Here is a 56841-nt window from a genome sequence, read left to right as displayed (position 1 = left end):
GGACGGCTGCCGGGTGGAGGTCCACGACGGCGATCCGCGGCCGCCCGGCGAGCTCACCGCCCGCCCGCACGAGGAGCACCCCGATCCCTGGCAGGAGCACGGCCGCGGCCTGATGCTGCTCCGGGCCCTGAGCTCCGCCTGCGGCCACCGCCCCACCGAGCGCGGCAAGGCCGTCTGGTTCACCCTGCCGGCCGCCGCGGCCGCCGTCCGGCCCCGCGGGGGCCGGCCCGAGCGGCCCGTATGACTATGCGGCGGGCTTCGCCATCGTCGCGACGAGCACGGCCTTGATGGTGTGCAGCCGGTTCTCCGCCTCGTCGAAGACGACGGAGTGCGCCGACTCGAACACCTCGTCCGAGACCTCCAGCCACTCCAGCCCGTGCCGCTCGTGGACCTCCCGGGCCACCCCGGTGCCGAGGTCGTGGTAGGCGGGCAGGCAGTGCAGGAACCGCACGTCCGGGTTCCCGGTCGCGCGCAGGACGTCCATGGTGACGGCGTACGGGGCCAGGGCCGCGATCCGCTCGTCCCAGACCTCCTTGGGCTCGCCCATCGAGACCCACACGTCGGTGGCCACGAAGTCGGCCTGCGCCACTCCCTCGGCGACCTCCTCGGTCAGGGTGATCCGCGCCCCGCTGGCGGCGGCCAGCTCGCGGGCCCGCGCCACGACCGCCTCGGCCGGCCAGTACTCCTTCGGCGCGACGATCCGTACGTCCATGCCCAGCAGGGCGCCGGTCACCAGGTAGGAGTTGCCCATGTTGAAGCGGGCGTCCCCCAGGTAGGCGAAGGCGGTCCGCTCCAGCGGCTTGGCGCAGTGCTCGGTCATGGTGAGCACGTCGGCCAGCATCTGGGTGGGGTGCCAGTCGTCGGTGAGTCCGTTGAAGACGGGCACGCCGGAGTACGCGGCGAGCTCCTCGACCGCCTGCTGGCTGTCGCCCCGGTACTCGATGCCGTCGAACATCCGGCCGAGCACCCGCGCGGTGTCGCGGACGGTCTCCTTGTGCCCCATCTGGGAGCCGGACGGGTCGAGGTAGGTGGTGTGGGCGCCCTGGTCGGCGGCGGCGACCTCGAACGCGCAGCGGGTGCGCGTGGAGGTCTTCTCGAAGATCAGGGCGATGTTCCTCCCCTGGAGCCGGCGCTCCTCGACGCCCGCCTTCTTGGCCGCCTTGAGTTCGGCGGCGAGCTCGACCAGACCGCGGAACTCGGCGGCGGTGAAGTCGAGCTCCTTGAGGAAACTGCGGCCGAAGAGGTCGGTGGACATCGGGACTCCAGGGGGACGCTGACAGGGGATTATGGAAGTCTATACGATCCCCTGCATTCATATTCAGTCTGATGGATCACACGTGCGGCATCCGCACCCGTGATCACCAGCCCGTACCCCTCAGCCTGCCCTCACCCGGCGTCCCGTTCCACCGGGCAGCTCATGCAGCGCGGCCCGCCGCGGCCCCGCCCCAGCTCGCTGCCGGGGATCTCGATCACCTCAATCCCCTCCTTGCGCAGGTGGGTGTTGGTGGTGACGTTCCGCTCGTACGCGACGACCACCCCCGGCTCCACCGCCAGCACGTTGCACCCGTCGTCCCACTGCTCCCGCTCGGCCGAGTGCACGTCCTGCCCCGCGGTCAGCACCCGCACCCGGTCCAGGCCCAGCGCGGACGCGATCGCCCGGTGCATGTGCTCCGGCGGGTGGTCGCTCACCTGGAGCTCGCTCGCCCCCTGCCCCGGCCGGATCGTGTAGGAGCGCAGCATGCCGAGCCCCGCGTACTGGGTGAACGTTTCGGCGTCGACCATCGTCATCACCGTGTCCAGGTGCATGAAGGCCCGCCGCTTGGGCATGTCGAGCGCCACGATCACCGACGCCGACCCGGCCGCGAACAGCCCCCGGGCGAGCATCTCCACCGCCTGCGGGGTGGTCCGCTCGCTCATCCCGATCAGGACGGCGCCGTTGCCGATGACCAGGACGTCCCCGCCCTCGATGGTCGAGGGGTAGTCCGACTGCCCCTGTGACCAGTAGTGGAAGGGGCCCGAGCCGGTGAAGAGGGGGTGGTGCCGGTAGATCGCCTCGAAGTGCACGGTCTCGCGCTGCCGGGCCGGCCAGCGCATGGCGTTGATGGACACCCCGTCGTAGATCCAGGCGGAGGTGTCGCGGGTGAAGAGGTGGTTGGGCAGCGGCCCCAGCAGGAAGCCGTCCATGTCCAGCGCGTGGAAGCGCACCGACACGGGTTCGCTGTGCCGCTCCAGGAACTCACGCTTCGTCATGCCGCCGACCAGCGCGTCCGCGAGCTCGGCCGAGGGCAGCCCGTCGAAGACCGAGCGCAGGTGGGCGGTGGCGAGCGGCCCGTACTCCTTCTCGTCGAAGACCCGCTCCAGTACGAGGTGGCGCGCCTCGGTGATGTCGAGGGCCTCGCGGAGCAGGTCGCCGAAGAGGTGGACGGCGACGCCCCGGTCGCGCAGGACGTCGGCGAAGCCGTCGTGCTCCTGGCGGGCGCGGCGCACCCACAGCACGTCGTCGAAGAGCAGCGCGTCCTTGTTGCTCGGTGTGAGCCGCTTCAGCTCCAGGTCGGGGCGGTGGAGGATGACGCGGCGAAGCCGCCCGGTCTCGGAGTCGACATGGAATCCCATGCCGTACACGTACCCAGACCGAACGGCTTTCCGACCAGGCGTCGGTCGCGCGGATCAGCGCAGGCCGAGGAGGGCCGACGGGGAGCCGACGAGGTCCGGGGCGACCACGCCCAGCTTGGGGGCGGTCAGGTTCGGGATCCCGTAGTTGCTGCCGTCGGGCATCGTCAGCGGGGCGCCCAGCACCGCGCCGGGGGTGCGGGTGAGCACGGTGGTCGCCGGAGACTCCACGGTGCCCTCGCCGTCCGTCTCCTTGGAGCCCAGCAGGTTCGGCACCGGGGAGGCGACCTTGGTGAGCCCGAGGTCGGCGGCCACCGGGACGGCCGGGAGCAGTGGGGTCGGCAGCAGGTCGCCCTTGTGGTGGACGGGCGCCTCGGGTGCGCCGACGACCGGCATCGGGACGGCGGTGGCCACCTGCGGGGCGGGCACGCCCAGCGTGGTCTCCACGGCCTCCAGCGGGACCCCCACCGGAACCGAGTCCGCCAGGGCCGGGGAGGCCGCGGCCGCCGCGGCCATACAGGTCATGAGCGCCGCAATGCTTCCGCGCGCGGTCATCTTCATAGGTGACGTTCCGTCCTTCCAGGGTCGCGGACACTCCGCTGCCCTGGATGAACGATCCCGCCGGCGGTTTTCCCGGCCTTCTCCGCGAAAGTTCCCCCATACGACCTAATTCGAGGCCGTACGGGGGCCGCCGCTTTACGCGGTCTTCCGTTTCACAGCCGGGGGTCGACCGGCTCCGACTCCAGGGCGAGGACGGCGAACACCGCCTCGTGGACCCGCCACAGCGGCTCCGCCGCCGCGAGCCGGTCCAGCGCCTCCAGGCCCAGCGCGTACTCGCGCAGGGCGAGCGAGCGCTTGTGCCCGAGGAACCTCTCGCGCAGCCGCTCCAGCCGGTCGGGGCGGGTGTACTCCGGGCCGTAGATGATCCGCAGGTACTCGCGCCCGCGCACCTTCAGCCCCGGCTGGACCAGCCGCCCCTTCCCGTCCCGGGCGTAGGCCTGGAGCGGTTTGACGACCATGCCCTCACCGCCGGCCCCGGTCAGCTCCAGCCACCAGTCGGTGCCCGCGCGGACGGAGTCCTCGTCGGCGGTGTCCACGTACACCCGGCGGGTGCGGCGCAGCAGCGGGGCGGCGGAGCGCTCGTCGGCATCGGCGAGGCGGTCCAGCCAGGCGAGCTGCTCGTCGTGCGGTACGGCCGCCAGGGACCGCCCGGCCGCGGCGAGCAGCTGGAACGGCGCGAACCGTACGCCCTCCAGCCCGTCGGTGGTCCAGCAGTAGCGCCGGTAGGCCTCGGTGAAGGCCTCGGCGTCGGCGGCCCGTCCGCGCTGGCGCTCCAGCAGTCCGCCCGTGTCCACGCCCCGGGCCTCGGCCGCGGCCAGGGCGGCGACGGCCTCCGGCAGGACGGTGCGGGAGGCCGCGCCCACGGCAGCGTACTGGTTGCGCAGCAGGCCGGTGGACTTCAGGGACCAGGGCAGGAGTTCCCCGTCCAGCAGCAGCCAGTCCGTACCGAGCTCCTCCCACAGTCCGGCGCCGTCCACGGCCGCGCGCAGGCGGGCGAGGAACTCCTCGGTGAGCTCAGGCTCCTGGAAGAAGGGGCGCCCGGTGCGGGTGTAGAGCGAGCCGGTGGGGCCGCCCTCGACGCCGAAGCGCGTCCGGGCGGCGGCGGCGTCCCGGCACAGCAGCACGGTGGCGCGGGAGCCCATGTGCTTCTCCTCGCACACGACCCGCCCGATGCCGTCGGCCCGGTACTGGGCGAAGGCCTCGGCGGGGTGCTCCAGCCATCCGTCCTCCCGGGAGGTGGCCGTCGGCGCCATGGTCGGCGGCAGGTACGGCACGAGGCGGGGGTCGACCGCGAAGCGGCTCATGACCTCCAGGGCGGCGGCCGCGTTCTCCTCGCGGACGCCCACGTTGCCCAGGTGGCGGGTCTCCACGACACGGCGGCCCTGCACGTCGGCCAGGTCGAGCGGGCGGCCGTCGAACCCTCCGGGCGCCTCGGCGGCCAGCGGCTTGACGGGCTCGTACCAGACCTTCTGCGCGGGTACGTCGACCAGTTCGCGCTCGGGCCAGCGCAGGGCGGTCATCCGGCCGCCGAAGACGGCGCCGGTGTCGAGGCAGATGGTGTTGTTGATCCAGGCGGTGTCCGGGACGGGGGTGTGTCCGTAGACCACGGCCGCCCTGCCCCGGTAGTCCTCGGCCCACGGGTAGCGCACGGGCAGGCCGAACTCGTCGGTCTCGCCGGTGGTCTCCCCGTAGAGGGCGTGCGAGCGGACCCGGCCGGAGGTGCGTCCGTGGTACTTCTCGGGCAGCCCGGCGTGGCAGACCACCAGCCGGCCGCCGTCGAGGACGTAGTGGCTGACCAGGCCGGAGATGAACTCCCTGACCTCCTTCACGAACTCCTCGCTCTCGTGGGAGAGCTGTTCGACGGTTTCTGCGAGGCCGTGGGTCTGCCGGACCGTGGACCCCTTGAGGTAACGGCCCAGCTTGTTCTCGTGGTTCCCGGGCACGCACAGCGCGTTGCCGGACTTGACCATGCCCATCACCCGGCGCAGCACGCCGGGGCTGTCGGGGCCGCGGTCGACGAGGTCGCCGACGAAGACGGCGGTGCGGCCCGCCGGATGGACACCGTCCTCGTAGCCGAGCCTGCCGAGCAGGGTCTCCAGCTCGGAGGAGCAGCCGTGGACGTCGCCGATGATGTCGAAGGGGCCGGTGAGGTGGGTGAGGTCGTTGAAGCGCTTCTCCCGCACCACCTCTGCGGATTCGGCCTCGTCCACGGTGCGCAGGACGTGCACCTTGCGGAAGCCCTCGCGCTCCAGTCCGCGCAGCGAGCGGCGCAGCTCGGAGCGGTGGCGCTGGATGACGCGGCGCGGCAGGCCGGCCCGGTCGGGGCGGGCCGCGTTGCGTTCGGCGCAGACCGACTCGGGCATGTCGAGGACGATGGCGATGGGCAGGACGTCGTGCTCGCGGGCCAGGCGGACGAGCTCGCGGCGGGACTCCTTCTGGACGCTGGTGGCGTCGACGACCGTGAGGCGTCCGGCGGCCAGCCGCTTGCCGGCGATGTAGTGGAGGACCTCGAAGGCGTCCTTGCTGGCGCTCTGGTCGTTCTCGTCGTCGGCGACCAGGCCGCGGCAGGAGTCCGAGGAGAGGATCTCGGTGGGTGCGAAGTGCTTGCGGGCGAAGGTGGACTTGCCCGATCCGGTGGCCCCGACGAGGACGACGAGGGACAGGTCGGTGACGGGAAGCACGCGGTGGGCGGTGGGGGTGGTCATGCTGCCTCTCCCTCCTTCGGGGTGTCGGCGGTGTCGGTCGCGGGGGTGCCGGTCGCGGGAGTGCCGGTCGCGGCGGGCTCGTCCGCGCGGGTGAAGACGGCCATCTGGGTCGGCGGGCCGACCTCGGGGTCCTCGTCGCCCACGGGCCGGTACGCCACGGCGTAGCCGTGCCGGGCGGCGACGCGGTCGGCCCAGGCGCGGAACTCCGCGCGGGTCCACTCGAAACGGTGGTCGCGGTGGCGGACCCGTCCGGCGGGCAGGGACTCCCAGCGGACGTTGTACTCGACGTTCGGGGTGGTCACGAGGACCGTGCGGGGGCGGGCCGAGCCGAAGACGGCGTACTCCAGGGCGGGCAGCCTCGGCAGGTCCAGGTGCTCGATGACCTCGCTGAGCACGGCCGCGTCGTAGCCGGCCAGCCGCTTGTCGGTGTAGGCCAGGGAGCCCTGGAGCAGCCGGACCCGGGAGCTCTGCCGCTCGCCCATCCGCTCCGGCCGCAGCCGGCGGGTGGCGGTGGTCAGGGCGCGCACGGAGACGTCCACGCCGACGATCTCGGTGAACGCGGTGTCCCGCAGGAGCGCCTGGACGAGCTGCCCCTCGCCGCAGCCCAGGTCGAGGACGCGGGCCGCCCCGGCCTCGCGCAGCGCGGCGAGGAGCGCGTCGCGGCGGCGTACCGCGAGGGGCACGGACCGCTCCCGCGGCTCGCCGTCCGGTCCGGCGGCCCCGCCCACGGCGTTGTCGAGCTCCTCGGCCTCGCTGCCGTCGGCCTCGGCGAGGCGCGCCAGTTCCAGGCGTTCCATGGCGCTCCGGGTGAGCCGCTTGTGGCGGGCCAGGTACCGGGCGGTGATGAGCGCGTGCTCGGGGTGCGCCGCCAGCCAGCCGTCTCCGGCGCGCAGCAGCTTGTCCACCTCGTCGGGGGCGACCCAGTAGTGCTTGGAATCGTCGAGCACGGGCAGCAGCACGTACAGCTGGCGCAGGGCGTCCTCCAGCCGGAGCCCGCCCTCCAGCACCAGACGCAGGTAGCGGCTGTCGCCCCAGGCGGGGAAGTGCTCGTCCAGGGCGATCGGGGTGGTCTCCACGGAGTCCCAGCCCAGCGGCCCGAACAGCCGGCGCACCAGGTCGGCGCCGCCCCGGGCGGGCAGCACCGGTATCTCGATCCGCAGCGGGCGTGCCTGGCCCGGGAGTTCTGGCCGGGCCTCGCACCGGCCCTTGAGGGCGGTGCGGAAGACCCCGCCCAGTGCGACGGCGAGCAGTGAGGAGGCCGCGTACGGCCGGTCGTTGACGTACTGCGCGAGCGCGGCGTCGGGCGCCCCGCCCCGGCCCTTGCCCTGGCCCTGGCCCTGGCCCTGGCCGCGCCGTACGAGCGCGACGGGGTCCACCTCGAGGAGCAGCGCGGCGGTGCAGCGCTGGTCGGTCGCCTCGGGGTAGAAGACGTGGGCGGTGCCGTGGGAGGTGGCGAAGGCCTGCGTCCTCCCGGGATGCTTGTGCAGCAGGAATCCCAGGTCAGTGGCAGGTTTCTCCGTGGTGCCGGTCGTGCTGATCGTCAGGAACATGCGCTTCAGTATGTGCAGGGGCTCGCCCCGCGGCCCACTGGTTTTCCTAGCGCGGCGGACGGTGGAGAGCGGCGCGCAGGCCCGCGATCCAGGGCGGGCCGATCCGGCAGCAGCCGCCGATGAGCCGGGCCCCGGCCTCCTGCCAGGCGGCGGTGGGCCAGGGGGCGGGGTGCGCGGGGGCGTGCCAGGTGCGGGTCCCGGCGTCCCAGACGGAGCCGTCGTTGGGGTAGGCCAGCAGCGGCTTGGCCGTGACGGAGGCGGCGGCCTCCAGGGCGGGCAGCACGTCCGCCGGATCGCAGCAGTTGACGCCGACCGCGATCACCTCGGGTGCGTCGGCGGCCAGGGCGAAGGCCTCCGCCAGGGGCTGGCCGGCGCGGGTGCGGCCGTCGGCGACGGTGTAGCTCAGCCAGGCCCGCGCGCCCGTGCCGGCCAGCACCCGCAGCAGGGCCTCGGCCTCCTCGGAGTCCGGGACGGTCTCCAGCGCCAGGACGTCCGGCCCCGCCGCGAGCAGCGCCTCGATCCGGGGGCGGTGGAAGGCGGCCAGCGCGTCGCGGGTGAGCCCGTACCGGCCGCGGTATTCGGAGCCGTCGGCGAGGACCGCCCCGTACGGCCCCACCGAGGCGGCCACCCACACGCCGTGCCCGGCGGCGCGGGCCGCGCCGTCGGCCACCCGGACGGCGCGCTCCAGCAGGCCGGGGTCGTCGCCGACCTGGTAGCTCGCGGTGATCAGCACCTCGGCGCCGGCCCGGGCGTACGCCGTGTGGGCGGCCTCCACCTGGTTGGGGCGCTCGGCGAGCACCCGGCCGGTCCAGAGGTCCCCGGACAGGTCGCAGCCCTGGTCGGCGAGCTGGTTGCTCAGCCCGCCGTCCAGGAGCACGGGCCCGTGGGCCAGGGCTTCGGCGAGCGGGCCGGTCGCGCGGGGCATCGGCGGGGCCTCCGTCCGGTGGTGGGTTGGGGTCGGCTCGGGCGGATCAGCCGAGCTGGGACATGACCTGTCCGGCGATCAGCTCCAGGTGGTCCAGGTCGCCGAGGTCGAGGACCTGGAGGTAGGTGCGGGAGGAACCGATGGCCGCGTAGGTGCCGAGCTTCTCGACGACCTCGGCCGGGGAGCCCGCCAGGCCGTTGGCCTTGAGCTCGTCGACCTCGCGGCCGATGGCGGCGGCCCGCCGGGCGACCTCGGCGTCGTCCTTGCCCACGCACACGACCAGGGCGTTCGAGTAGACGATCTCCTCCGCCTTGCGCCCGGTCTCGGCGGCGGCCTCGCGGACCCGGGCGAACTGCCGGCGGCTGTCCTCGACCGAGGCGAACGGCATGTTGAACTCGTCCGCGTACCGGGCGGCGAGGCGGGGGGTGCGGCGCGCCCCGTGCCCGCCGACGAGGACGGGGACCTTGGCCTGGGCCGGCTTGGGCAGGGCCGGTGAGTTCTCCAGCCGGTAGTGGGTGCCGTGGAAGTCGAAGGTCGCGCCGGGCTCGGTGGCCCACAGGCCGGTGACGATGGCCAGCTGCTCCTCCAGCCGGGCCATCCGCTCGGCCGGGAAGGGGATCCCGTAGGCCTTGTGCTCCTCCTCGAACCAGCCCGCGCCCAGACCGAGTTCGACCCGGCCGCCGGACATCTGGTCGACCTGCGCCACCTGGATCGCGAGGACGCCGGGCAGCCGGAAGGTGCCGGCCGTCATCAGCGTGCCCAGCCGGATCCGCTTGGTCTCGCGGGCCAGGCCGGCGAGGGTGATCCAGGCGTCGGTGGGGCCGGGCAGGCCGTCGACCGACCCCATCCGCACGTAGTGGTCGGAGCGGAAGAAGGCGTCGAAGCCGAGTTCCTCGGTGGCCTTGGCGACGGTCAGGAGGGTGTCGTAGTCGGCGCCCTGCTGGGGCTCGGTGAAGATGCGGAGATCCATGTCCCCATCCTGCCCTTCCCGCTCCTCTGCCGGGTGAATCTGCGTCAACCGGGCGGCGCGCGCCCCGGCGCGTCAGTGACCAGCGCGGATGGAGATCGTTGGCCCGGACGGAGCCGGACCGCCCGGCCCGCGCGCCGGCGGGCTCCCGCCGGTACGACCGCCGTCCCCCTTCCGTACCGGAGGGGCCAGGGCCGAGGAGGCCGCCATGTCCCACGAGTCCGCGCCCGAGCACCCCGGACAGACCGGACAGGCAGCACACGACCGCGCGCACGGTGAGCCGGCGGTGCCCGCCCAGGGCGGCGCGCCGAGGAGCCTGCTCCAGCAGATGGAGGAGCTGATGGCTGCGCTCGACGCCGACCTGTCCCGGCTCGACGCCGACCTCCAGCACTCCGCGGACCGCACCGCCCCCGCCGCGCCGGCCGGCCCGGGCGGGCACGCGTACGAGGGCGGGCGCGGCTCCGACCGGTCCCTCTGACCCCGCGGGGTCCCGTCGCCCAGGGCGGGACCCTGCGGCCCGACGCGCCTGACCCTGGACCCGACGCGCCTGACCCTCGACCCGACGCGCCGGACCCGCGGCCCGGCCGCCCGCCGCGCGGCGGGCCTCAGAGCACGCCCGAGGCCGACCCCCGCTCCCGGACCGCCATCCTGCGCAGCAGGGCCCGGACCCGGTCGCTCGACTCGTCCGCCGCGTCGATCGACTCTATGCACTGCCAGTACAGGCTCTCGTCGTCCGTCGCGCAGGCCACTCCGACGAGCGCTATCCCGACCTCGCCGAGCAGCGCCTGGAGTCCGAGCAGCGCCTGCCGCACATCCGCCACCGCCGTCAGCTGCGCCGCGCGCGGCGGCTGTTCGGGGGCGACGCCCTCACCGCCGGCCAGGGCCGTCCGGTCGACGGCCCCGCAGCCTCTGCCCCCCGCTTCCGCCAGTCCCCGTGCCTCCGCTCTCAGCTCCGGCGGCCCGGTGACCGCCAGCCAGCTCCCCAGCCCCTGGGCGAGCGCCTGGGCCTGCCAGGCCTCGCCCACGATGTCCCACGCAGCCGCGCTCCGTGCCAGCGCGTGCCGGCCGGCCGCGATGAGCCGTACCGCATCCATATGCCGTCCCCCGTCCGCACGACATCCTGTCCATCTCCACTACCCAGAGTGAAGGCAACGAGCCAGTAAAGCCAGGGGTATTCGGAAATCTGTGGACACAATCAAGGTTGTGGACGACACCATCACTCCGAAGAGTGACAATCTGGTGCCGATGTCCCGGTCGCCGGGAAACGCCGCTCGTTCCTCTCGATCTTCGCGGCGAGCGCATCCAGCACATCCACCCCGAGAACCTCACAGAACTGCAGCAGATACGCCAGCACGTCGGCCACCTCATCGGTCACCCGGTGTGCGTTCTCCGGCTTCTCCATGATCGCCGCCGACTGTTCCGGTGTCAGCCACTGGAAGATCTCGACCAGTTCGGCGGCCTCCACGCTCAGCGCGACGGCCAGGTTCTTGGGCGTGTGGTAAGGGGCCCAGTCCCGGGCGGCCGCGAACTCGGCCAGCCGTCGCTGGAGTCGGTACAGCCGCTCGTCGCGCGGCGGCCGGGGCCCGTCGTCCGTGGGTGCAGCACTCATGGGGACAGGTCTACCACCGAGACGCCGGGGATCCCGCGGGCGGTTCCCGCCGCGTCCTCGCCGACCGCCCCCACCAGCCGGACGTGTCCGCGCGCCCCGGAGAGCAGGGCCAGGCGCAGCAGTTCGCCGCACTGGCGCCGGTCCAGGCCGCGGTCGAGGCCGTCGGCGAGCACGGTCAGCGCCTGCCGGGCCGACAGGAGCTCGGCGGCCGGGTCCACCGCCAGCACCCCGGGCCCGGTGAGCAGGACGAGGGCCAGGGCCAGGAAGCGGAGTTCACCGTCGCCGAGCCGGGCGAGCTCCGTGGCCGGGCGCCCGGCGCCGCGCTCCAGCACGGCCGCCACCAGCCCGCCGGCGTCCCCGCCGCGGGCTCCGGCCGCGCCCGGGCCGTCACCGCGCACCCCGAGCGCGGCCACCGGGCCCGCGCACCCGGTCTGCGCCGCCCGGGTCAACAGGGCGTGCCGGGTGCCGCATTCGTGGCGGGTCCGGCGCAGGACGTCGGCCAGGTTCCCGCAGTCGCTCCACAGCCGCCCCTCCCCGGGCGGCACGGGCTCCCGCATCCGGCCGGGCCGGGGGTCGCAGGGGAACACCGACCGCAGCGCCACCACCACCTGCTCGGCGGCGGCCAGCACCCGCCGCTGCCCGGCGGTGGCCCCGGCGACGCGCAGGGGCAGCAGGGCGGTGCCGAGCCGGTCGTCGGGCAGCGGGGCGCGGGTCATCCCGGCGGAGCCGCCGGTCAGCCAGGCGGCCTGGACGGAGCGGCGGCGCGGGTCGCGCAGGGCGGTGGCGAGGAGCACGCCCCCGTCCTGGGAGAGCCGCTCGCCGGCGATCCGCAGCGTCGGCTCCGCCTGTACGGCGAGGTCGAGGCGGACGGGACCGGCCGGGCCGTCGACGGTGCAGCCGATCCGGAAGCCGCGCCGGCCGTCGGCGTCGGGCCGCGCCCCCTCCGGCACCCGGGCCGCCGCGTCCGGGAAGACCTCGTCCAGCACGGCCCCGGAGGCGAGCCGGGACAGGGCCCCGTAGGCGTCCAGCGCCTGGGACTTGCCGCTGCCGCTGGGCCCGGCGAACAGGGTCAGCGGCCCGAGCGGGAACACCGCCGCCCGGTGCGGCCCGAAGGCGGACAGCTGCAACTCGGTGACGGCGGGCCGGTGGTGCTCCCGGGGCGGCGCCCCGGGAGCCGTGTCCGCGTCGGCCGCGGCGGATAACGCGGCGGGGGCTGCCGGCCCGGCCGCGTGCAGTGTGGCGTCCATGGCCGGACGGTACGGTCCGCGGGGCCCCTGCCGGGCCCGGCGAACCGTTCCACCGCCGCCACCTTCCTACGATCGGGGGACGGCCGCGGCCGCGATCCCCTCGACCTCGGTGCCGACGGGCGCCAGCAGGAAGACGTTCCGGTCGACCCGGTGCATCCCGCTGCCCAGCCCGAAGACGACCCCGCTGCTGAAGTCGAGGATCCGCTTGGCCACTTCGCTGTCCGCGCCGGTGAGGTCCAGGAGCACCGGGATCTGCGCGATCAGGTACTCCGCCACCTCCCGCGCGTCGGCGAAGATCTGGACCCGGATCACCACGAAGCGCCGCTGTTCCGCCGCGGACGCCCCGGGGGCCTTGGGGATCGTGCGGTGGTCCACCCGGGAGGGCCATTCGTTGCGACTGCGCAGCGGCACCACCTGCGCGAGTCCCTCCCACTGCTCGTCGGTGACGTCGTACCTGCTCACCGGGCCGCCTCGGCCGTGCGCTTCATGTGCATCCCCCCATCCTCTCGCGTTTCACCCGTTCGGCCCAACACCGACACGAAGCACGTAGGGTCGCCGCCATGACCAATGGCGAGGAGGTCCGCACCTTACGCGACATCGCGGGTGGCGGCCCCGTCCGGCGCACCGCGTCCGGGACCGCCGGAGCGCCACCCCCGCGCCCCCGGCAGCGCGAGGACGCGATCCGCAACCACGCCCAGATCCTCGCGGCCGCCGAGCAGTTGTTCACGGAGCGGGACCCCCGCAGTGTGACGATGGACCAGATAGCCAAGGCCGCCGGGGTGGGGCGGGCCACCCTCTACCGGCGCTTCCCCGATCCGCCGGCCGTCGCCGCGGCCCTCCTCGACGAGCACGAGCGCATCCTCCAGGGCCGCCTGGCCTTCGGCCCGCCCCCGCTGGGCCCGGGCGCTCCCCCGGCGCAGCGCCTGGCGGCCTTCTACGCCGCCGTCCTGGACCACCTGGAGCGGCACCTCCCGCTGACCCTGGGCATCCGGCCGGGCCCGGCCCGGTTCTCCGCGGGCGCCTACCGGCACTGGCGCGCGCACGTCCGGTCCCTGCTGGTGGAGGCCGGCGCCCCCGATCCCGACGTCAGCGTGGACGCGCTGCTGAGCCCGCTCGCCCCGGAGGTCTACCAGTTCCAGCGGCACACCCTCGGCTTCCCGCCCGAACGGATCGCCGAGACCCTCGGGCGGCTGGCCCGCGGGGTACTCCCCGAACCACGAATAGGTTAGGTTAGGCATACCTAACCTTCTGGACGACCTTCTGGACGAGGGAGAGATCCGCATGCGCCTGCCCGGTGCCCCCGCCGCCACGCCCGCCGCCGCCCGGCCCACCGACGCCGAGCGGGTCCGCTCCGTGCTGGCAGCCGCCCACTCCATGACGGTGGTCGTCGACGGGGTGCGCCACGAGGTCCGCCACCTCGACGACGGCGATCCCCTCGGCCGCCTCCACCTGCACCCGGCGGCGCCCGCCGCCGGACACCCCGCCTCCCTCCTCGGCGACGCACGCCCGTCCATCCGCCTGGAGTTCACCGACGTCGCCCCGACCCCCGTACGCGACCGGGTCCGCGCCCGCGTCACCGTGCTGGGCCGCCTGCTGACCCCGTACACCGGCGAGGACGCCGGCCCCGACGCCACCACCTGCGTGGAATACGGCCACGCGGTCCTCCAGACCGCGGCGGGGACCTCGTACCTCGGCCTGGAGGAGCTGGACGGCGCCCGGCCCGACCCGCTCGCCCCCTACGAGGCGGGCATGCTCACCCACCTCCTCGACGAGCACCCCGAACTGGTCACCCTGCTGCTGCGGCTGGTCGGGCCGCGCCCCACGGCCGCCGTCGTCCGGGCGCTGCCGCTCGCCCTGGACCGGTACGGGATCACCCTGCGCCTGGAGGAGCGCACCGGGCACCGGGACGTCCGGCTGGCCTTCCCCTCCCCGCTGGACGACGTCGAGCAGTCGGGCGCGCAGATCCAGGCCCTGCTCAGCGCGGCCCGGCGGCGCTCGCACCCCAACACCCTGCCCGCATGAGGAGGCGCGGAGGACCGCACGAGGACCGCTCGAATCCGGGGGCCGGGCGGAACACCCCCGGCCGCCCGGTTCGTTGCCCCGTACATGAAGGCCATCACCTACCGCAGCTACGGAACTCCCGCCTCCCTGGAACTCGTTGAGGTACCCGAGCCCAAGGTCGGGCCCGGCGAGGTGCTGATCCGCGTCAGAGCGGCCGGGGTCAACCCGGTGGACTGGAAGCTCGCCGCCGGCTTCCTCGGGCACGTGCTGGAGGTCCGGCACCCGGTGATCCCCGGGTGGGACGTGGCCGGCGTGGTCGAGGCCGTCGGCCCCGACACCGACGACTACGCCGTGGGCGACGAGGTCTACGGGTACGTCCGCAAGGAATGGGTCCAGCTGGGCACGTACGCGGAGCTGGTCTCGGCCCCCGTGCGCACCCTCGCCCGCAAGCCCGCGACGCTCACCTTCGAGGAGGCCGCGGGCCTCCCCCTGGCCGGGCTCACCTCGTACCAGGCCGTCACCCGCGCCGGGGTCGCCGCCGGCCAGACCCTCGTCATCCACTCCGCCGCCGGCGGGGTCGGCTCGCTCGGCGTACAGGTCGCGGTGGCCCTCGGCGCCCGGGTCATCGGCACGGCCAGCGCCCGCAACCACGACTACCTGCGCTCACTGGGCGCCGAACCGGTGCTGTACGGGGACGGCGTGGCCGAGCGGATCGCCGAACTCGCCCCCGGGGGCGTCGACGCCGGGCTCGACTTCTACGGCGAGGGCGGCGTCGAGCTGCTCCAGTCCGTGGTCCGCCCGGGCGGACCGGTGGTCTCCGTCGCCGACAACGACGCGGGCGACAAGGGCGCGAAGCACATCTGGGCGCGCTCCTCCACCGCCGACCTCACCGCCCTCGCGGAGCTCGCCGACACCGGCAGGCTCGCCGTCAAGGTGGGCCACGTCCTCCCGCTGGCCGAGGCCGGCCGCGCCTGGGAGCTGAGCGCGACCGGGCAGGCCCGCGGCAAGATCGTCCTCACGGTCTGAACGCCCCGGGGCGGGCGGGGTTCCGTGCGGGGAACCCCACCCGCCCCGGGGCGTGTGGACGGGGAGCGGTCAGGCGCTCCGCCGGGCGTGCCGGCCCGCGGGACGCGGCAGGCCGTAGTGCTCGCGCAGGGTGGTGCCGGTGTACTCGGTGCGGAAGAGGCCGCGGCGCTGGAGCACCGGCACGACGTGGTCGACGAAGTCGGTCAGACCGGTGGGCAGGACGGGCGCCATGACGTTGAAGCCGTCGGCGGCCCCCTGGGTGAACCACTCCTCCAGCTGGTCGGCGATCTGCTCCGGGGTGCCGGCGTGGACGCGGTGGCCGCGGCCCGCCCCGAGGCGGGCGATCAGCTCGCGCAGGGTGAGGCCGTCGCGGCGGGCGAGCTCGGCGACGAGCGTGAAGCGGCTCTTGTTGCCGTTGATGTCCCGTTCCTCGGGCAGTTCGGGGAGCGGGCCGTCGAGCGGCAGGCCGGTCAGGTCGGTGCCGAGCATCCCCGAGAGCTGGGCGAGCCCGTACTCGGGGATCTGGAGCTCGGTGAGCTCCTGCTCCAGGGCCTTCGCCTCGGCCTCGGTGGAGCCGATGACGGGGGCGATGCCGGGCAGCACGAGGAGGTCCTCCTCGGCGCGGCCGTACTTGGCGAGGCGGGACTTGAGGTCCTTGTAGAAGGTCTGGCCGTCGACGAGGGTCTGCTGGGCCGTGAAGACGGCCTCCGCGTACTGCGCGGCGAACTCCTTGCCGTCCTCGGAGGACCCGGCCTGGACGAGCAGCGGGTGGCCCTGCGGCGAGCGGGGCACGTTGAGCGGGCCCGCGACCGAGAAGTGCTCGCCCCGGTGGGCGGCGGGGTGGAGCCGGTCGGTGTCGGCGTAGATCCCGCGCTCCTTGTCGAGGACGACCGCGCCGTCCTCCCAGCTGTCCCAGAGCTTGGTGGCCACGTCGAGGAACTCGCGGGCCCGCTCGTAGCGCAGGCCGTGCTCCAGGTGCTCGTCGCGGTTGAAGTTGCGGGCCTCCTCGACGGTGCCGGAGGTCACGATGTTCCAGCCGGCCCGGCCGCCGCTGATGTGGTCCAGGGAGGCGAACTTGCGGGCGGTGTGGAAGGGCTCGTTGAAGGTGGTGGAGACGGTCGCGATGAGCCCGACGTGCGTGGTGACGGCCGCGATCGCGGACAGCAGGGTCAGCGGCTCGAACCCGCCGAGGGCGTTGTGGCGGGCCTTGCCCCACAGGGCGAGGCCGTCGGCGAAGAAGACGGAGTCCAGGCGTCCGCGCTCGGCGGTGCGGGCCAGCTCCTGGAAGTAGGTCACGTCGGTGACGCGCTCGGGGCTGGCGGCGGGGTGGCGCCAGGCGGCGTCGTGGTGGCCGGCGTTCATCAGGAAGGCGTTGAGGTGGAGCGTGCGGGGTGCGGGCATGTCGGTTCCCTCGGGTGTGACGGGGGGCGGGTCAGGCGGGGACGCGCCAGAGGCTGAGGCGGCGTTCGACCGCGACCAGGAGCTGGTTGAAGGCCACCCCGATGGCGGAGATCGTGACGATCCCCGCGTACATCTGGGGGATGGCGAAGTTGAACTGGGAGGCGTTGATCAGGTAGCCCAGACCCGCCTTGGCGCCGATCATCTCGGCGGCCACGAGGACCAGGATCGAGACCGCGCCCGCCAGCCGGATTCCGGTGAAGACGGCCGGGACCGAGGCCGGCAGGATCACCTTCTGGAAGAGCCGGGGGGTGGACAGGTCCATCGAGCGGGCCAGCCGGACCAGGGTGGGGTCGGCGTTCCCGACGGCGCTGATGGTGTTCAGCAGGATCGGCCAGACGCAGGCGTAGACGACGATCGAGATCTTCGAGGTCTCCCCGATGCCGAGGAGCAGGACGAAGACGGGCAGCAGCGCGAGGGCCGCCGTGTTGCGGAACAGCTCCAGCAGCGGGCCGAGGAAGGCCGCGACGGGGCGGTACCAGCCGATCAGCAGGCCGAGCGGGACGGCGACGAGCACGGCGAGGGCGAAGCCGCCGAAGGAGCGGGTGAGGCTGGCCCGGGTGTGCTCGGCGAGCTGCCCGTCCGCGAGCAGCCCCCACCAGGCCCGGGCCACCTCGCTGAACGGGGGCAGGAAGGTGGCGTCGACCAACCCGAGCCGGGGCGCGGCCTCCCACAGCGCCAGCAGCGCGAGCACCGCCGCCGACCGCAGCAGCCCGGCCCGCAGCCGGCGCAGCACGGCCGTCGCCACGGGCCGGCCCCGGACGCCGGGGGCGGGGCCCTTCACGGGCCGGCCGGCCGCGCCGCCGGCGGCTTCCGGCCGCTCGGCGGCCCCCGCCGGCGCCGGGCCCCCGGCGTCCGGCGCGGGGGACGCTCCCCCGGCGTCGGTCCCGGTGCCCGCGGCACCGGGGACGCGCGGAGCGGGGACGCGCGGAGCCGGGGCGGACGGAGCCGGGGCGGGCCTAGCCGGGGCGGGCCTAGCCGGGGCGGACGGCTCCTTCGCGGCCCCCGGCGGGACGGAGACGGGTAGGGATACGGAGACGGGTGCGGGTGTCTCGGTGCTCATACGGCGGCCTCTTCCTTCTCCAGTTGCCGGGCCCGGGCCACCTCGTCGTGGAGCAGGGTCCAGATCTCGTGGCGGTAGCGGGAGAACTCCGGGCTGGAGCGCAGGTCCTCGCCCGTCGCCCCGGTCGACCGGTCCCCGAAGGAGACCGGGACGACCTCCTTGACCCGGCCCGGGCGGGAGGTGATGACGGCCACCTTCTGCCCCAGGTACACGGCCTCCTCGATGCCGTGCGTGATGAAGACGACCGTCTTGCCGGTGGTCTGCCAGATGCGGCGCAGCTCGTCCTGGAGGGACTCGCGGGTCTGCGCGTCGAGGGCGGCGAACGGCTCGTCCATGAGCAGCACGTCCGGGTCGTAGGCCAGCGAGCGGGCGATCGCGACCCGCTGGCGCATCCCGCCGGAGAGCTCGTGCGGGTGCCGGTCCTCGAATCCGGCGAGTCCCACCAGTTCCAGGAACTCCCGCGCCCTGGCCGCCCGTTGTCTGCGGGGGACACCGGTCGCCTCCAGGCCGAACTCGACGTTGCCGAGCGCGGTGCGCCAGGGCAGCAGGGCGTACTGCTGGAAGACGATGCCCCGGTCCAGGCCGGGGCCCGTCACGGGCCGGCCGTCCAGGAGGATCCGTCCGGAGGTGGGGCGGGTGAGCCCGCCGAGGAGGTCCAGGAGGGTGGACTTGCCGCAGCCGCTCGGGCCCACGACGACGAGGAACTCCCCCGTCCCGATCTCCAGGTCGATGCCGTCGAGGGCGGTGAACTCCCCCCTGCTCCTGCCCTTCACCGGGAAGGTCTTCACCACCGACTGGAACTCGATCTTCGCCATGGCAGGTCAGCCCTTCCCGTACGCGTTGAACTCGTTCGTGTAGAGGTCGGACGGCTTGAGCTGTCCGGCCTTGATCTCGCCGCGCTGAGCGAGCCAGTCCAGCCAGAGGGCGAACTCCTTGTCCTCGATGCGGCCGCCCGTCTCGGCGACCCCGTAGGAGCGCCAGTACTTCAGCGTCGCGGTGTCCTCGTTGCGGCCGCGCTTCCTGATGATCGACTCCATCCGGGCGACGACCTCCTCGCGCGGGGTCGTGCGGGACCACTCGATGGCCTTGGCGACGCCGGTGGTGAAGGCGCGGACGGTGTCCGGGTTCTCCTTGATGAAACGCTGCGTCATCACGTAGGAGCCGGCGCTGAACCTGCCGAGCAGGTCGAAGTCGCTGAACAGCGGGCGGATGCCGCCGGCGGCCACGGCCTTGTCGCGCAGGACCCCGCCCAGCACGCCCACGTCGATCTGTCTCTGGCGCAGCGTCTGCTCGGTGTTGACGGGCGGCACGACCAGGGCCTCGACCTTGGCCGCATCGGCCTTGCCGATGCCGTTGCGGCCAAGGTAGATGTCGAGGACCGCCTGGGAGTGCGCGCCCAGGGTGTTCATGCCGACCTTCTTGCCGAGCAGGTCGCGGGCGGAGCGGATCGGGCTGTCCTCCAGGACGTAGTAGCCGCTGTAGGCGTCCTGGTCGACTCCGTAGTACGAGATGACCGCCTTGATCGGGGCCTTGCCCGCGGCGAGTTTGACGATCGCCCCGTTGAAGGCGCCGCCGAAGTGGATCTGGCCGGTGGCGGCGGACTGGATGTCCTGCGGGCCGCTGATGGTGTTGCCGACCCACTCCAGGGTGAGGCCGCCGAGGAAGCCGAGGTCGGCGGCCAGTTCGGGCAGGGTGACCGCGCCGACGCTGCCCTGGTACTTGAGCGTGGTGACCTGGCCGCCCGGGCGGGCGGGCCCGCCGGTGGCGGTGGCGGTGCCGCAGCCCACCGCGGCCGCCGAGATGCCGAGCAGGGTGAGGAACTGGCGCCGGGTGCGGGCGGTCGGGGTAACGGGTGCTGCGGGCATGACGGGTCCTTGTCGGTGCGGGTTACGGGGTGGCGGCGAGGGCGGCCGTCGCGGAGCGCACGGCGTCGGCGAACTCGTCGACGGCCTGGTAGAGGTCCAGCTCCGCCTCGGGGCGCAGCCGGTCCGGGCCCGCGCTGCGCTCGACGGAGGAGTCCAGGACGAAGCGGCCGGCGGTGACGTGCCGGGCCCCGAGGGCGGCGAGGACCGGGCGCAGGGCGTAGTCGATGGTCAGGACGTGGGCGAGGCTGCCGCCGGTGGCCAGGGGCAGGATCGTTTTTCCGGCCAGCCCGTCCTGCGGGAGCAGGTCCAGGAAGGCCTTGAGCAGCCCGGTGTACGAGGCCTTGTAGACGGGGGTCGCGATGACCAGGCCGTCGGCCTCGGCGACGGCCTCCAGCGCGCGGCGGACCTCCGGCTCACCGCGGCGGGCCGACAGGAGGTCGGCGGCGGGGAGCAGGCGTACGTCCAGGTGGGAGGTCTCGAAGCCGGCGTGGTCGAGGCGGCGCAGCGCGTGCTCGGCGACGACGACGGTGCGGGAGTGGGCGGAGGGGCTGCCGGTGAGGGCGAGCAGCTTGGGCACGGGGGCTCCTCGGGTGTCCGGGTCAGGCGGAAGCGGAAGCGGAGACAGGGGTGGAGGTCGAGGCTCCGGAGGCGATGCCGAAGGCGGGGTCCGGGACGGTCTCGGGGCTGATCAGGCGGGAGGGCAGCCCGTCGGGCCCCACGGGGACCTCGCCGTCGACGGTGACGCGGCGCAGGGTGCGCTCGTGGTCGTCGGAGTCGTCGACGCCGTAGTGCTGGGTGGCCCGGTTGTCCCAGATCGCGACGTCGCCGGCCCGCCACTGCCAGCGGACGGTGTTCTCGGGGCTTTCGACGTGCGCCTGGAAGAGGTCGACGAGGGCGCGCGAGTCCCTCCCGGTCAGCCCGGCGATGCGCTGGACGAAGTTGCCGAGGAGCAGGGTGCGTTCGCCGGTCTCGGGGTGGACGCGGACCACGGGGTGCTCGGTCAGGAAGGTGGTGGAGGTGAACACCTCGCGGTACTGGACGAGGGCCTCGGGGAGGGCGTCCGGCTTGAGGGCGGCGTAGTCGTACTCGTTGGAGTGGACGGCTCGCAGGCCGTCGGCGAGGGCGCGGAGCGGGGCGGGCAGGTGGGCGTAGGCGGTGGCGGTGTTGGCCCAGAGGGTGTTGCCGCCGTACGGGGGGACGGTGACGGCGCGGAGGACGGAGAAGGCGGGGTAGGCGGGGACGAAGGTGACGTCGGTGTGCCACTGGTTGGCGCGGGCGCCGTGGTGGGAGTCGATGCCGAGGGCGTAGCGGCCGTCGGCGGACGGGACGGTGGGGTGGGCGACGGGCGTCCCGAGGAGCCGGGCGAAGGCCTCGTGGCCGGCCTCGTCCAGGTGCTCCTGGCCGCGGAAGAAGACGACCTTGTGGGCGAGGAGGGCGGCGCGGATCTCGGCGACGGTGGCGGCGTCGAGCCCGCCGCCGAGGCGTACGCCGCCGATCTCGGCGCCGATGCGGCCGCCGAGGCGGGTGACGGTGGTGGAGGTGGCGGTGGTCATGGGGGCTCCTGGGTGTGCGTGGGTACGGCGGGGCGGGAAGACGGCCCCGCCGGGGCGGAACGGCGTACGTGGACGGCTCCCGGGCGGGCTCTGCCGGGACGGGGACCGTAGAAGGAGGGCTCCGCCCGGGGGCGGCGGGACCATGAGCGGGGTGCCACCCGGAGGCGGCGCCATGAGCGGAACGCCACCCGGAGGGGCGGCGCCATGAGCGGAACTCCACCCGGAGGCGGGAAGGTGGGCGGGCTCTGCCGGGACGGGGACCGTAGAAGGAGGGCTCCGCCCGAGGGGGCGGGGCCATCAGCGGGACTCCACCCGGAGGCGGGTCCATGAGCGGGACTCCACCGGGCGGCGGAAAGGTGGGCGGGGGGCGCACTCGACCGTCCCGTGGACGGGTCCGCGGCGGGCCGACCCCGGGATCACCGGGCGGCGGCCGCCGTGCCGGTCCGGCGGGGCGGGCGGGGTGCCCGGAACCGGCGGGGCGGGGGCCCGGAACCGGCGGGTCCCGGCCGCCGGCGAGCTGCGGGGTCCGGGCCCTCGGTCCGGGTCGGGCGGTGCGCCGCTCCCCCGGCGGGCCGGCCCTGCGGGGCGGTCCCTGCCGGGGTGGCGGGTTCGGGGGTCAGGCCCCGGCGGGGGCCGGACAGCGGCCCGGACACGCGCCCGGCGCGGTACACGGGCCGGGGGTGTGGAGCCGCGGGGCGAGGTGCTGCTCGTTCGCGGTCATGGCTCGGAGCGTGTCAGCGGGGCTCGGCCGGGTCAAGCCCCGCCCGGGGACCTGGCGGGGGGTCGGCGCACCTGGGCTGACCTGGGAATTTACCGCGCCGGGCGGCCGAAAAGCCGTGGCTGGATTTCATGGGGGTGCAATGCGGCTGCCATGCGGCTTTCGCGTGGCGCCGTCGGGCGCTGCGCGGGCCGGTCCCCTCCCCGCCCTTCCTCCGTTCCCCGGAGCTCCGCCCCAGCCCGCTTCGGGATCGCAGGTCGCCCGCCTGCGGACCGCGTCCTGGGGGCCGGCCCCAGACTCCCGCGCCCCACGCGCCGGCGAGGCCGGTCCTGCCCAGCAGCGCCGGACAGCGGGGCGACGACCGCAGACCCCACCCCGCCCCCACCCCGCCCGGCCAGGGCAGAAGCCCCGGCCCCGGCCGCCCCCTCCCCGTGACCGCCCGACCAGGGCACGGGCTCATCTGAGAGGGGGAGATCACATCCGGTGGTTCTGGTAACCGCCGAGTAGCCACCCCTAGCATTCGGGCCATGACGGTCCTGCCTGACGACGGGCTCTCCCTGGCCGCCGAGTTTCCTGACGCGACACATGAGCAGTGGCAACGCCTCGTCGAAGGCGTACTGCGCAAGTCGGGCAAGGAAGTCTCCGGCGAGGCAGCGGAAGCAGCACTGTCCACCACGCTCGAGGACGGGCTCACCACCCGCCCGCTGTACACGGCGCCCTCGGGCGCGGACGCGAAGGCCCGCAGCACCGGGTTCCCCGGCTTCGCGCCCTTCGTCCGCGGCGGCACCCCGGACGGCACCGGCACCTCCGGCTGGGACGTGCGCCAGCGGATCGCGGGCAGTGACCCCGTACGCGTCAACGAGGCGGCGCTGGCCGACCTGGAGAACGGCACCACCTCCCTGTGGCTGACCGTCGGCCGCGCCGGCGTCCCCGTCGCCGGACTCGGCCGGGCCCTGGACGGGGTCTACCTCGACCTGGCCCCCGTCGCCCTCGACGCCGGCGCCGAATACGCCGAAGCCGCCCGCGCGTTGCTCGCCCTGTACGCGGAGCGCGGGGTGGCCCCGGAGGCCGCCCGCGCCGCGCTCGGCATCGACCCGCTGGGCCACGAGGCCCGTACCGGCGAGGCCCTGGACACCGCCCCCGCGGTAGAGCTGGCCCGCGAGGCGGCCGCCTCCTGGCCGGGCGTGCGCGCCCTCGCCGTGGACGCCCTGCCGTACCACGAGGCCGGCGGCTCGGCCGCCGAGGAGCTCGGGCTGTCCCTGGCCGCCGGCGTCGCGTACCTGCGCACCCTCACCGAGGGCGGACTCGGCACGGAAGCCGCCTTCGGGCAGCTGGAGTTCCGCTACGCGGCGACCGCCGACCAGTTCCTCACCATCGCCAAGCTGCGCGCCGCCCGCCGCCTGTGGGCCCGGGTCGCCGAGGCCTGCGGGGTCCCGGAGGCCGGCGCCCAGCGGCAGCACGCCGTCACCTCGCCGGTGATGATGACCCGCCGCGACCCGTGGGTGAACATGCTGCGGACCACCGTCGCCTCCATGGCGGCCGGCGTGGGCGGCGCGGACTCCGTCACCGTGCTCCCGTTCGACAGCGAACTGGGCCTGCCGGACGCCTTCGCCCGGCGCATCGCCCGCAACACCTCCACCATCCTCCTGGAGGAGTCGCACCTGGCCCGGGTGATCGACCCGGCCGGCGGCTCCTACTACGTGGAGCAGCTCACCGACGAACTGGCGCACGCCGCCTGGGAGTTCTTCCAGACCGTCGAGCGGGCCGGCGGCCTGCCCGCCGCGCTCCGCTCCGGTCTGGTCGCGGAGCGCCTCGCCGCCACCTGGGCCGCGCGTTCGAAGAAGCTGGCCACCCGCCGCGAACCGATCACCGGCGTCAGCGAGTTCCCGCTGCTGTCGGAGAAGCCGGTCGTGCGCGAGGCCGCGCCCGCGGCCCCCGGCGGGGGCCTGCCCCGGGTGCGCCGGGACGAGGCGTACGAGGCGCTGCGCGCCCGCAGCGACGCGCACCTGGAGTCGACCGGCGCCCGCCCGAGGGTGTTCCTCGCCGCGCTCGGCCCGGCCGCCGCGCACACCGCCCGGGCCACCTTCGCCTCGAACCTCTTCCAGGCGGGCGGCATCGAGCCCGTCCACGACCCGGTGTCGGTGGACGCGGCGACCGCCGCCGCGGCGTACGCGGCGAGCGGCGCGGACGGCGTGGCGGTGCTGTGCTCCAGCGACGCGCTGTACGAGGAGCAGGCCGGGGCGGTGGCCGCGGCGCTGCGCGCGGCCGGCGCGTCGACGGTGTTCCTCGCGGGCAGGCCCGGCACCTCGGCCGGCGCCGTGGACGAGTACGTATTCGCCGGCTGCGACGCGGTCGCCGTGCTGTCCTCCGTACTCGACCGGATGGGAGTCGCCCAGTGAGCGGCATGAGCAGCATCCCCGACTTCTCCGGGCTCGCCCTCGGCGGGACGGCTCCGGCCGCCACCGAGGACCAGTGGCGCGCGGCGGTGAAGGAGTCCACCGGGGCCGCCACGGGCGACCTGGTGTGGGAGACCCCCGAGGGCATCGGCGTCCAGCCGCTGTACACCGGGCGGGACCTGGAGGGCCTGGACTTCCTGGGCACCTACCCGGGCGTGGCCCCGTACCTGCGCGGCCCGTACCCGACGATGTACGTGAACCAGCCCTGGACGATCCGGCAGTACGCCGGCTTCTCCACGGCCGAGGAGTCCAACGCCTTCTACCGGCGCAACCTCGCGGCCGGCCAGAAGGGCCTGTCGGTGGCCTTCGACCTGCCCACGCACCGCGGCTACGACAGCGACCACCCGCGCGTGACGGGCGACGTCGGCATGGCGGGCGTGGCGATCGACTCGATCTACGACATGCGGCAGCTGTTCGACGGCATCCCGCTGGACAAGATGTCGGTGTCCATGACGATGAACGGCGCGGTGCTGCCGGTCCTCGCCCTGTACATCGTGGCGGCGGAGGAGCAGGGCGTCTCCCCCGACAAGCTCGCCGGGACCATCCAGAACGACATCCTCAAGGAGTTCATGGTCCGCAACACCTACATCTATCCGCCGAAGCCCTCGATGCGGATCATCTCGGACATCTTCTCCTTCACCTCGCAGAAGATGCCGCGGTACAACTCCATCTCGATCTCCGGCTACCACATCCAGGAGGCGGGGGCCACGGCCGACCTGGAGCTGGCCTACACCCTCGCCGACGGCGTGGAGTACCTGCGGGCCGGGCAGGGCGCCGGGCTGGACGTGGACGCGTTCGCGCCGCGCCTGTCGTTCTTCTGGGCGATCGGCATGAACTTCTTCATGGAGGTCGCGAAGCTGCGCGCGGCGCGCCTGCTGTGGGCGAAGCTGGTGAAGCAGTTCGACCCGAAGAACACCAAGTCGCTGTCGCTGCGCACGCATTCGCAGACCTCGGGCTGGTCCCTGACCGCGCAGGACGTGTTCAACAACGTGACGCGGACCTGCATCGAGGCGATGGCCGCGACGCAGGGCCACACCCAGTCGCTGCACACCAACGCCCTCGACGAGGCCCTGGCCCTGCCGACGGACTTCTCGGCGCGCATCGCCCGCAACACCCAGCTGCTGCTCCAGCAGGAGTCGGGGACCTGCCGGTCGATCGACCCGTGGGGCGGCAGCGCGTACGTGGAGAAGCTGACCTACGACCTGGCACGCCGGGCCTGGCAGCACATCCAGGAGGTCGAGGCGGCCGGCGGCATGGCGCAGGCCATCGACGCGGGCATCCCGAAGCTGCGCGTGGAGGAGGCCGCGGCCCGCACCCAGGCGCGGATCGACTCGGGCCGCCAGCCGGTGATCGGCGTCAACAAGTACCGCGTGGAGAACGACGAGCAGATCGACGTCCTCGTGGTCGACAACTCCTCGGTGCGCGCGCAGCAGATCGCCAAGCTGCGGCGGCTGCGCGAGGAGCGCGACGAGGCGCGCACCCAGGACGCGCTGCGGGCGCTGACGAACGCCGCCGAGCGCGGGGCCGGCCAGGGCCTGGAGGGCAACCTGCTCGCCCTGGCGGTGGACGCGGCCCGGGCCAAGGCCACGGTCGGCGAGATCTCGGACGCCCTGGAGAAGGTGTACGGGCGGCACGCGAGCCAGATCCGTACGATCTCGGGTGTGTACCGCACCGAAGCAGGCGAGTCCCCGTCCCTGGAGCGCACCCGTGCGCTCGTCGACCGGTTCGAGGAGGCGGAGGGCCGCCGTCCGCGCATCCTGGTCGCGAAGATGGGCCAGGACGGCCACGACCGCGGCCAGAAGGTGATCGCGACGGCCTTCGCCGACCTGGGCTTCGACGTGGACGTCGGCCCGCTGTTCCAGACCCCGGCGGAGGTGGCCCGCCAGGCCGTCGAGGCGGACGTCCACGTGGTGGGCGTCTCGTCGCTGGCGGCCGGCCACCTGACCCTCGTACCGGCACTGCGCGAGCAGCTGGCGGAAGAGGGCCGTGAGGACATCATGATCGTGGTGGGCGGCGTCATCCCGCCGGCCGACGTCCCCACGCTGCTGGAGATGGGCGCCGCGGCGGTCTTCCCGCCCGGCACGGTCATCCCCGACGCGGCCCACGACCTGGTGACGCGGCTCGCCGCGGACCTGGGCCACGAGCTGTAGGCGGAGGCGGGATGCCCCCGAAGATCGACATCGACGTGTACGTGAAGGGCGTGCTCGACGGGAGGCGCGCGCACATCGCGCGCGCCATCACCCTCGTCGAGTCCACCCGGGCCGACCACCGGGCCCTGGCCCAGCGGCTGCTGACGGAGCTCCTGCCCCACTCGGGGAAGGCACGCCGGATCGGCATCAGCGGGGTGCCGGGGGTGGGCAAGTCCACCTTCATCGACGCGTTCGGCACGATGCTGACGGGCCTCGGGCACCGGGTGGCCGTCCTCGCGGTCGACCCCTCGTCCACGCGGACGGGCGGCTCCATCCTGGGCGACAAGACCAGGATGGAGCGCCTGTCGGTGGACCCGGCGGCCTTCGTGCGCCCCTCGCCCTCGGCGGGAACGCTGGGCGGGGTCGCGAAGGCCACCCGGGAGTCGATGATCGTGATGGAGGCGGCGGGCTACGACGTCGTCCTCGTCGAAACGGTCGGCGTGGGCCAGTCCGAGACCACGGTCGCCGGCATGGTGGACTCCTTCCTCCTCCTCTCCCTGGCCCGTACGGGCGACCAGCTCCAGGGCATCAAGAAGGGCGTCCTGGAGCTGGCGGACGTCCTCGCGGTGAACAAGGCCGACGGCCCGCACGAACGCGACGCGAAGGCCGCCGCCCGGGAGCTGTCGGGCGCGCTGCGCCTGATGCATCCGGCGGACGCGGCGTGGACCCCGCCGGTACTGACGTGCAGCGCACGGGAGTCGACGGGGCTGGAGGAGGTCTGGAACCGCCTGGAGCAGCACCGGGTCCTGCTGGACGCCGGCGGCCGGCTGACGGCGAAGCGGGCGGCGCAGCAGGTGGAGTGGACCTGGTCGATGGTCCGCGACGAGCTCCTGGAACGCCTGAAGTCGGACCCGTCGGTACGGGAGCTGGCCCCGACCCTGGAAGCGGGCGTCAGGGCGGGCACCGTCACGGCGACCTCGGCGGCGGACCGGATCCTGTCGGCGTTCGCCGGGGGTTGAGGGGCGACCGGGCCCGCCGCCGTGTCATGCGGTGGCGGGCCCTCGGCGTGCCTTCGGCACAGGGTCCTCCGTGGAGCACTCCAGCTCCACGGACGGTGGCAGCAGGTCGACGCCCCGGAGGCGGTCACGGCCCACCGCGATGGAGACCTCCCTGAGTGCGGACAGTCCGGCCAGCGGTGCGATGTCGATCTCGCCGACCGGGCCGAGGTCGCCGATGGAGGTGAACTCCTCCAGGGCGGGGAAGGCCGTCGGCAGCCGTCGGAGGGCCGCCTGGACGGCGTCGTCCCCGCCCCCGACGAGATCCAGTCTCCTCACCTCCGGCAGGACCGCGTCCGCGGGCAGGCGATCCAACGCCTCGGCGGAGACGCAGAGAAAGGTCAGGGGCAGGTCCTCGAGCCCGGAGAGGTCCGTCAGGTCCGGGCAGCGGCTGATGTCGAGGTGCCTCAGGGCCGGCTGCCCCGCCAGGAGGCCCGGGCCGGGCACGGCGATCCCCGTGAGCGTGATGTCCACGGGGTCGTACCGGCCGATGAACGCCGCCAGGGCCTGCGGGGACACCCCGCTGCGGATGTCCAGGCGGTCCGGCCGGATCCCCAGGCGCTCCAGTTCGCGGAGCTGTCCGTCGGACCGCACGGTGTACCGCAGATCGGCGGGGTCCAGGTGCGCGATGACCTCGTCCGCGTATCCGGCGCCGTCGAACCGCGACCAGGCCCAGACGAGCTGGGAGCGGACCGGCAGGAAGGGGTGCCCGACGAACCGCGCGAGGAACGGGACGGCGGCTTCCGAGGTGACGTGTGAGGCGGCGATCACCACGTGGTACGCGAACCACGGCGTGAGCCCCTCCGGGCCGGGGAGGAGGCCCAGGACCAGCGGGCCGACCTCCGCCAGGGCGCGGGCCTCGTCCTCACTGCCCGGCGGGATGAGGGTGGCGGTGCGCTGCTCCACCGCCGTGCGGGTTTCGGGGGCGAGCGTGGTGGCGTGCTCCAGGCAGGCCGCGGCGAGCAGGTAGACCCGCGCCCGCACCCGTGGATCGGACGACCGGTCCCCCAGCGCCAGCAGCTCGCGGAACACCGTCACGCGCTCGGCCGGCCGGGCCAGGGCGACCGCCATGCGGATGACGTCCTCCCACTGGTCGTCGCCGGCGCGGGCGGTGAGCAGTCCGAAGTCGCCGTCCTCCACGGCCGCGCGGGCGCCGAGGAAGTCCTGGAAGGTGCGGTGGACGAAGTCCACCGTGCCGGGGGCCGGTTCGCGGAGCAGGCCGCTGCGCTGGAGGAAGTGCTCGAAGACCGCCGGCGCCCCGCCCAGGGCCGCCGCCTCGGGGACGGCGGGGAGGGCCCGGGCGATGATGTCCTCGGCCCGCGAACGGTCCATCTCCGTACGGCCGTTCTTGATCAGCCAGTACGCCAGCCGCTGGAGCAGGTCGAGCTGCGGCTCCTCGCGCAGGTCCGGCAGGCGCATGTCGCGCTCGCGGTCGCGGCGGCTCAGCAGCATGGAGAGCGCGGCCTCGTAGAGGTCCTTGCGGCCCTGCGGGAGGTAGCCGCGCCGGTCGCGGTGGAGGGCGCAGATCAGGCCGCACATCAGGGGGTTGGTGGCGAGCCGCCCGAGATCGGGCTTGAGCCGTACGGCCGTCAGCAGCTGGGCCTCGTACGCCTCCAGCTCCTCGTCCTCGTCCGCGCCCCGGCGGGCGGCGGCGTGCCAGCGCCGGATGAAGGTGGCGGTCTCGGCCGGCCCCATCGCGGACAGCGTCAGCTCGGTGAAGCCCTCCTCGGCCAGCCAGTCCACGCCGACGGCGGAGGGGCGGGAGGTGACGAGCCAGCGGTTGTCGCCGTCGTAGAGGTCCATCAGGTCGCGCAGCCAGGAGCGCGTCCGCGCGCGCTCGGCGTCGGGGACCTCGTCGATGCCGTCCACGAGGACCAGGCCCCGCCCCGCCGAGAGCACCCGGTGCGCCCAGCCGTCGGGCTGGCTCCCGCCGAGCGGGCAGCCGGCGGCGGTGAGGAGGTCCCGGGGTGCGGGGAGCCGTTCGCCGTGGCGGGTCAGGGTGCGCAGGGGCAGGACGAAGGGGACGCGGTCCTCCAGGTACGCCATCTGCGGCGGCAGGTCCTGCCGGGCGGCGGAGACGGCCAGCCACTGCACCAGGGTGGTCTTGCCGGATCCGGCCTCGCCGCGCAGCAGGACGCGCCGGCTGCCGGCCAGTGCCTGGTCGGCGGGGTGCGCCGTACGGGCCTGGGCGAGGGCCTTGAGGATCCGTTCGGCCCTGTCGGCGTCGACCGGGGGCCCCTCCATCAGGAACACGCCCGAGGGGAAGTCGTACGGGGCGTCGGGGTCGAGCTCCCGGGCCGGGACCTGCGTCATGCGCGGCAGCCCGGTCGCCTCCAGGCTCAGGTACGCCGCGTCCAGCGGCCACCGCGCCGGCGAGCTGCCGAGGTCGATGCCGTAGATCGTCAGCTTCGCGTGCTTGCGGGCGACGTACGGCAGGTACTCCGCCTCGAACGCGGCGTCCTCGGCGCCCGGGAGCGGGTCGCGGCGGATCAGTTCGTCCACCTTGGACGTCAGCTCCGCGATCCTCCTGGTCTGTTCCACCAGGGCGTGGGCGACGAAGGTCGAGCGCTGGGTGAAGAAGTGCAGGATGTGCAGGCAGGCGGCTTCGAGCAGCCGCTCGTAGAAGTACGTGCCGTCCGCGGTCAGTTCGCGCTCGGGGCGGTCGGCCGCACCGCGCAGCGCACGGGCGAAGGCCGGGGCGCCGAGGCGGACGGCGTCGACGTCGGACATCGTCAGGTCGCCCAGCGCGTGCAGGGTGGCGGCGAGGGCGTCGGCCACCGCCTGCTGCTCGTCGGCGGCGACGGGGCGTTCGCCCGTACGCAGGGCCTGGCGGACCAGCTTCCCCGCCAGGGAGCGCAGGTCGGACTCTGTCAGGGAGCGCTTCTCGCCGCGGAAGGAAACGTATCCGGAGATCCTGATCGGCTTGTCGACGAGGCCCGCGCCGGGGCCCTCCGTGACGAAGAGCTTCCTGACGAGCGGGCCGATGGCCGCCGAGGCCAGGCGGCTGCCGATGATCCCGGGCTCCATCTACGCGTCCCCCCGCGACGTCGTGATCGTTGCGGGGGAATCCTATGGCGCCCGGGACGCGGGCGGGCCGGAACGGCTAGGCGTCGACGAGGACCGGGTCCTCCTCGGACAGGGACGCGCGCAGGACGCGGGCCTGTTCGACCGGGTTCTCGGAGGACAGCAGCGCGGAGAGGACCGCGATGCGGGCCTGGCCGGCGCGCAGGGTGCCGGTGGGGACGGCGCCGGCGGCGACCAGGTCGACCGCGCCGCCGTGCGTGTAGATCTCGGTGACCGGGCCGGCCGGGACGCGGGTGGTCAGGGCGACGAGCACACCGCGGGCCACGGCCTCCCGGACCGCCTCGACGATCTCCGGGGTGGCGTTGCCCGCGCCGGTGCCGACGAGGACGACGCCCCGGGCGCCGGCCGCGACGGCGGCGTTCAGGAGCACCGGGTCGCCGTCGGCGTGGTGCATCACCATGTCCACGCGCGGCGGGAGCTCCGGCATCGCGGGCAGGGCCAGGGCCTGCGGGCGCTGGGGCCGGCGCAGGACGGTGACCTTGCCGAAGCCGACCTTGCCGAGGAGCTCGCGGGAGGGGTCCGCGAACGCGTCCAGGGCCACGGCCTGGGTCTTCATGGTGCCGCGGGCGGCGTGCACGCGGCCGGCGAAGGAGATCAGGACGCCGAGCCCGCGCGTGGTCGCGGCGGTGAGCAGGGCGTCGTAGAGGTTGCCGGGGCCGTCGCCCTCGGTGGAGCCCATGGGCAGCTGCGAGCCGGTGAAGACGACGCTGCGGGCGTCGTGGTGGTGCAGGTCGACCAGGAAGGCGGACTCCTCCAGGGTGTCCGTGCCGTGGGTGACGACGATGCCGTCGACGGCGGGGTCGTCGAGGACCTCGTGGACGGTGCGCAGCAGGGTGAGCTGGTGGGCCGTGGTGAGGCGGGGGCTGTTCACGCTGAACAGGTCGACGACCTCGACGGTGATGCCCTCGGGCAGTGGCGCGGTGGCCATGACCTCGCGGCCGTCCGCCTCGGCGGCGAAGCCCGAGCCCGTCCACCGGCTGGCTATCGTCCCGCCGGTGCTGATGACGACGATGCGCCCCATGGCCACCCTTCCCTGACGTCTGGACCCCGGAGCGGGGTTCGCACAAAGTTCCTAGAAGGAGCAATGATAGTGAGATCTACGCGCAATGCGATTGCGTGTTGTAAGCATCCCGTGACAAACCTTGGGGGATGATTGCGCGATGGATGCCATTGATCGTGAAATCTTGCGCGAGCTCCAGCGCGACGGCCGGCTCAGCAACCAGGAACTGGCCCAGCGGGTCGGACTGACCCCCTCCCCCTGCATGCGACGGGTGCGGCAACTGGAGCAGGACGGGGTGATCCAGGGCTACCGCGCGGTGATCGACCCCGAGGCGGTCGGCCGCGGCTTCGAGGTCCTGGTGTCGGTGGAGGTCCGCCGCGACCGCGAGGCGGTCGAGGCCTTCGAGGCGGCTCTCCAGGACATCCCCGACGTGATCGAGGCCTACCGCCTCTTCGGCAGCCCCGGCTGCCTGCTGCGCATCGCCGTCAACGACCTCCGCGCGTACGAACGCCTGTGGATCGAGCGCCTGACGGCCCTCTCGGGGGTCACGGAGGTCAACTCCCAGATCATCATGAAGCGCATCAAGGAACCGACGGGCCTGCCGGTCTGAGGCCCGCCGCCGCGGCGGCCCCCGGCGGCGGCCCGCCCCGGCGGCTTCACCCCGCGAGGTCCGCCAGCAGCGCGTCCACCACGGCCTCCTCCTCGACGCGCAGGGCGTGCTCGGCCAGGGCGAGCGCCAGGTCGGGGTCCCACGGCGACGGCGCCGGTTTCCCGTCCAGCGGGCGCAGGTCGGATCCGGCGGCCGCCACGGCCGCGCGGTAGTCGTCGGCGCGGTAGCGCCAGGGCCGCCACGGCACGTGCCCCGACAGCGTCGTGGCGATGCGCAGGCCGCCCCAGTCGAAGTCGCCGTGGTAGCGGAAGGCGGCACCGAGCCCGTGCAGGGAGGCGAGCAGGGCCAGGGCGGCGGCCGACGGCTGGCCCTGGACGCATACCAGCGGTCGGGCGTCCGGTCCGTGGCGGTCCGCGGCGGCCGAGAGGACCGCCGGGTTCTCGCAGACGTGGACCACGGGCGGTGCCGTCCGCAGCGGACGACGGGCGAGCTGACGGAGCGTGAGGACACAAGGCTCACCCGCGTCGGTCATCCAGTCCAGGGCCCGGGTCCCGCGGAGGTTGAGGGTGAGCACCGTCGAGGACACGTCGTCCCGGAGCAGGCCGACGGAAGCCCAAGCGGCTCGCCTCCAGGCCGCTCCCGCACCGTCGGGACGGCCGGTCAGAGCGCGGGCGCCGGAGAGCGCGAGGGTGGCTCCCGGGGTCCCGTCGTCGAGTGCGTGAGCGCTGCCCAGGACCTCCGCGGCGAACACCGACAGCGACCGCGGCGGTGCGACGGGCAGCTCCCGCAGTACGCGGACGGTCTGCTCCACCAGCGGACGGGCGGCGGCGGGAGTGCGCGCGAGCCGGCGCACCAGGCCGTCCTCACGCACGCGTACGGCCCAGGCGGCGTACGCCGGAAGCTCCTCGGCCAGCAGGAACAGCGGCGCGTACGCCTCCTCCCAGGCCTCCTCCTCGCTCCGGCGGACCTCGCGGAGCACGGCGACCGGCCCGGTGAGCACCGCCACGGCCGCCTCCAGGCCTTCGGGGCTGACGCCCGATCCGACCAGCACGGCCTCCACGGCGTCGAGCCGGACCGTCAGCGCCCTGCCGGCGCCCGGTGCCCGGCCCAGCAGCCGCTCGGCCGCGGCCCGTTCGGCCGGGCTCGGCGCCGCCAGCGAGACCGCCCCGGTGAGGGGCTGCCCGCGCTCCAGGCGCCGGCGTACCCGCTCCACCAGCCAGGCCAGGTCGGCGCCGCCGAGGAGGCGGCGCAGGCGCGCTTCGTCCACCGGGGAACCGCTCACGCCCACAGGGGCTCCTGGTCGGCCGTCCGCACCGGGTCCTCTCGGCGCGTGCGGGCCGTGCCGTCCCACTCCCAGCGGGTGACCAGGACCGCGGCCACCTCGTCCACACGGGCGAGCTGCGCGATGGCGATGCCCGGCACCTGCGGATAGCAGGCCCACTCCCGCTCGCTGGTCATGACCACGTCCAGGTCGAAGGCGTACAGGAGCCCGAGGCACTTGGCGCGCGAGTCGTCGTCCACCCCTGCGAACGCCTCGTCCAGGGTCACCAGGCGCGGCGCGTACGGGCTGCCCGCGCTCGCGTAGTGCGAGGAGGCGGCGGCGAACAGGGGGACGGACACGGCCAGGACGCGTTCGCCCCCGGAGGCCGGTCCCGTGGCGGGTACCCAGCGGCCGTGCTGCTGGCGCTCGACGGCGAACTCGTGCCAGGAGCGGTAGTCGAGGGCCGCGGTGAGGTGCTCCAGCCAGCTGCCGGCCGCGTCCTCGGTCTGCTGGCGGGCGATCTGCGTCTGCAGGAACTCGCCGACCGCGGCCCGGTCCTCGGGCGTCCAGGCGTCAGCGGTCTGCAGCAGTCGGCCGCGGGCCTGCGCGAGGCCGACCGGGGCCTTGCGGGAGGGCCGCCACACCAGGCGCAGCCTCATCCCGGTCGAGGTGGGCCGTTCCTCCAGCTCGGCGTTCATGGCCAGCACCTGCCGCTCGGCGGCCGCGATCAGCTCCTGGAGCGTGCCGGCCACCTCCGTGATGAGGTGGGTCTCCAGGATCTCGCGCTCGTGCGCGGAGAGGATGCGGGTGAGCTCGCCGACCTCGACCGCGAGCGCCTCGGCGAGCGCGGGGACGGTGCGCTCACGGCCCTGGTAGACGATGTCGACGATCATGCCGTCCTCGACCATGCGCGCCGAGGCGGTGTTGCCGTGCCGCGACAGTGCGTCCTGGAGGATTTTGAACTCCTCGCTCAGGCGCCGCTGCACCCGCTCCCAGGCACCGTCCGAGTCGTCCGTCGTGGACAGCTCCGATTCGAGGACGCGGGCCAGGGCGATGGCCGGGGTGGGCGCCCACGGGCCGTCGTCGGCGGCCGGTACGGCCAGATCGGGAAGCGCGACCGTGATCAGCCCCGTGGCCGTGAAGCGCTGGAGCGCGGCGACGGCCTCGGAGCGCGCCGCGGCGGCTTCGGCCACGTCCTTCTCCAGCTGTTCGATACGGCCCTCGGCCCGGCTGGCCCGCCGGTCCGCCCGCGTGTGCCGTTCCCGGGTGCGCCGCTCGTCGGCGGCGCAGCCGCGCAGGGCCTCCGCGGCCTCGGCGAGCAGCCGCTCCAGCTCCGCGACGGCGGCGCCGACGGTCGCGCGCAGCGTGGCCAGCCGCTCGTCGGCGGCGGCCGCCTCACGGACGGCCGCCTCCGTGCGCAGGGCGAGTTCGGCGCTCCGCTCCCCCGCCCGCACCGCCTCCTCGCGTTCCTCGTCCGCCTGCCGGGACGCCTCGCTCCGCTCACGCAGCGCGGGCCACAGCCCCGCCAGGACGACGTCGAGTCCGGCGAGGGCCCGTCGTACGGCGGCCAGCGCGGGCCGGTCCGCGGGCAGCCCCAGATCGGCCGCCGTCTCCTCCAGTTCGGCGGTGGCCGCCTCGGCCCGCTCGGCGGCGGCCGCCGCCTCGGCGGCCCGCTCCTCGCGCCGCGCCCCGGCCCGGCGCACGCCGTCGGCGGCGGCCGCGGCCGCGGCGTGCGCCCTGATCAGGGGCGCGTCGTCGGGAACGGCCCCCAGTTCGGCGTCGAGCGTCCGCCGGCGGCTCGCCACGGCCTGCAGCTGCGCGTCCGCTTCGGCCGACTCCTGGCGGAGGAGGAAGAGCTCGGCCCGCAGGGCCGCGATCCGGGTCCGCCTCGCGGCTTCCCGTGCGCCCTCCCCGATGTACTCGGCGGCGGGTTTGGCCCAACGGCCGGTGAGGGCGCCGACGCGGTGGCGTCCGTCCGGTGCGATCCAGGTGCCGTCCGCGGTCCCGGTGCCCGCGGCGCCGGCGTGCGGCGCACCGCCGGCCGGTCCCGCGCCCCCGGGAGCCCCGCCCAGGCCGATCGCCCCCAGCAGCCGGGCCACCGACTCCACGCCGACCTGCGCCGCCTGCGCGTCGCCGTGGTCCACGGCAGGCCGCAGTACGTCGGCGAGCGAAGGCCCCGCGACCGGTCCGGTGTCCGGGGCGAGGAGTACGTCATGGCCGTCCGGGGCGAGGGCCGCGCCGTCGGGGCGCACCCACGCGTCCAGCAGCCCGGACGCCTCCAGGGCCGCCTCCAGCCCGGCGCGGTCGCGTTCCGCGACCTCGTCCCGGAAGTCGATGAGCCGCCACAGAGGGGCACCGGGCGCCCGGTCCCGAACGCCGGGGCCGCGGGTGTACGGGGCCTGCGGCCCGCGCCGGCCCCCGGACTCCAGCCCGGCGAGTTCCTGCTCCGCGGCGCGGGTGCGGGCGGCCAGGCCGGCCCGGAGCTGCGCCGATTCCGCCGCCTGGTCGGCGAGGACCGCCGCGGTGGCGCTGTGCGCTTGCGCGGCACGGCGGCGTGCGGGGTAGGGGCCGTCCTGGTGCCGGGTCCACTCCTGGAGCTCGTCCAGGAGACCCGCGGGGTCGGCGTACACCAGCTCCCCGCACCGGCCCGCGTGCTCGCGTACGGCGTCGACCAGGGCCCGTCCGGCGGTCCGTGCCGTGTCCTCGGCAGCGTCCCGCGCCTCGGCGGCGTGCGCCAGCTCGGCCTCCGCCTCGTCGAGCCGCAGTACGGCGGCCCGGCGCCCGGACGTCACCGCTTCGGCCCGGTCGGCGAGCGCCTCCACGTGCGTGAGGGTGCGGTGCCGGCGGTCGGTCGCCTCGGCCACCGCCGCCCGCAGGTCGGCGACCGCCCGCCCTTCGTCCCCGGGAAGCTCCAGCCGGGCCGTCGCGGCCGTCTCCCGGGCCCGGACCAGCGTGTCCCCCGCCTGCTTCCGGGCGGCCCCGAGCCGGTTCTCCGCGGCGGCGAGGCGGCCGAGCGCCTTGGTGTGCCGGAGCGAGGCCTCCTCCCCGTCGTCCCGCGCGCGGGCGCAGTCCGCCTCCGCCCGCGCCAGCGCCTGCGCGGCCCGCTCCAGTTCGTGGGCGCTGCGCATCTCGGGACCCTCGCGCAGGGCCGCGTCGGCCGCCTCCAGCCTCGCCCGGGTCTCGGTGAGGGCGGCGACGTGCTCCTCCGCCGCCGCCCGCTCCCCCTCCGCCGCGGTCTTCTCGGCCTGTGCCTCGGCGAGGTCGCGCAGCAGCTGCTCGTACTTCGAGTGTTCGCTGCGCGGGAGGCGGGCGCGACGGCGGGAGGCCGCGCGGGCGTAGCGCCGGTAGTGGTCGAGGAAGACGGAGGCCGCCCGCTGGGCGGCCCCGGCCGCGCGCAGCTCCTCCTTCTCCTCGTCCAGGGAGCGGAAGGCCTCGGCCACGTCCGCGATGACGGCCTGGTCCATCGGCGGTAGGGCTTCGGTGAGGGCGCGGGAGAGGGCCGCCTCGCTGGGACGCTTGGACAGCTGGGGCTGGCGCAGCTGGATGAGCAGGTCCACGAGGGCCGCGTAGCGTTGCTCTCCGAGGCCGAAGAGCGCCTCGTCGACCGCCCGGCGGTAGGCCTTGGCCTGGTCGTGGACCATCCCCTGTCCGTCGACCGCCTCGATGAGCCGGTCCCGCGACAAGGCCGTGCCGGTGGCGTCGAGCAGGCTCAGGCTCCCGGCTGCGCGCGCGTCGGCCGGGCCGTGGTCGATCCGCTGCCCGGTCACCGCCCACCAGTGCCGGGCGATGCCGCGCCCGCTGACGGCCTTGAGCCCGCACAGCAGCGTGCAGAACTGCTCCTCGCCGCTCACCGCATCGCGGCGGCCGAACTCCACCCAGGTGTAGCCGAGGCGTTCGGAGTGCGGGTGCTCACCGCCGAGCAGGAGGTTCCACTCCATCCGCTTTCCGGGGTCCCCGTCCGGCTCCACCCGGCGGGCGCCGAGGTCCCCGTCGAGGAGGAAGGGCAGGGTCAGGGCCAGCACCTTGGACTTGCCGGTGCCGTTGTTCCCCCGGAGCAGCAGTCGGCCGTCGCGGAAGTGGAACTCCTCCACGTCGTAGTGGAAGAGGTCGACGAGCCCGATGCGCAGCGGCTGCCAGCGGGGGCGCGCAGGGGTGGGGAGAGCGGGACGGGGGGTCACGGCCTGTGCGCCTTTCGCTGGGCGGGCACCTGCGCGGTGCCGGCTGTACGGGGTTCGAGCACGACGGTCTCGCCGACCGCGTAGCGGGCGAGCGCGGGGCGCGGCACGACTCCGTCGGCGCTGCGGTCGACCAGGCCGAGCGCGGCCAGCCGGGCGACGGCCTGTTCGGCCAAGTCGCCCTCGGCCCCGGGCTCACGGGCCGACTTGGACCAGAATCCGCCGTGTTCGGCGGCCAGTTCGACCACGCGGCGCTCGAGCTCGGGCAGGGGGACGACCGGCCCCTCGGCCGCCGTGAGGTACTCGGCGAGCAGGAGGGTGACGTGGCCGCGGGTCCCCGATTCGGGCATGCGGACATCGGTGAGGTCGTCCTCGGGGTCGACCATGGCGATGCCTTCGGCGCGCACTTCGGCCACCAGACCGGTCAGTTCGTTGATGCGGGCGGTGAGGAAGCCCCGCTGGCGCGTCAGGTAGCCGAGTTCGGCGTCGGTCAGCTCGTCGTAGTAGAGGACGGGGTCGTCGAGCAGCCGCCGGGTCAGGGAGCGGCGCATGGCGCGGAAGCGCAGTTCGTCGCTGTCGAGGGCGGTTTCCGCGGCGAGCTCGGCGAGCCGGGCCTCCGGCGTTTCGGCCCGCACGGTGGAGGGGCCCCGGCGGGTGGCGAGAAGCCCGGCGAGCACCCGCCGTTCGACGTCGTACAGGACGTCGCCGGCTCCGCTGACGTAGGCGTCCTCGTCGCCGGCGACGCGCCGCAGCACGCCGAGGTGGAGCAGGAGCCGTACGACGGCGGCGAGGTCGAGCCGCTCGTCGCGGCGGTCCAGGGTGAACTCGATGCCCGAGGCGGCCAGTCGGGGGTCCTTGGCGTCCAGCACGATCTGGTCGGCGAGGCGGCCCAGCGCGATCTGTGCCTCGCCGCGTTCGAGGGCGGCGAGGGCGAGGCAGAGCAGGACGTACCGGCGGCGGCTGAAGGGGACGGCGCTCCGGGTGACCTCGCGCGCCGGATGCGTGGCGTCGTCGAGCACGGCGGGGATCTTGCCCAGCCGGGCGGTCTCGGCGTCGACCTGGAGGGACCAGCCGGTGTTGCGGTCGAACCACTCGCGCAGCTCGGCGGCGTGGCGCCGTACGAGGCGGAACTCGTCGGCGGACGCGCCGTGCGCGAGCAGCAGGGGCTGCTTCAGCAGGGCACGGGCGGCCTTGCGCCGCTCGGCGGCGTGCTGCCCGTCGAGTACTTCGGCGAGCGGCGTGGTCGTCACTCGCCCCTCCCTCCTCTTCGTTCGCCGTCCGTGAGGTCGACGATCTCGATGCTGTGGTCCGGCCCGCGGAAGATCCCGTCCGGTGTGCGGACCTCGGCCGTCGACCCGTCGGCCGGTGCCGTGAGCCGGATCTCCATGGAGCCGTCGGCGCTGGTGGCCGCGGTGTGCGTCGTACCGGGCCGCCAGGTGGCCAGCGCGTCGCCGAGGAGCTGGAGGAAGAGCCGGAAGCCGAGGGGGTCCAGCTCGCCGAGTCCGGACAGCCTGGTGACCCCGTGGGTGACGAGCCGGGCCCGGGCCGCGGCCGTCTCCGCGGCCTGCTTGGCGGCCGTCTCGGCGAGCAGTCGGCGTGCCTCCTGCCGGTCCTCGACCCTGCGCGGCTTGCCGCGCCGCTCGTAGCTTCCCGTGCGGCGCAGCTGCGGGCTGATCCGCAGCGGCGCGGCGTCGGCCCATGGCGTTCCCGCCGGCTCGGGGCGGGCGTGGCGGGCGGCCAGCGTCTCGGGGTCCACGGTGAGGTGCCGGGCCGGGTACAGGCCGAACGCGGTGCGCCACAGCCGGTGCCGGGCATCGTCGTCGGGCGCTTCGGCGAACCAGCGCGCAAGGGTGCGGAAGTCCGCGGAGCGGTCCGAGCGCCCGGCGCGGCGCTCGTTCAGCGACCGTACGACGGCCAGCAGCTGCGGGATCGCGCCCAGCGCGCGGCCGCGCAGCAGCCGGGCCTGCGACTCCCGGCCGTCCCGGGTGAGGAACCAGGCCGCCAGCCCTGCCCACCGGCCGGCCCACCGCTCGTACGCGGCCTGCTCGGCGTGCACGGCTTCCTGCGGCGTGGCGTCGGCGGCTTCGCGGGCGGCGGCGGCCCGCAGCAGGGGCTGGATCCGGTCGTCACCCTCCAGCTCCAGGATCAGCCGGGCGATGCGCCCGCCGAGGGTGATCAGGTCCTGGATGAACCGCTCCAGGTACTGGATGAGCTGGTCCTTGTAGGCGAGGAAGACCTCCTCCCCCACGTCGTGGAGGTCGATGGTCCGCTGGAGGGAGCCCATGAAGGCGCGCGCGTTCTCGGCGAGCGCGGCGAAACGGCTCGCGAGCCCGTCCAGCGCCAGATGGGTCTTGGCCGGATCGGGCTCCTCCTCGCCCGCCAGCACGAGCAGGGCGCGCAGCTGCGTCACGATGTCGTGCAGCGCGACGGCCTGCAGCGCACCCCGCCGCCCGAGCGCCTCGTCGTACGCGGACAGCGCTTCCTCCGCCGCCTCGCCCTCCCGCGTGAGCTGGTAGATGAACCGCTTGCGGTAGAAGTCCTCGACGGCGGTGACCCGCCCGGTGTCCGGATCGGCCCGCAGGTTCCCCCACTTGACCAGCCTGTCCAGCGCTCCGACGACCCCCTCCAGCTCTGCGGGCCGCACGCCACCGGCCAGCCCGGCGTGCACTTCCTCGGGCCGCAGGTGCACGGCGAACCGCTCCTTGGCGACGAGGAAGGCCCGCATCACCGCCCGGTAGAGCGGCATGTTGGGAGCGGTGAGGTGCGCGAAGGGCCCGTACGCGTCGGACGGGCCCGCCGCCTGCGGAGAAATCATGTCCATTGCCCGCCATCCTCCTGGAATGCCGCCCGTGATCGGCAAGGACGTGCGTACTTGGCCGATTCACATCGCTCCTGGCCGGCTCCAACCGAACCCGCCATCACACACCCAGGCCAGAACCCGCGGGCCCCCGCACCGGAACGCCACGGGGGCCGGCACGACCGAACCACCGGGGCGCTCAGGACGGCTGGTCGCCACGACCCTGTGGTGACCGTCGTCGACGACCCGGTCGCGCTCGTCCGCGTCGCGATGCCTGCCGCCGGAGTCGCCTCGGTCCCCGACACGGAGGGCACCCGCGAACTGCCCCGGGACCGGTGGCGACGTAGCACCGACCAGGCTGGTAATCCACGTTCTGTTCTAGAATGACGTCATCATCTCAGCGGCCCGCCGGGCTTCCGCTCCACTTCGTGGAACTCGAAGGACACGCCCCCACCCGCACGAGCTACTTCGTGCTGCCTGGGGGCATTTTCTTGCTGTTCCGTGAGTCCGCGGCATCTCTGGCCAACCGCACCCATCTCGAAGGACGGTTGGCAGAGCTCCTGACCGAGAACTTCCTGCACAAGCACCGCCACCAGCCCCAGCCGTCGGAAGTGCGCTCTTGGGAACGCAGCATCCCCGCGCTCACCAACGCCCTCGTCGAGGCCGGACTCGGTGACGTCGAGATGCTGCTGGAGTACGGGCTGCCGCTGACCAGCAAGCGGGCTGACGTGATACTCGCCGGACTGCACCCCTCGAGCGGAGAACCATCGTACGTCGTCGTGGAACTGAAGCAGTGGAGCAACGCCTTCCCCGAGGAGGACGATCCGCTGCGGTGTCGCGTGGACGCGTACCCCGCCCCGGTTCTCAATCCGATCGAGCAAGTGCGTGGCTACTGCGACTACCTGGTGTCCTTCAACGGCGCTCTGGAACAGCGCCCCGAGTCGATCGCCGGCGTGGCATACCTGCACAACGCCACCGAGTTCGGGGTCGCCGGGCTGCGCTCCGTGCCGGAGGACGAACGCGGCCGCATGTTCACCGGCGAGCAGCGCGGGGCCTTCCTGACCTACCTCCGTTCGAGACTGGCACCGAAGCCGGGTGCCGATGCGGCCGATGTCCTGCTGCAGGGGAAGGTTCGGCCCTCCAAGCAGTTGATGGCCGTCGCAGCCGACGAGGTTCGTGACCGGGAGCAGTTCGTGCTGCTGGACGAGCAGCGGCTTGCATACGAGACGGTGATGTCGGCCGTGGTGAAGGCACGGCGGGCCAACCGCAAGCAGGTGATCGTGGTGGCCGGCGGACCAGGCTCAGGCAAGAGCGTGATCGCCCTCTCCCTGCTGGGCGATCTGTACCGGCGCGGCGTACCCGCTCTGCACGCCACCGGGTCGCAGTCGTTCACGAAGACCATGCGCAGGGTCGCGGGCGCCCGCAAGCCCGAGGTCCAACGGCTCTTCCGCTATTTCAACAGCTTCATGGAGGCCGAACCCAACGATCTGGACGTGCTCGTCTGCGACGAGGCGCACCGGCTGCGGAAGACCTCCGCCAACCGGTACACCAAGGCCTCTCTGCGCACGGGTCGACCGCAGGTGGCGGAACTGATGGACGCCGCGCGGGTTCCCGTGTTCCTGCTGGACCAGCACCAGGTCGTGCGTCCGGGGGAGATGGGAACGGTGCAGGAGATCCGGGACGCCGCGGCCGAGCAGGGTCTGGAATGCACGGTGGTGGAGCTGGACAGCCAGTTCCGGTGCGGCGGCAGCGACGCGTACCTGCGCTGGGTGACGGGCCTGCTGGGTCTGGACGGCGACGGCCCCACCGCCTGGGAGCCGGACGGCAAGGTGGAGCTGCTGATGGCGGACAGCCCACAGGAGCTCGAGGACTTCCTCGTCGCACGGCGCGCCCAGGGCTACGGGGCTCGCATGTCCGCGGGCTACTGCTGGAAGTGGACGACGAAGATCACGCCTGCCATGACCGCGCTGCCGACGGACGTCACCATCGGCGACTGGGCACGGCCGTGGAACCTGTACGGGGACCGGTCCCTCCTCGGCGCGCCGCCCGCCCCGCTGTGGGCCACCGATCCGGCCGGCTTCGGGCAGGTCGGGTGCGTCTACACCGCGCAGGGCTTCGAGTACGACTGGTCAGGCGTGCTCATGGGCCCGGACCTCGTGTGGCGGACCGACCGATGGATCGTCGACCGCTCGGCTTCCAAGGATCCCTCCTTCACCAGGACGACTCCGGACGACGACATCGACCGCCTGGTACGCAACACCTACAAGGTGCTCCTGACCCGGGGCCTGATCGGCACGATCGTGTACTCGACGGACCCCGAGACCCGAGAGAAGCTCCGCTCCCTCGTTCCCACAACCCACTGATCCCGCGCGCGGGTTACCATCGACGTGCTGCGCACCTTCCCGGAGGGTACGAGGCGGTGCTTCGTGTGCCGACCCCAACGGGCGTCGGGTGAGGAGTGGTTGTGCCCGTTGTGTGGTGACACTCGACGTGAGCGTGGATACCCGGTAGGGCGTCCCCTGCCATTCCGTATCTCACTGCTCTGGAGTGGCCATGACCTCGGTCGAGTACAAGTCTGCGCGTCGTGAGCGGATCCGCGAGATCCTGATCGACATCGCTGCGGGTGTCGTCTCCAACCTTCTGGTGGCGGCACTGGCGACGGTGGCGCGCCTGCTCTTCTGACGCAGGCGGGTGGCGGGCCCGGTGAGCCCGCCACCCCATATCCTCGGCGTTCTCCGTCAGAACAGCCTCATGTCCCGCCCCTTCACCTCGTTGGACTTCCGCTTCCGCTTCCCTCGGCCGCCCGCTCCCCTGCGGGGCCGGGGCAGATGAGGAGTGCGGGCCTCCGCGGGCAGGTTCGCCCAGGTGGGGCGCAGGCCGTGGATCTCCACCTCTCCGACGAGTTCCTTCAGGTACGCCCGTGTTTCCGCGTCCGTGGAGTAGAGCACCGTCGCACGGCTGGCCCTGGTCATCAGTACGTGGTAGGCGTGACGGACGAGACGGGCGAATTCCTCGTCATCGACGCTGCCGGGCTTCACCTTCGGGTCGAAGGAGCCGGGCATGTCGACCCTCTTGATCCCCGAGCCCTCCTCCTTGCGCTCCTTGCCCCGGCGGAAGACCCACTCGTCGCCGCGGCGCACCATGTCCTCGCCGATGATCACCCCGCACCAGTCCCACTCGAGGCCCTGTGCCGTGTACACGCAGCCTATCTGGCCGAGGCCGTTCGCTTCGACGGACCAGGTCTTCGCCGGTGGCACCCGGCCGTCCTCGCAGTAGCTGTCGCTGTCCGCGTTCCACGGCCGGTGCCAGTCGCCGATACGGACGTCGGGCTCCAGTCGCCGTTCCTTCCCGAGCGGCTTCGTCCAGGGCCAGCAGTAGCCGGCGACCATGCGCGCGGAAGCGCCTGCGAGCGCTTCGGTGCGGATGATCCGTTCGAGCTCCTCCGGTGTGTCCGCCACCTCGATGTGCATCAGGCCGTCCGGCCTCCACTGCTCGACGGGCTCCCCGGACACGCCGAGCACCGCTTGCACCCAGCGGATGTAGGCGTCGCTGCCGCCGCAGCGGAACTGCTCCCGGAGGCTGCTCGGTACCAGGCGGGCGTCGTGCCTCCTGGCCGCGTCCTCGATGAGGGCGACGGTCCCGACCTCGTTCGGCCGGACCGACTGGCCCTCGTCCAGGAAGAAGACGGTGAGGCGCGAGGCCGCGAGGAGCTCGTCCACCTGCGGGCCCGTGCCCCAGTCCTCCGGCTTCCAGAAGCGGTTGGTGGAGCGGTCTCGGAGACGGTGCGCCTCGTCGCAGATCAGCACGTCCAGCGGCGGGTCCGGTGGGGTGACGAAGTTGCTGAAGTAGGTGAAGGACTCCCTGAACTCCCGGTCTCCGTAGCCGACGTGCTGCTGGAGCGCTCCGTTGAAGGCCCTGCTGCCGCTGGCGTACTTGACCGTCCTGCCCTGGGCTTCCAGTTCCGCCTTGATCTGGAGGCCGATCGCGCTCTTCCCCGTGCCGGCTCCACCCGTGACCAGGAAGATCACTCGGCGCTCGTCGGGGACGAGTGCAGGACGTTCGGGGTCGGGGAGCACCTTGGCGGCGGTCTCCAGGACTTGATCGGCGACCGTCTTCTGGTCCCCTCGCAGGGTGAAGACGGTGTCCTCCCCGCGGGACCGGATCATCGCATCGAGGAGGGGCGTGTTGCGCAGGCCCATGAGCTGCAGCATCCTCTCCGCCTCGGACGCCGCGCCGTCCTCCGCGAAGTTCTTCCGGAGGTCGGACAACAACTGATCACGCCGATCACCCGTGTACACGCGTGCGTAGGCACCCGTCGGGGCATCCACGTCGATGAGGGGGCGCACCGAGTCGTCCGTCGCGTTGTGCAGGTAGGCGAAACCGCCGCACGCGAAGCCGACCCTCCCGAACGGGCCGCGCTCGCTCGTGAACGCCTGGTAGTACTCGCGCAACTGCAGGGCCGGGTGCTTCTTCTCCCCCATGCCCGGCACGTGCACCAGTTTCTCGGTGGCCCGCTCCACCCTGGTCACCATCGACCAGCGTTTCAACTCGACCAGTTGGACGGACGGCCCGCTTCCCTCGGGATGCCGTCCCACCAGCACGACGTCGATGAGCCGGGGATCACCGGGACGCTCGCTCTCGTCGACCGTCGCGGCACACTCGACGATCATCTCCACGTTCCCACGCCCGGCGGCGACCAGGTCGTTGGCAAGGCTGACCAGGCTCTCCGCCCAGGCGGACCGCTCCGAAAGCGAAGCGTCGGCCCCCCGGAAATGCCGCCACCGGGCGGCGAGGTGGGGCACCATACGGCGACGGGTGTTCAAATGGAGCAGATCTTGCGCTGACAGCTTCAGCAGCAGCATGGACACGAGGTGGTTCCCCCAGGGCACGAGTGACTCGCGCGGGTGGGGGCATGTCCTGGTCGGAAGCCCGTCGGGCCGCAATCGGTTGCGGCGATCTTAGATAGTGGTCCACCGCCGGACGACGCCGCCACGGCAGTCGGCCGGAACCACGGCCATCCTGGCCGAATCGCACCGCGAGATCGCAGGGTCGGCTCAGTGAACCCGCCGGTCGCCGGGGTGCTCGGACCGCCCGCTTCCGGGAGACACCCCCGGACGCGGCGCACAGGGCCGCCCTAGGGGGTGTTCCCGGGCGAGGGCCACGGCCTCGCACGGGAACACCCCCCACACGCGACGCCCCGTCAAAAATCCGTTCCGGCGGGCGTCACAGCTGCACGGAGATACCGCACACGACACCCGCCCCGGACAGGTCAGGCGTCGTCGCGGATCGGCTCCAGGATGGCCACGCACTCCACGTGGTGGGTCATCGGGAAGAGGTCGAAGACGCGGAGGGTGCGGACTCGGTAGCCCGCGTCCTTGAAGTAGCCCAGGTCGCGGGCCAGGGCCGCCGGGTCGCAGGCGACGTAGGCGATGCGGCGGGCCGAGAGGCTCGCGATGTGGCGGACCGTCTGCTTGCCGGCTCCCGCGCGCGGGGGGTCCAGGACGATCAGGTCGCACTCGGTGATGCCGGTGCGCGGGAGGGCGGTGTCGACCTTGCCCTGTTCGATGCGGACCCGGGGGAAGTCCGCCAGGTTGTGGCGGGCGTCCTCCACCGCGCGCTTGCCCGACTCGATGCCGAGGACGGCCCCGGTCTCGCCCAGCCGCTCGGCGAGGGCGCCCGCGAAGATGCCGACGCCGCAGTAGAGGTCGAGGGCCATCTCGCCCTTGCGCGGCATCAGGCCCTGCATGACGGCCTTGATCAGGGTGTCGGCGGCCTGCGGGTGGACCTGCCAGAAGCCGCCCATGCCGACGCGGTAGGTGCGGCCGTCGGCGCGCTCGCGGACGAAGGGGCGGCCGTGGACGCGGTGCACCCCGCCGTCCTTCTCCTCCACGCGCAGGACGGAGACCGGCTTGTCGAGCTCGACCAGCGGGAGGCGGCCGCCGGGGCGGGGGGTGAGGACGACCTGGCGGTCGCCGGAGCCGGAGGCGGCGATGGCCTCGACCGAGGCCATCGCGGGCCACGTGCGCTTCTCGATGCCGAGCTCGGTGACGCCCTGCGCCGCGATCATGCAGTGGTCGACCGGCTCGATGTCGTGCGAGCGGTGCTTGCGCAGGCCGACGCGGCCGTCCTCGTCGATGGCGTACTGGACGCGGGTGCGCCACTGCGGGACCTCGCCGGCCGGCAGCTTGTCGCCCTCGGCGGGGGCCACGGTGCCGTCCCAGCCGGCCTCCTCCGGGGTGAGGCCGGTGAGCCGCTTCAGCTGCTCGGCGACGACCTCGCCCTTGAGCCGGCGCTGGGCGCCCGGCTTGGCGTGCTGCCAGTCGCAGCCGCCGCACTTGCCGGGGCCGGCGAACGGGCAGGGGGCCTCGACCCGGTCCTTGGAGGCGGTCAGGATCGTGACGGCGTCGGCGCGCAGGAAGCGGGAGTCCGTCTCGCCCTCCGTCACGCGGGCGACGACCTTCTCGCCCGGCAGGGTGTGGCGGACGAAGAGGACGCGGCCGTCGGAGGTCCGCGCGATGCAGTGGCCGCCGTGCGCGACGGGGCCGACCTCGACCTCGTACTCCTCCCCGACCAAGGACTGCTTCTCGTTCTGCTCGGTCATGGTGGGGAGACTCCAAGGATCAGGGAAAGATCAGACGACGAACGGCCGGACGACCGACCCACCAGTTTACGTGGATCTCGTCCGGCCGTTCGCCACCGCTGCCGCCTACTTCGCCGCCGGGTCCTTCGGACGCTGGCGCGGGGTGTCGACGGGGCCGCGGCGCACCGCGCCCGGGGCGTTCCACTCCTGGCGCTTGCGGGCCCGCCGGCGGGCGAGCTCCGAGGACTCCAGCTGGTAGGGCACCGAGGTGACCATCACGCCGGGGGTGAAGAGCAGCCGGCCCTTGAGCCGCAGCGCGCTCTGGTTGTGCAGCAGGTGCTCGTACCAGCGGCCGACGACGTACTCGGGGATGTAGACGCTGACGGCGTCGCGCGGGTTCTCGCTGCGCAGCCCCTTGACGTACTCGACCACCGGGCGGGTGATCTCGCGGTAGGGCGAGTCGAGGATCTTCAGCGGGACGTTGATCCCGCGCCGGTCCCACTCGTCCTTGAGCGCCTTCGTCTCGGCCGCGTCGACGCTGATGCTGAGCGCCTCCAGGGTGTCCGAGCGGGTCAGCTTGGCGAAGGCCAGGGCGCGCAGGGTGGGCTTGTGGACCTTGGAGACCAGGACGATGGAGTGGACCCGGGAGGGGCGCACGCTGTCGTCGGTGGGGCCCTCGTCCGCGGCGATCTCGTTGGCCACCCGGTCGTAGTGCTTGCGGATGGCGGTCATGGTGCCGTAGAAGATCAGCATGCCCAGCAGGGCGACCCAGGCGCCGTGCGTGAACTTGGTCGCCAGGACGACGACCAGCACGAGCCCGGTGAAGATCCCGCCGAAGGTGTTGATGGCCCGGGAGCGGTGCATCCGCCGGCGCGTGGCCTGGTCGCGCTCGGTCGCCAGGTGGCGGTTCCAGTGCCGGACCATGCCGATCTGGCTGAGCGTGAAGGAGACGAACACACCGACGATGTAGAGCTGGATCAGCTTGGTGGAGTCGGCGTCGTAGATCCACACCAGCAGCATGGCGGCGCCCGCGAGCAGCACGATGCCGTTGGAGAAGGCGAGGCGGTCGCCGCGGGTGTGCAGCTGGCGCGGCAGGTAGCGGTCCTGGGCGAGGATCGAGCCGAGCAGCGGGAAGCCGTTGTAGGCGGTGTTGGCGGCCAGGAAGAGGACGAGGGCGGTGGCCGTCGCCAGGATGACGAACGGGAGGCTGCCGGCCCCGAAGACGGCCTCGGCGACCTGGGAGATCACCGGGTGCTGGACGAAGTCCTCGCCGACGGGGACGCCGTTGTCCAGCAGGTTGGTGGCCGGGGACTCGGCCATGCGGACGTCGGTGGCCATGGCCAGGCCGATGATCCCGCAGAACATGGTGACGGCGAGGCCGCCCATCAGGGCGAGGGTGGTGGCGGCGTTCTTGCTCTTGGGCTTGCGGAAGGCCGGCACGCCGTTGCTGATGGCCTCGACGCCGGTCAGGGCGGCGCAGCCGGAGGAGAAGGCGCGCAGCAGCAGGAAGACCAGCGCGAAGCCGGCGAGCCCCTGGTGTTCGGCCTTGATCTCCAGATGGGCGGTGGGCGCCGTCATGGTGTCGCCCGCGACCAGGCCGCGCCAGGCACCCCAGGCGATCATGACGAAGACCGCCCCGACGAACACATACGTCGGGATGGCGAAGAGTTTCCCGGATTCCTTCACTCCGCGCAGGTTCATCAGCGTGAGGAGCAGAATCATGATGATCGCCGAGAGCACCTTGTGCTCGATGACGAAATCGACGGCGGAGCCGAGATTCTCCACACCGGAGGAAATGGACACGGCGACGGTCAGGACGTAGTCGACGAGCAGGGCGCTCGCGACGGTGAGACCGGCCTTGGGGCCGAGGTTGGTGTTGGCGACCTCGTAGTCGCCGCCGCCGCTGGGGTACGCGTGGACGTTCTGCCGGTAGGAGGCCACGACGGTGAACATCAGCACGACGACCGCGACCGCGATCCAGGGGCTGAAGTGGTACGCCGACACACCCGCGATCGACAGGACCAGCAAGACCTCGCCGGGGGCGTATGCCACGGACGAGAGCGGGTCGGAGGCGAAGACGGGAAGGGCGATCCGCTTGGGGAGGAGCGTTTCCCCGAGGCGGTCGCTGCGCAGCGCCCGGCCGATCAGGATCCGTTTGGGCACGTCGGTCAGTTTGGACACGCAGAGGATCGTAAGCGTTCGATATCGGACTGACGAACCCCCGCCCCATGATCCTCACCATTGGGCCGCCATTGAGGCACCGGGCGGACCCCAAATGGTCACACTGGTGACCGCCCGTGTGTAGCTTGGGCCATGGTCTGAGACCCTGTTTAGCCAGAGCATGCAATGAGGCTGGAAACCAGCGAGCCGCTGTCAGCCGGAAGGACGGCCGTGCACATCGTCATTATGGGCTGCGGAAGAGTGGGCTCCGCCCTCGCGCAGACCTTGGAACAGCAGGGGCATACGGTCGCCGTGGTCGACCAGGACCCCACCGCATTCCGCAGGCTCGGGGCTTCGTTCGGCGGCCGCCGGGTCACCGGGGTCGGCTTCGACCAGGACACCCTGCGCGAGGCCGGGATCGAGGAGGCGGGAGCCTTCGCCGCGGTCAGCAGTGGTGACAATTCCAACATCATCGCCGCCCGCGTGGCCCGCGAGATGTTCGGTGTGGAGAACGTCGCCGCCCGCATCTACGACCCCAAGCGCGCCGAGGTCTACCAGCGCCTCGGCATCCCCACCGTCGCGACCGTGCGGTGGACCGCCGACCAGATGCTGCGCCGGCTGCTGCCGTCGGGCGCGGAGCCGCTGTGGCGCGACCCGAGCGGCGGCGTCCAGCTCGCGGAGGTGCACACCTCCCCCGCCTGGGTCGGCCACAAGGTCAGCAGGCTCCAGGACGAGACGGGCGTGCGTGTCGCGTTCCTCACCCGTCTGGGCGAGGCGATGCTGCCGACGTCGCAGACCGTGCTCCAGGAGGGCGACCTCGTCCACGTGATGATGCGCACGGACGAGATCGACAAGGTCGAGGCGGCCTTCGCCGAGGGCCCCGAGGAGGCACACGCATGAGGGTCGCGATCGCCGGAGCCGGGGCCGTGGGCCGCTCCATCGCGGGCGAGCTGCTGGAGAACGGCCACGAGGTGCTCCTCGTGGACAAGGCGCCGACCGCCATCTCGGTGGAGCGGGTGCCGCAGGCGGAGTGGCTGCTGGCCGACGCCTGCGAGATCACCTCGCTCGACGAGGCGGCGCTGCAGCGCTGCAACGTGGTCATCGCCGCCACCGGTGACGACAAGGTGAACCTGGTCGTCTCCCTGCTCGCCAAGACCGAGTACGGGGTCCCCCGGGTCGTGGCGCGGGTGAACAACCCGAAGAACGAGTGGCTCTTCAACGAGTCCTGGGGCGTCGATGTCGCGGTCTCCACGCCGCGCCTGATGTCGGCCCTGGTCGAGGAGGCCGTCAGCGTCGGCGACCTGGTGCGCCTGCTGCGCTTCAGCCACGGCGACGCCAACCTGGTCGAGCTGACCCTGCCGGCCGACTCCTCGGTCGCGGGCACGCAGATCAGCGAGATCAGCTGGCCCGAGGACACCTCGCTGGTGACGATCATCCGCGGCAACCGGGTGCTCACGCCGCACGGCGAGGAGACCCTTGAGCCGGGCGACGAGCTCCTCTTCGTGGCCGCCCAGGCCCGCGAGGGCCAGCTGGAGGACCTCCTCCAGGCCAAGCGCTGAGCCGAAGCCGAAGGGGCGGGGTGACCAGGGTCACCCCGCCCCTTCGGCGCGCCGTGCTCAGCCCCGCTTCTCGCGGGCGGCCTCCTCGGCCTCGTACTCGGCGATCACGTCGATCGGCGGCGGCGCCTTCGCCAGGAAGACCCAGGTGAAGTACACGGCCAGCACCATCGGCGGGAGCTTGAGCGCGATCAGCACCCAGCCCAGCTGGGTCTCGTCGCCCCACCAGTACAGCGGGAAGAGGATCGCGTACTTCGCCAGGAAGACCAGGCCCCAGGCCAGGCTGGCCTTGGTGTACGCCTTCTTGCGCCCGGGGTTGCGGGTGCGCCAGGAGAGGTTCTCCTTGAACACCGGACCCAGGATCACGCCCAGCAGCGGGAAGCCCACCAGCGCCGAGAGCGTGAAGGCCAGCCCGAGGCAGACGCCGTAGATCATGCCCGGCAGGTAGAAGCCCTTCGCGCTGCCCGTGAACAGGGCGAAGGCCACGCCCACGGCCACGCCGAAGACCCCGCTGAAGGCGTGCTTGACGGTGTCCTTGCGCAGCAGGCGCACGACGACCAGCAGCACCGCGACCACGCCCGCCGCGATGGCGGACATCGTCACGTCCTTGTTGATCGTGTAGATCATCACGAACAGCAGGCCGGGGAGCATCGTCTCCACGGTGCCCCGGATGCCGCCGAAGGCGTCGAAGAGGGCCGCCTGCGTGACCTCCTTCTGGTCCCCGGCGGGGGTGGAGGGCGCGGACCCTGGCGTGGTCGGTCGGTCGAGTGACGTCACCGTCAGTGCTCCTGTCCGAGGGGTCGGAGTTCGTACTTCGGGTTGAAGAGGACCCGGCGCCCGTGGCTCATCGCGATCCGTCCGGAGGCGATCATGCGACGCCCGGGCTCGATTCCCACGATCGAGCGACGCCCGAGCCACACCACGTCCAGCGCGGCCGAGCCGTCGAAGAGCTCCGCCTCCAGCGCGGGTACGCCCGCTCGCGGCCGCAGGGTGACGGTACGCAGGGTTCCGGTCACCTTGACTATCTGGCGGTCGTGGCAGTCGCAGATCCGCGTGCACCCCGCGGCTTCTGCGTCCTCCTGCAGCTCCGCCGAATGCAGCTCCTCCTGGGAGGTGGACAGCCGCTCTATCATCCGGCGGAACCGGCCCGCCGGCCTGGCCGGTTTCGCGGGCTTCTCGGGACGCGGTTCAGCACTCATACAGGAAGCCTACCGGCGCCCCGGCTCCCCCTCGAAGCCCCACCGCTACTTCTCGAACCGGTACCCCATGCCCGGTTCGGTGATGAAGTGCCGCGGGTGCGAGGGATCCGCCTCCAGCTTCCGGCGCAGCTGCGCCATGTAGACGCGCAGGTAGTTGCTCTCGGTCCCGTACGAGGGCCCCCAGACCTCCTGGAGGAGCTGTTTCTGGCTGACGAGCCTGCCGCCGTTGCGCACGAGCACCTCCAGCAGGTGCCACTCGGTGGGGGTGAGCCGTACGTCGCGTCCCTCGCGGACCGCCTTCTTGGCCGCGAGGTCCACCGTGAACCCCTCGGTCTCGACCACCACCTCGTCCTCGCCGCCGCCGGCGGCCGGCTCGGCACGGCGGACGGCCGCGCGCAGCCGGGCCAGCAGCTCGTCCATGCCGAAGGGCTTGGTGACGTAGTCGTCGGCGCCCGCGTCGAGGGCCTCGACCTTCTCGTCGGAGCTGTGCCGGGCGGAGAGGACCAGGATGGGGACGCGGGTCCAGCCGCGCAGCCCCCTGATCACCTCGACCCCGTCCATGTCGGGGAGGCCCAGGTCGAGGACGACCACGTCGGGGTGGCGGGCGGCCGCGAGTTCCAGGGCGCCCGCCCCGTCGGCCGCGGCGTCGACCTCGTACCTGCGCGCCTTGAGGTTGATCACGAGGGCTCGGACGATCTGCGGCTCGTCGTCCACCACGAGCACCCGGGTCATTGGGGTCCTGCTTTCTGTCGTTCGGGGAGGTCCCCGGTCCGCTGCGGTCGTTCGGGGAGGTCCCCCGCCGGCTCGGGCCGGAGGGGTTCTGCGGGGTCGGGGCCGGGCGGGGTCGCGCCGGGCAGGGCGCGGTCCGCGGCGCGGAGGGTGAGCACCATGGTCAGTCCGCCGCCCGGGGTGTCCTCGGCGGCGAGGGTGCCGCCCATGGCCTCGGCGAAACCGCGCGCCACCGCCAGGCCCAGGCCCACCCCGGCTCCCCGCGGGGCGTCGCCGTGCCGCTGGAAGGGGGCGAAGATGCGGTCCTTGGCCTCGTCGGGGACGCCGGGCCCGCGGTCGACGACGCGGACCTCGACCCGTTCGCCGAGGTGGCTGGCGGCGACCAGCACCCGCCGGCCGCGGGGGCTGTACTTGACGGCGTTCTCCACCACGTTGGCCACGGTCCGCTCCAGCAGCCCGGGGTCGACCCGCACCATGGGCAGGGTCTCCGGCACGTCCAGCTCCACGCTGTCCTCCGGTACGCCGCCCAGCGCCATCGGGACCACCTCGTCGAGGTCGATCTCCCGGATCAGCGGGGTCACCGTGCCGGTCTGGAGCCGGGACATGTCGAGCAGGTTGCCCACCAGGTGGTCGAGCCGGTCGGCGCCGTCCTCGATGCCCTCCAGCAGCTCGGCCCGGTCCTCCTCGGACCATTCCACGTCGTCGGAGCGCAGGGAGCTGACGGAGGCCTTGATGGAGGCCAGGGGGGTGCGCAGGTCATGGCTGACGGCGGCCAGCAGGGCGGTGCGGATCCGGTTGCCCTCGGCCAGCCGGCGGGCCTCCTCTGCCTCCCCGACCAGCCGCTGGCGGTCCAGCACCACGGCGGCCTGGGCGGCGAAGGCCCCGAGCACCCGGCGGTCCTCGGCGGGCAGCACCCGCCCGGACAACGCCAGGGCCATGTGGTCGGCGATCGGCATGTCCACGTCGGCGTCCTCGGGCCGGGCCGCCGGGTCGGGTCCCACGCTGCCGGCCCGGGTCCACGGCTCCCGCTCGCCGGCCCGCTCCAGCAGGGCCACCGACTCCATCGCGAAGGTCTCGCGCACCCGCTCCAGCAGCGCGTCCAGGGCGGTCTCGCCGCGCAGGACGCTCCCGGCCAGAGTGGACAGGATCTCGGACTCCGCCCGCAGCCGGGCGGCCTGGTGCGTGCGGCGGGCGGCCAGGTCGACCACCGAGGCCACCGAGACGGCGACCCCGAAGAAGACCGAGATGGCCATGATGTTGCGGGCGTCGGAGATCGTGAACCGGTGCAGCGGCTCGACGAAGAAGTAGTTCAGCAGCAGGGAGCCGAAGGCGGCGGAGGCCAGGGCCGGCCAGAGCCCGCCCAGCAGCGCGGCCGCCACCGTCAGCCCCAGGAAGAGCAGCATGTCGTTGGCGAGGCCGGGGTCCGTGCTGATGTGGGTCAGCAGCAGGCACAGCAGCACCGGGAAGACCACGCCGACCACCCAGCCGGCCACGATCCTGGGCCGGCCGAGCCGGGCCGCGGAGCGGGCCACGGGCAGCCCGCGCCCCTTGGCCGCCTCCTCGTGCGTCACGATGTGCACGTCGAGGTCGGGGCCCGAGTCGCGGGCCACGGTGGCGCCCACGCCGGGGCCCAGGACGTACTGCCAGGACCTGCGGCGGCTGGAGCCCAGCACGATCTGGGTGGCGTTGACCCCGCGGGCGAAGGCGAGGAGCGCTTCGGGGACGTTGTCGCCGATCACATGGTGAAACGTTCCGCCCAGGTCCTCGACCAGGGTCCGCTGGACCGCGAGCTCCTTGGGGGAGGCCGAGGTCAGCCCGTCGCTGCGGGCGATGTAGACGGCGAGGATCTCGCTGCCGGAGCCCTTGGCGGCCATCCGGGAGGCCCGGCGGATCAGCGTGCGCCCCTCGGGCCCGCCGGTGAGGCCCACGACGATGCGCTCGCGGGCCTGCCAGGTGGAGCGGATGCCGTGCTCGCCCCGGTACTGCTGGAGGTACTCGTCGGCCCGGTCGGCGACCCACAGCAGGGCCAGCTCGCGCAGCGCGGTGAGGTTGCCGGGCCGGAAGTAGTTGGACAGGGCCGCGTCGACCTTGTCGGGCTGGTAGATGTTGCCGTGGGCCATCCGCCGGCGCAGGGCCTGCGGGGACATGTCGACCAGTTCGACCTGGTCGGCCCGGCGGACCACCTCGTCCGGCACGGTCTCGCGCTGGCGCACCCCGGTGATCGTCTCGACCACGTCGCCGAGGGACTCCAGGTGCTGGATGTTGACGGTGGTGACCACGTCGATCCCGGCCCGCAGGAGCTCCTCGACGTCCTGCCAGCGCTTGGCGTTGCGCGAGCCGGGGACGTTGGTGTGCGCGAGCTCGTCGACCAGGGCCACGGCGGGGCGGCGCGCGAGGACGGCGTCCACGTCCATCTCCGTGAAGGACGCGCCGCGGTGGGTCAGCTCGCGCCGGGGTACCTGTTCGAGGCCGTGCAGCATGACCTCGGTGCGCGGGCGCCCGTGGTGCTCGACGAAGCCGACGGCGCAGTCGCCGCCCCGCTCCACGCGCCGGTGCCCCTCGGAGAGCATGGCGTACGTCTTGCCCACACCGGGTGCCGCGCCCAGATAGATCCTCAGCCTGCCGCGTCCCATGCGCTCATTCTCGGGGACGTTCCCGCTGTTCACGCACCGATCGGCCGCCGGACGGAGATCCCTGACGCATCCCTGACGCCGCCCCGTGCCGCGGCGGGCAGGGCGGTGCGGCGGGCCGCCTCCCCGAGGGGCCCGCCGGCCGGTGACGACCGCGCGCGGGGCGGACCGGGGTCAGCGGACCTCGGTGATCTCCGGGCCGCGCTCCAGCTGGCCCATGCCGCCCGAGAAGCGGGAGCTCTCCTGCTCCTCGGCCGTCTGCACGCCGTCCGGCACCATCTGGGCGTCGTTCGGCAGCTTCAGGACGATGGGGTCGCGCGGGGCCATCGGGCCGTCGCCGCGGACGACGACGGTGTCCCGGAAGATCTGCTCCAGCACGCCGGCCGACTCGGGGCGCACCGCGCCCTGGCCGGAGATGACGCCCCGCAGGAACCAGCGCGGGCCGTCGACGCCGACGAAGCGCACCAGCTGGGCGCCGGTCTGGCCGTCGGGCAGCGGAACGGGGACCTGCGCGCGCAGCTCCCAGCCCAGCGGTCCGTCGACCTCGTCGATGAGTCCGCCCTGCTGGGTGATGCCGGAGGCGATCTCGTCGCGGACCTCGCCCCAGATGCCCTCCTTCTTGGGGGCGGCGAAGGCCTGGAGCTGGACGGCGCTGTCCCGCAGGACCACGGTGGCGGCGACGATGGCGTCACCGGCGACCTCGACGCGCAGTTCCATGCCCTCGACACCGGGGACGAGGATGCCGCCCAGGTCGACCCGGCCGTCGGCCGGGTTGCCGGGCACCTCGGAGACGTCCCAGGGCCCGTCGGGCCGCGGGGCCGGCGGCAGGTTCAGCCGTCGGGGCTCGCCGGCTTCGGCCGCCTCGTCGGCGCGCACGCCGTCGACCTGCTCGGCCGCGCCGCCGTCGTCGGCGGATTCGTTCTTCTTGCGACGTCCGAACACGTCACTGTCCTTCCCGGTCGGTTACGACCGAAGCGTAGCCATTCCCACCCTGCTGACCAGCGCCGGATCCGGCCACGGCCGCATGACCGCCGGTGGAGCCGAACCCCCCGTCGGCCCGGGCCGAGCCGGGAAGTTCCGCCACCTCGTGGAAGCGCACCTTCTCGACCCGCTGGACAACCAGCTGGGCAATGCGGTCGAAGCGCTCGAACCGGACGCTCTCGCGCGGGTCGAGATTGACCACGATCACCTTGATCTCCCCACGGTACCCGGCATCCACCGTCCCCGGGGCATTCACGAGCGCGAGCCCGCAGCGGGCGGCCAGGCCCGAGCGCGGGTGCACGAAGGCGGCGTACCCGTCGGGCAGGGCGATGGAGACGCCGGTGGGCAGGACGGCCCGCTCCCCGGGCTCCAGCTCGGCGGCCACGGTGGTCACCAGGTCGCAGCCGGCGTCACCGGGGTGGCCGTACGCCGGGAGGGGCACCTCGGGGTCGACCCGGCGGATCAGGACGTCGACGTCGTGACGGGGTGCATGGTTCTTCTGGGACATCAGGGGTTCACCTCGAAGGCGCGTGCGCGCCTGACCTGGTCCGGGTCGGCCATCGCCGCCCGGATCTCCTCGG

At 73.5% G+C, this 56841-nt stretch carries 46 protein-coding genes (2 of these 46 running past the window's edge); 13 read left to right on the top strand and 33 right to left on the bottom strand.

Translation table 11 applies throughout. The annotated features are described in order from the left end of the window. Window positions 1-244 carry the 3' portion of an ATP-binding protein gene (locus tag ACIRBY_RS24235; protein ID WP_403903761.1) on the top strand. It extends 209 nt beyond the left edge of the window, so only the last 244 of its 453 coding nucleotides appear in the window; its start codon lies off the left edge, out of view; it ends in the stop codon at window positions 242-244. Here the strand turns inward: ACIRBY_RS24235 and argF are convergent, their stop codons facing one another. The 7 genes from argF to ACIRBY_RS24200 all read right to left on the bottom strand — a co-directional run bounded on the left by argF (window position 245) and on the right by ACIRBY_RS24200 (window position 9321). After that, a complete protein-coding gene (gene argF, locus ACIRBY_RS24230; RefSeq protein WP_403903759.1) occupies window positions 245-1255 on the bottom strand; it encodes an ornithine carbamoyltransferase in 1011 nt (336 codons plus the stop codon). It lies immediately after the preceding gene. 131 nt (window positions 1256-1386) lie between these two features. Further along, window positions 1387-2613, bottom strand: a complete 1227-nt coding sequence (locus ACIRBY_RS24225; RefSeq protein ID WP_403903757.1) for an arginine deiminase — start codon at window positions 2611-2613, stop codon at window positions 1387-1389. Between the two features lie 54 nt (window positions 2614-2667). Then, window positions 2668-3135 (bottom strand): hypothetical protein, encoded by a 468-nt coding sequence (locus ACIRBY_RS24220; RefSeq protein ID WP_403903755.1) that lies wholly within the window; start codon window positions 3133-3135, stop codon window positions 2668-2670. A gap of 188 nt (window positions 3136-3323) precedes the next feature. Then, a complete protein-coding gene (locus ACIRBY_RS24215; protein WP_403903752.1) occupies window positions 3324-5876 on the bottom strand; it encodes a polynucleotide kinase-phosphatase in 2553 nt (850 codons plus the stop codon). Next, entirely contained in the window at window positions 5873-7426 is a 1554-nt protein-coding gene (locus ACIRBY_RS24210; RefSeq protein ID WP_403903749.1) for a 3' terminal RNA ribose 2'-O-methyltransferase Hen1, read from the bottom strand. Before ACIRBY_RS24210 ends, ACIRBY_RS24215 begins: the two co-directional genes overlap by 4 nt. 46 nt (window positions 7427-7472) lie before the next feature. After that, window positions 7473-8351 (bottom strand): homocysteine S-methyltransferase, encoded by an 879-nt coding sequence (gene mmuM, locus ACIRBY_RS24205; protein ID WP_403903747.1) that lies wholly within the window; start codon window positions 8349-8351, stop codon window positions 7473-7475. A 46-nt stretch (window positions 8352-8397) separates the two neighbouring features. After that, entirely contained in the window at window positions 8398-9321 is a 924-nt protein-coding gene (locus ACIRBY_RS24200; protein WP_403903745.1) for an LLM class F420-dependent oxidoreductase, read from the bottom strand. A 205-nt stretch (window positions 9322-9526) separates the two neighbouring features. Between ACIRBY_RS24200 and ACIRBY_RS24195 the strand changes: the two genes are divergently transcribed. Continuing rightward, on the top strand, window positions 9527-9796 hold the full coding sequence (locus tag ACIRBY_RS24195) for a hypothetical protein (RefSeq protein WP_403903743.1): 270 nt from the start codon (window positions 9527-9529) through the stop codon (window positions 9794-9796). 127 nt (window positions 9797-9923) lie between these two features. Here the strand turns inward: ACIRBY_RS24195 and ACIRBY_RS24190 are convergent, their stop codons facing one another. The 4 genes from ACIRBY_RS24190 to ACIRBY_RS24175 form a co-directional block, all read right to left on the bottom strand. Continuing rightward, window positions 9924-10412 carry a DUF6099 family protein gene (locus ACIRBY_RS24190; RefSeq protein ID WP_403903741.1) on the bottom strand — a complete coding sequence of 163 codons (489 nt, stop codon included), beginning with the start codon at window positions 10410-10412 and terminating at the stop codon, window positions 9924-9926. Window positions 10413-10534: 122 nt separating this feature from the next. After that, window positions 10535-10927, bottom strand: coding sequence for a nucleotide pyrophosphohydrolase (locus tag ACIRBY_RS24185; RefSeq protein ID WP_403903739.1), 393 nt, complete (start codon window positions 10925-10927; stop codon window positions 10535-10537). Further along, on the bottom strand, window positions 10924-12174 hold the full coding sequence (locus ACIRBY_RS24180; protein ID WP_403903736.1) for an ATP-binding protein: 1251 nt from the start codon (window positions 12172-12174) through the stop codon (window positions 10924-10926). Before ACIRBY_RS24180 ends, ACIRBY_RS24185 begins: the two co-directional genes overlap by 4 nt. Window positions 12175-12240: 66 nt before the next feature. Next, window positions 12241-12636, bottom strand: a complete 396-nt coding sequence (locus ACIRBY_RS24175; protein ID WP_189739116.1) for a cell division protein SepF — start codon at window positions 12634-12636, stop codon at window positions 12241-12243. A gap of 98 nt (window positions 12637-12734) precedes the next feature. On the opposite strand from ACIRBY_RS24175, the gene ACIRBY_RS24170 reads away from it, so the two are divergent. From ACIRBY_RS24170 to ACIRBY_RS24160, 3 genes are all read left to right on the top strand, one after another. After that, window positions 12735-13403, top strand: coding sequence for a TetR/AcrR family transcriptional regulator (locus ACIRBY_RS24170; RefSeq protein ID WP_403903734.1), 669 nt, complete (start codon window positions 12735-12737; stop codon window positions 13401-13403). A gap of 52 nt (window positions 13404-13455) precedes the next feature. Next, entirely contained in the window at window positions 13456-14196 is a 741-nt protein-coding gene (locus ACIRBY_RS24165) for a DUF2470 domain-containing protein (protein WP_403903732.1), read from the top strand. A gap of 84 nt (window positions 14197-14280) precedes the next feature. Next, window positions 14281-15201 carry an NADP-dependent oxidoreductase gene (locus tag ACIRBY_RS24160; protein WP_403903730.1) on the top strand — a complete coding sequence of 307 codons (921 nt, stop codon included), beginning with the start codon at window positions 14281-14283 and terminating at the stop codon, window positions 15199-15201. A 69-nt stretch (window positions 15202-15270) separates the two neighbouring features. Here the strand turns inward: ACIRBY_RS24160 and ACIRBY_RS24155 are convergent, their stop codons facing one another. The 6 genes from ACIRBY_RS24155 to ACIRBY_RS24130 all read right to left on the bottom strand — a co-directional run bounded on the left by ACIRBY_RS24155 (window position 15271) and on the right by ACIRBY_RS24130 (window position 21140). Then, entirely contained in the window at window positions 15271-16602 is a 1332-nt protein-coding gene (locus ACIRBY_RS24155) for an LLM class flavin-dependent oxidoreductase (RefSeq protein ID WP_403903727.1), read from the bottom strand. Between the two features lie 31 nt (window positions 16603-16633). Beyond that, window positions 16634-17407, bottom strand: a complete 774-nt coding sequence (locus ACIRBY_RS24150; protein WP_403903724.1) for an ABC transporter permease — start codon at window positions 17405-17407, stop codon at window positions 16634-16636. A gap of 311 nt (window positions 17408-17718) precedes the next feature. Next, window positions 17719-18537 (bottom strand): ABC transporter ATP-binding protein, encoded by an 819-nt coding sequence (locus ACIRBY_RS24145; protein ID WP_403903721.1) that lies wholly within the window; start codon window positions 18535-18537, stop codon window positions 17719-17721. Window positions 18538-18543: 6 nt separating this feature from the next. Continuing rightward, complete coding sequence (locus tag ACIRBY_RS24140) at window positions 18544-19587, bottom strand: ABC transporter substrate-binding protein (protein ID WP_403903718.1); 1044 nt, start codon at window positions 19585-19587, stop codon at window positions 18544-18546. 22 nt (window positions 19588-19609) lie between these two features. Beyond that, entirely contained in the window at window positions 19610-20164 is a 555-nt protein-coding gene (gene ssuE, locus ACIRBY_RS24135; protein ID WP_403903715.1) for an NADPH-dependent FMN reductase, read from the bottom strand. A gap of 22 nt (window positions 20165-20186) precedes the next feature. After that, complete coding sequence (locus ACIRBY_RS24130; protein WP_403903712.1) at window positions 20187-21140, bottom strand: TauD/TfdA dioxygenase family protein; 954 nt, start codon at window positions 21138-21140, stop codon at window positions 20187-20189. Between the two features lie 1245 nt (window positions 21141-22385). Between ACIRBY_RS24130 and ACIRBY_RS24125 the strand changes: the two genes are divergently transcribed. Genes ACIRBY_RS24125 through meaB form a run of 3 tightly spaced genes read left to right on the top strand, consistent with a single transcriptional unit; the run spans window position 22386 to window position 27462 of the window. Further along, window positions 22386-24257 carry a methylmalonyl-CoA mutase family protein gene (locus ACIRBY_RS24125; protein WP_403903710.1) on the top strand — a complete coding sequence of 624 codons (1872 nt, stop codon included), beginning with the start codon at window positions 22386-22388 and terminating at the stop codon, window positions 24255-24257. A 5-nt stretch (window positions 24258-24262) separates the two neighbouring features. Continuing rightward, complete coding sequence (gene scpA, locus ACIRBY_RS24120) at window positions 24263-26464, top strand: methylmalonyl-CoA mutase (protein WP_403903707.1); 2202 nt, start codon at window positions 24263-24265, stop codon at window positions 26462-26464. 11 nt (window positions 26465-26475) lie between these two features. After that, window positions 26476-27462 carry a methylmalonyl Co-A mutase-associated GTPase MeaB gene (gene meaB / locus ACIRBY_RS24115; protein WP_403903704.1) on the top strand — a complete coding sequence of 329 codons (987 nt, stop codon included), beginning with the start codon at window positions 26476-26478 and terminating at the stop codon, window positions 27460-27462. A 24-nt stretch (window positions 27463-27486) separates the two neighbouring features. Here the strand turns inward: meaB and ACIRBY_RS24110 are convergent, their stop codons facing one another. Beyond that, window positions 27487-30525, bottom strand: coding sequence for an NACHT domain-containing protein (locus ACIRBY_RS24110; RefSeq protein ID WP_403903702.1), 3039 nt, complete (start codon window positions 30523-30525; stop codon window positions 27487-27489). Window positions 30526-30601: 76 nt separating this feature from the next. Beyond that, on the bottom strand, window positions 30602-31603 hold the full coding sequence (locus tag ACIRBY_RS24105; RefSeq protein ID WP_403903699.1) for an asparaginase: 1002 nt from the start codon (window positions 31601-31603) through the stop codon (window positions 30602-30604). Between the two features lie 139 nt (window positions 31604-31742). Between ACIRBY_RS24105 and ACIRBY_RS24100 the strand changes: the two genes are divergently transcribed. Next, on the top strand, window positions 31743-32192 hold the full coding sequence (locus tag ACIRBY_RS24100; protein ID WP_358812219.1) for an Lrp/AsnC family transcriptional regulator: 450 nt from the start codon (window positions 31743-31745) through the stop codon (window positions 32190-32192). Window positions 32193-32238: 46 nt separating this feature from the next. On the opposite strand, the gene ACIRBY_RS24095 is transcribed toward ACIRBY_RS24100, so the two are convergent. The 4 genes from ACIRBY_RS24095 to ACIRBY_RS24080 are packed head-to-tail and all read right to left on the bottom strand — an operon-like array spanning window position 32239 to window position 40449. Further along, entirely contained in the window at window positions 32239-33474 is a 1236-nt protein-coding gene (locus tag ACIRBY_RS24095) for a TIGR02679 family protein (RefSeq protein WP_403903697.1), read from the bottom strand. Next, on the bottom strand, window positions 33471-37631 hold the full coding sequence (locus tag ACIRBY_RS24090; protein WP_403903694.1) for a TIGR02680 family protein: 4161 nt from the start codon (window positions 37629-37631) through the stop codon (window positions 33471-33473). The genes ACIRBY_RS24095 and ACIRBY_RS24090 overlap by 4 nt, the downstream gene beginning before the upstream one ends. Further along, the gene (locus ACIRBY_RS24085; protein ID WP_403903692.1) at window positions 37628-38878 is read right to left on the bottom strand and encodes a TIGR02678 family protein; all 1251 of its coding nucleotides are present in this window, start codon (window positions 38876-38878) and stop codon (window positions 37628-37630) included. The genes ACIRBY_RS24090 and ACIRBY_RS24085 overlap by 4 nt, the downstream gene beginning before the upstream one ends. Beyond that, window positions 38875-40449 (bottom strand): TIGR02677 family protein, encoded by a 1575-nt coding sequence (locus ACIRBY_RS24080; RefSeq protein ID WP_403903689.1) that lies wholly within the window; start codon window positions 40447-40449, stop codon window positions 38875-38877. Before ACIRBY_RS24080 ends, ACIRBY_RS24085 begins: the two co-directional genes overlap by 4 nt. A gap of 467 nt (window positions 40450-40916) precedes the next feature. Between ACIRBY_RS24080 and ACIRBY_RS24075 the strand changes: the two genes are divergently transcribed. Together ACIRBY_RS24075 and ACIRBY_RS24070 are read left to right on the top strand one after the other, a co-directional pair. Then, window positions 40917-42788, top strand: coding sequence for a DNA/RNA helicase domain-containing protein (locus ACIRBY_RS24075; RefSeq protein ID WP_403904000.1), 1872 nt, complete (start codon window positions 40917-40919; stop codon window positions 42786-42788). A 190-nt stretch (window positions 42789-42978) separates the two neighbouring features. Next, the gene (locus tag ACIRBY_RS24070) at window positions 42979-43107 is read left to right on the top strand and encodes a DUF6408 family protein (protein ID WP_403903686.1); all 129 of its coding nucleotides are present in this window, start codon (window positions 42979-42981) and stop codon (window positions 43105-43107) included. 56 nt (window positions 43108-43163) lie between these two features. Here the strand turns inward: ACIRBY_RS24070 and ACIRBY_RS24065 are convergent, their stop codons facing one another. The 3 genes from ACIRBY_RS24065 to ACIRBY_RS24055 all read right to left on the bottom strand — a co-directional run bounded on the left by ACIRBY_RS24065 (window position 43164) and on the right by ACIRBY_RS24055 (window position 49186). Continuing rightward, window positions 43164-45287: a DUF2075 domain-containing protein gene (locus ACIRBY_RS24065; protein WP_403903998.1), complete on the bottom strand. Its 2124-nt coding sequence runs from the start codon at window positions 45285-45287 to the stop codon at window positions 43164-43166. 407 nt (window positions 45288-45694) lie between these two features. Continuing rightward, on the bottom strand, window positions 45695-47026 hold the full coding sequence (locus tag ACIRBY_RS24060) for a class I SAM-dependent RNA methyltransferase (RefSeq protein WP_403903683.1): 1332 nt from the start codon (window positions 47024-47026) through the stop codon (window positions 45695-45697). A 105-nt stretch (window positions 47027-47131) separates the two neighbouring features. Beyond that, entirely contained in the window at window positions 47132-49186 is a 2055-nt protein-coding gene (locus ACIRBY_RS24055; RefSeq protein ID WP_403903681.1) for an APC family permease, read from the bottom strand. A 210-nt stretch (window positions 49187-49396) separates the two neighbouring features. Here ACIRBY_RS24055 and ACIRBY_RS24050 point away from each other — a divergent pair, with 210 nt between their 5' ends. Together ACIRBY_RS24050 and ACIRBY_RS24045 are read left to right on the top strand one after the other, a co-directional pair. Then, on the top strand, window positions 49397-50065 hold the full coding sequence (locus tag ACIRBY_RS24050) for a potassium channel family protein (RefSeq protein WP_403903678.1): 669 nt from the start codon (window positions 49397-49399) through the stop codon (window positions 50063-50065). Further along, entirely contained in the window at window positions 50062-50724 is a 663-nt protein-coding gene (locus ACIRBY_RS24045; RefSeq protein ID WP_362063445.1) for a TrkA family potassium uptake protein, read from the top strand. The genes ACIRBY_RS24050 and ACIRBY_RS24045 overlap by 4 nt, the downstream gene beginning before the upstream one ends. A 57-nt stretch (window positions 50725-50781) precedes the next feature. Here the strand turns inward: ACIRBY_RS24045 and ACIRBY_RS24040 are convergent, their stop codons facing one another. The 7 genes from ACIRBY_RS24040 to ACIRBY_RS24010 form a co-directional block, all read right to left on the bottom strand. Next, entirely contained in the window at window positions 50782-51498 is a 717-nt protein-coding gene (locus tag ACIRBY_RS24040) for a DUF3159 domain-containing protein (RefSeq protein WP_403903675.1), read from the bottom strand. 2 nt (window positions 51499-51500) lie between these two features. Continuing rightward, window positions 51501-51920 carry an OB-fold nucleic acid binding domain-containing protein gene (locus tag ACIRBY_RS24035; protein ID WP_079430186.1) on the bottom strand — a complete coding sequence of 140 codons (420 nt, stop codon included), beginning with the start codon at window positions 51918-51920 and terminating at the stop codon, window positions 51501-51503. 45 nt (window positions 51921-51965) lie between these two features. Further along, on the bottom strand, window positions 51966-52652 hold the full coding sequence (locus tag ACIRBY_RS24030; protein ID WP_403903672.1) for a response regulator: 687 nt from the start codon (window positions 52650-52652) through the stop codon (window positions 51966-51968). Next, a complete protein-coding gene (locus tag ACIRBY_RS24025; protein ID WP_403903669.1) occupies window positions 52649-55282 on the bottom strand; it encodes an ATP-binding protein in 2634 nt (877 codons plus the stop codon). Before ACIRBY_RS24025 ends, ACIRBY_RS24030 begins: the two co-directional genes overlap by 4 nt. 171 nt (window positions 55283-55453) lie before the next feature. Continuing rightward, window positions 55454-56221, bottom strand: a complete 768-nt coding sequence (locus ACIRBY_RS24020) for a DUF3710 domain-containing protein (protein ID WP_403903667.1) — start codon at window positions 56219-56221, stop codon at window positions 55454-55456. A 1-nt stretch (window position 56222) separates the two neighbouring features. Continuing rightward, the gene (gene dut / locus ACIRBY_RS24015) at window positions 56223-56768 is read right to left on the bottom strand and encodes a dUTP diphosphatase (RefSeq protein WP_366451129.1); all 546 of its coding nucleotides are present in this window, start codon (window positions 56766-56768) and stop codon (window positions 56223-56225) included. Next, window positions 56768-56841, bottom strand: the final stretch of a protein-coding gene (locus ACIRBY_RS24010; protein WP_042809538.1) for a PaaI family thioesterase. 511 nt of this gene lie beyond the right edge of the window; the window shows 74 of its 585 coding nt (coding positions 512-585); its start codon lies off the right edge, out of view; it ends in the stop codon at window positions 56768-56770. The genes dut and ACIRBY_RS24010 overlap by 1 nt, the downstream gene beginning before the upstream one ends.

Source organism: Streptomyces sp. NPDC096136, from assembly GCF_044763325.1.
Lineage (GTDB): Bacteria > Actinomycetota > Actinomycetes > Streptomycetales > Streptomycetaceae > Streptomyces.
The sequence above is the reverse complement of the archived record's forward strand: the minus strand, read 5'-3'. Positions and strand labels throughout refer to the sequence as shown.

Excerpts from the sequence above, each read along its gene's own strand:
- ACIRBY_RS24065 (WP_403903998.1), bottom strand. The coding sequence starts at position 45,287 with ATGCTGCTGCTGAAGCTGTCAGCGCAAGATCTGCTCCATTTGAACACC.
- ACIRBY_RS24220 (WP_403903755.1), bottom strand. The coding sequence starts at position 3,135 with ATGACCTGTATGGCCGCGGCGGCCGCGGCCTCCCCGGCCCTGGCGGAC.
- ACIRBY_RS24110 (WP_403903702.1), bottom strand. The coding sequence starts at position 30,525 with ATGGAGCCCGGGATCATCGGCAGCCGCCTGGCCTCGGCGGCCATCGGC.
- ACIRBY_RS24155 (WP_403903727.1), bottom strand. The coding sequence starts at position 16,602 with ATGCCCGCACCCCGCACGCTCCACCTCAACGCCTTCCTGATGAACGCC.
- ACIRBY_RS24225 (WP_403903757.1), bottom strand. The coding sequence starts at position 2,613 with ATGGGATTCCATGTCGACTCCGAGACCGGGCGGCTTCGCCGCGTCATC.
- ACIRBY_RS24025 (WP_403903669.1), bottom strand. The coding sequence starts at position 55,282 with ATGGGACGCGGCAGGCTGAGGATCTATCTGGGCGCGGCACCCGGTGTG.
- ACIRBY_RS24195 (WP_403903743.1), top strand. The coding sequence starts at position 9,527 with ATGTCCCACGAGTCCGCGCCCGAGCACCCCGGACAGACCGGACAGGCA.
- ACIRBY_RS24030 (WP_403903672.1), bottom strand. The coding sequence starts at position 52,652 with ATGACCCGGGTGCTCGTGGTGGACGACGAGCCGCAGATCGTCCGAGCC.
- ACIRBY_RS24125 (WP_403903710.1), top strand. The coding sequence starts at position 22,386 with ATGACGGTCCTGCCTGACGACGGGCTCTCCCTGGCCGCCGAGTTTCCT.
- ACIRBY_RS24190 (WP_403903741.1), bottom strand. The coding sequence starts at position 10,412 with ATGGATGCGGTACGGCTCATCGCGGCCGGCCGGCACGCGCTGGCACGG.
- ACIRBY_RS24060 (WP_403903683.1), bottom strand. The coding sequence starts at position 47,026 with ATGACCGAGCAGAACGAGAAGCAGTCCTTGGTCGGGGAGGAGTACGAG.
- mmuM (WP_403903747.1), bottom strand. The coding sequence starts at position 8,351 with ATGCCCCGCGCGACCGGCCCGCTCGCCGAAGCCCTGGCCCACGGGCCC.
- ACIRBY_RS24215 (WP_403903752.1), bottom strand. The coding sequence starts at position 5,876 with ATGACCACCCCCACCGCCCACCGCGTGCTTCCCGTCACCGACCTGTCC.
- ACIRBY_RS24140 (WP_403903718.1), bottom strand. The coding sequence starts at position 19,587 with ATGCCCGCAGCACCCGTTACCCCGACCGCCCGCACCCGGCGCCAGTTC.
- ACIRBY_RS24130 (WP_403903712.1), bottom strand. The coding sequence starts at position 21,140 with ATGACCACCGCCACCTCCACCACCGTCACCCGCCTCGGCGGCCGCATC.
- ACIRBY_RS24200 (WP_403903745.1), bottom strand. The coding sequence starts at position 9,321 with ATGGATCTCCGCATCTTCACCGAGCCCCAGCAGGGCGCCGACTACGAC.
- ACIRBY_RS24165 (WP_403903732.1), top strand. The coding sequence starts at position 13,456 with ATGCGCCTGCCCGGTGCCCCCGCCGCCACGCCCGCCGCCGCCCGGCCC.
- ACIRBY_RS24045 (WP_362063445.1), top strand. The coding sequence starts at position 50,062 with ATGAGGGTCGCGATCGCCGGAGCCGGGGCCGTGGGCCGCTCCATCGCG.
- ACIRBY_RS24170 (WP_403903734.1), top strand. The coding sequence starts at position 12,735 with ATGACCAATGGCGAGGAGGTCCGCACCTTACGCGACATCGCGGGTGGC.
- ACIRBY_RS24105 (WP_403903699.1), bottom strand. The coding sequence starts at position 31,603 with ATGGGGCGCATCGTCGTCATCAGCACCGGCGGGACGATAGCCAGCCGG.
- ACIRBY_RS24160 (WP_403903730.1), top strand. The coding sequence starts at position 14,281 with ATGAAGGCCATCACCTACCGCAGCTACGGAACTCCCGCCTCCCTGGAA.
- argF (WP_403903759.1), bottom strand. The coding sequence starts at position 1,255 with ATGTCCACCGACCTCTTCGGCCGCAGTTTCCTCAAGGAGCTCGACTTC.
- ACIRBY_RS24035 (WP_079430186.1), bottom strand. The coding sequence starts at position 51,920 with ATGAGTGCTGAACCGCGTCCCGAGAAGCCCGCGAAACCGGCCAGGCCG.
- ACIRBY_RS24070 (WP_403903686.1), top strand. The coding sequence starts at position 42,979 with ATGACCTCGGTCGAGTACAAGTCTGCGCGTCGTGAGCGGATCCGCGAG.
- ACIRBY_RS24145 (WP_403903721.1), bottom strand. The coding sequence starts at position 18,537 with ATGGCGAAGATCGAGTTCCAGTCGGTGGTGAAGACCTTCCCGGTGAAG.
- dut (WP_366451129.1), bottom strand. The coding sequence starts at position 56,768 with ATGTCCCAGAAGAACCATGCACCCCGTCACGACGTCGACGTCCTGATC.
- scpA (WP_403903707.1), top strand. The coding sequence starts at position 24,263 with ATGAGCAGCATCCCCGACTTCTCCGGGCTCGCCCTCGGCGGGACGGCT.
- ACIRBY_RS24185 (WP_403903739.1), bottom strand. The coding sequence starts at position 10,927 with ATGAGTGCTGCACCCACGGACGACGGGCCCCGGCCGCCGCGCGACGAG.
- meaB (WP_403903704.1), top strand. The coding sequence starts at position 26,476 with ATGCCCCCGAAGATCGACATCGACGTGTACGTGAAGGGCGTGCTCGAC.
- ACIRBY_RS24180 (WP_403903736.1), bottom strand. The coding sequence starts at position 12,174 with ATGGACGCCACACTGCACGCGGCCGGGCCGGCAGCCCCCGCCGCGTTA.
- ACIRBY_RS24210 (WP_403903749.1), bottom strand. The coding sequence starts at position 7,426 with ATGTTCCTGACGATCAGCACGACCGGCACCACGGAGAAACCTGCCACT.
- ACIRBY_RS24100 (WP_358812219.1), top strand. The coding sequence starts at position 31,743 with ATGGATGCCATTGATCGTGAAATCTTGCGCGAGCTCCAGCGCGACGGC.
- ACIRBY_RS24080 (WP_403903689.1), bottom strand. The coding sequence starts at position 40,449 with ATGGACATGATTTCTCCGCAGGCGGCGGGCCCGTCCGACGCGTACGGG.